The organism is Lutibaculum baratangense AMV1 (assembly GCF_000496075.1).
Lineage (GTDB): Bacteria > Pseudomonadota > Alphaproteobacteria > Rhizobiales > Tepidamorphaceae > Lutibaculum > Lutibaculum baratangense.
Window position 1 is genome coordinate 1 of sequence record NZ_AWXZ01000023.1, and the last position, 54,130, is coordinate 54,130.

Genomic DNA, 54,130 nt, shown 5'->3' on the forward strand with positions numbered 1-54,130 from the left:
CATGGCCGAACGCATCATCTACCAAAGCGACGGCCTGGCCGATGATCCCTACCGCGTCGGCGGTGAGCTGGCGGGATGGCAAGAGGGACTTGCCCGATATGCCGTTGGCAATTCGCGGCTGGCGTTCGCGATGAGCGCCGCGTTTGCCGGGCCGCTCTTGCTGCCCGCCGAGGCGGAATCCGGTGGCTTCCATTTTCGCGGTGGCTCTTCGATCGGAAAGACCACGGCGCTTCAGGTCGCCGGATCGATATGGGGCGGGCGCGACTTTCCCCGCACCTGGCGCGCGACTTCGAACGGGCTGGAATCGGTGGCGCTGATGCACTGCGACACGCTCTTGCTGCTCGATGAAATGGGCCAGTGCGATAGCCGGGAAGTCGGCCAGGTCGCCTATATGCTGGCGAACGGCCAAGGCAAGACCCGCGCCGGGCGAAGCGGTGAAGCGCGCCGGGCCGCCCGGTGGCGCACCCTCTTCCTTTCGACGGGCGAGATCGGCCTTGCCGACAAGATCGCCGAGGATGGCAGGGGCCGCCGAGCGGCAGCCGGGCAGGAAGTTCGCATCGTGGATATTCCCGCAGATGCGGGCGCGGGCATGGGTATCTTCGAAACCCTTCATGGCTTCCCGTCCGCCGACGCCTTCGCCCGCCACCTGAAGGCGGCAGCCGGTGAACATTTCGGCCACGCTTCCCATGCCTATCTTGACCGTCTGACCCGCGACTTCGACGGCATCGCGCCCGTGGTGAGCGGCTTCCAGAATGAGTTTGTCGCCGAGAACTGCCCGCCGAATGCCGATGGACAGGTGAGCCGCGTTGTGGCGCGCTTCGCTCTTGTGGCTGCCGGTGGTGAAATGGCGACGGCCTTCGGTGTGCTGCCTTGGCAGCCGGGCGAAGCGACCAGGGCAGCGGCAAAGTGCTTCCGCGATTGGCTCGACACGCGCGGCGGGATCGAACCGGCTGAAGAGCGCGAAGCCTTGTCCGCCGTCCGCCGCTTTATCGAGTTGCACGGCACGTCCCGCTTCGAGCCTATGGGCAGCCTTGCCCCGACCGACAACATGGGTGCACCGATCGACACGCGCATTCAGAACCGGGCGGGCTTCCGCCGTCGCGATGATGAGGGAAGCATTGAATATATCGTCCTGCCCGAAGTCTGGCGCGGCGAAGTGTGCGCTGGGCTTGACGCGGTGATGGTTGCGAAGACGTTGGCCGGGCGCGGGATGCTGAAGCCCGGCAGCGGGGGCAAGCTCCAGAATAACCAGCGTGTGCCCGGCTTCCCTTCGGCGATCCGGTGCTACGTGGTTACGTCCGGCATCCTCGGTGACGATGCAAGGGAGGCCGCCCATGCCTAATCTTGCCCGGTTCACCGCCTTTGCCAGCCGTGTCGGCGCTGTAGCACCGGCCTGTAGCACCTGTAGCACCGTAGCACCCGCCAAGGTGCTACAGGAATTAACTAGTAATATCAACGTTGTAGCACCTGTAGCACCTGTAGCACCACGAATTGACGATGAGACGCACGAAAGCGACCTTCTCGACGCCTACGAAGAGCGCGCCGCGATCATGGAATATGACGGCGTATTGCCCCGCCACGAAGCCGAAGCCCTTGCTTGGAAGGAAGTCTTCGGCGACCGGGCAAGGGCAGCGTAAAGCCCCGTCAAATGCCTGAATTTCCTCGCCTTTTCGAGCACTTCTAAGACGGCCTTCAGGGCCGTTTTTGCTTTGAATACTGGACCTTCGCCCCGATCTTGATCCGGCAACTTGTGCGCGGGTGATGATGTTCGAGGGCTTCAAGAAACTGATCGGACTGGAAACGAAGACAACTCTGGCGGACCCTTCGCCGGAGCTTATTGCTTTGTTCGGTGCAACGCCGTCCGCGTCCGGTGTGGCCGTCACGCCCGAAACCGCAATGCGCTGCCCGACCGTCTATGCGTCGGTGAAGGTGATCGCTGAATCGGTCGCGCAACTGCCCCTTCATCTTCATCGCCGGAAGTCCGATGGCGGCAAAGAGCGCGCCACCGATCACCCGCTTGCCGAGCTGTTGCACGGCCAGGCGAACGAATGGACTTCTGCCTTCGAGTTCCGGCTTTTCATGCAGACCGCGCTTTGCCTTCACGGCAATGCGTTCGCCTTCATCAATCGGACGGGCGGCAAGATCGCCGAGCTTATCCCGATCCCGTCGCCATGCGTCACCGTGGAAGTCGATCCTGTCACGATGGAGCCTTCCTATAAGGTTTCGTCCGGCGACGGCGGCCAGCGCGTCTATGACCGCACCGAAATCTTCCACCTGAAGGCACTCGGCACTTCGCCGCATGTCGGCATGTCGCCGATCACGCAGATGAAGGAAGCGATCGGCCTGGCGCTGGCAATGGAAGAGCACGGCGCGCGCATCTTCAGTTCCGGCGCGCGGCCCGGTGGCGTCTTCAAATACGGCAAGACCCTCGGCCCGGAAGCCCTGAAGCGGCTTCGCGAAAGCTTCAACGCCGCCCATGCTGGCGGCTCGAATGGCGGCAAGACCTTGATCCTTGAAGACGGGATGGATTTCGAGGCGCTGCAATTCACCAGCGTCGATCTTCAGTTCCTCGAATTGCGCCGCCACCAGGTCGCCGAGATCGCGCGCGGCTTCCGCATTCCGCTTCATCTGCTTCAGGAGCTTGAACGGGCCACGCATAACAACGCCGAAAGCATGGGGCAGCAATTCCTTTCGCTGACCCTGTTGCCGTGGCTGAAGTCCTGGGAAGGCGGCATCCGCCGCGCCCTTCTCACTCCGGAAGAGCGCCCGGAATACTACGCCGAATTTCTCACCGACGATCTTGCCCGCGCCGATTTGGCCGCCCGGTTCGACGCCTATGCCAAGGCCGTCACCAACGGTTTGCTTTCGCCGAACGAAGTGCGAGCTGCCGAGAACCGCGCGCCCTATGCCGGTGGCGATCAATTCCGTCTGCCGATGAACACCGAAGACGCCAATGCGGCAGGGGGCGGCAATGGATCGCGTTGATATTGAAGTCAAGTTCGCAACCGACGAAGCCGGGATTCTCACCGGCTACGCCAGTGTGTTCGACGGTGAGCCGGACAGCTATGGCGACGTGATCGAAAAGGGCGCGTTCGCGAAGAGCCTGGCCGAACACAAGGCGGCTGGCACCACGCCGCTAATGTTGTGGCAGCACGATCCTTCCGAACCGATTGGCGTCTGGCTTGAGCTTCGCGAAGACGCGACCGGCCTTGCCGTCACGGGCCGCCTGATCCTCGAAACCCGACGCGGCCAGGAAGCCTATGCGCTGCTCAAAAGCGGCGCGTTCAATGGCCTTTCGATCGGCTTCCGCACCCGCGCGTCCGAGCGTCGGGCCGGTGGGGGCCGCACCCTGCAAGACCTCGAACTTATCGAAATCTCGCTTGTCTCCGTGCCCGCCGCGACGCGGGCGCGCGTGACCAGCGTGAAGACGGCGCAAGCCGGAAACCCTGCCGCGATGGGCGCGGCTATCAAAAGGAGCCTGATCATGGCTGTTGAGAAGAAGGCGCCCGCGCCTGAAGCGGGAACCGAAGGTGATGACGTGGAGACCCGCGTTGCCGCCCTCGAAGAGAATGTGGCCGGGATCGATACCCGGCTGAAGTCGGTGGAAGAAAGCGTCGGCAACGTCGCCAAGTCCGCCGAGCGCATCGAACAGAAGCTGAATCGCCCTGGCGCGTCGGTTGAGACGAAGACCGCACCGGAGAAGGTCGAAGCGAAGGCTTTCGTCGGCTTCCTTCGTCATGGTCGCGAAGCTCTTCCTGCCGATGAGGTGAAGTCGCTTCGCGTGGCCGATGACACGGCGGGCGGCTATCTCGCACCCGACGATTTCGTTGCCCAGGTGATCAAGGGCATCGTGGAAGTGTCGCCGGTTCGCCAGGCCGCCAAGGTCGGCGCGACCTCTTCCGGCGCGGTGATCCTGCCGAAGCGCACTGGCAAGCCTACGGCTTCGTGGGTTGGCGAAACCGAGAACCGCCCGGAAACGGGATCGACCTACGGCCAGGTGGAAATCCCGGTTCACGAAATGGCCTGCTACGTGGACGTGTCGCTTCGTCTTCTCGAAGATGCCGCCGTCAACGTGGAATCCGAAGTTGCTTTTGATCTGGCCGAAGAGTTCGGTCGCCTCGAAGGCAGCGCGCTTGTCGCGGGCAATGGCGTCAAGAAGCCCGTGGGTTTCATGACCGACGACGCGGTTGCCTACACCCCGACCGGCAACGCTTCGACCCTCGGCACCGCGCCCGCCGATACGCTGATCACGCTCATGTATGCCATGCCCGCCTTCTATCGGAATGCCGGTGCGTGGATGATGAACGGGAACACACTGGCGGCTATCCGCAAGCTGAAGGACGGCCAGGGCAATTTCCTCTGGCAGCCGTCCTATCAGGCCGGGCAGCCCGAAACGATCCTTGGCCGCCCCGTCATCGAAGCGCCTGACATGGACGATGTTGGCGCGGGAGCCGAGCCGATCGCCTTCGGCGACTTCGCCCGTGCCTATCGCATCTACGATCACGTGGCGCTTTCGGTGATGCGCGACCCCTACAGCCAGGCCACGAACGGCCTTGTCCGGTTCCATGCCCGCCGCCGTGTCGGTGGTGGTGTGGTGCTCGCCGAGGCGCTTCGCAAGCTTCGCTGCGCAGCCTCGTAAGGAGCAATGACCATGCGTGACCTCGCAAACAACCTCGGAGCCGTGCAGGCCGTCGCGCCTGCCGTGCTTTCCGCTACGAACACTTCCGATCCGATCGACCTTCAGGGCTTCGAGAGCGCGGCGGTTGTCATCAATACCGGCGCGATCGTGTCGGCTGGCGACTTCACCGCCAAGCTTCAGGAGAGCGACACCACGACCAGCGGCGACTTCGCTGACGTGGCTGCCGCCGATCTTGTCGGAACCTTCCCGGCCAGCCTCGAAGCCGCTTCGGTGGTGAAGGTCGGCTACATCGGAAACAAGCGTTACCTGCGCACCGTCCTGACGAAGAACGGTGGCACCTCGATCGCTGCCGGCGCGGTGGTGATCAAGGGCCATGCGCACCAGCGCCCCGTTGCCTGATCTTGCTTGCCCGGCTGGCTTCGGCTGGCCGGGCTTGCACCTTCAATCGAGAGGTTGCGAGCGATGCCCCTGATCTTGGAGACAGCACCCGTGAACGATCCCGTCACCTTGGAAGAGGTGAAGGAGCACATTCACGTTGACTTCAATGACGAAGACGCCCGCATCGCCGATTTCATCAAGGCCGCCACGCAACGCCTCGATGGGCGCGACGGCTCGCTTGGCCGCTGCCTTGTGACGCAAACGTGGAATCTCACCCTCGACCGCTTCGCCAGCGAAATCGCGATCCCGCTGCCGCCATGCCAGTCGATCGACGCAATCACCTATGTCGATCCCGATGGCATCACCCAAACCCTTGCCCCGACCGAATACCAGGCGTTCGCCCTTGGCACCGTGGAAGGTGCGAAGGTGCGCCCGGCCTATGGCAAGAGCTGGCCGACAATCCGCAATGTGCCGGAAGCGGTGACGATCACCTTCACGGCAGGCTTCGGCGACGATCCTGAAGACATTCCCGAGCCGATCCGCGCTGCGATCAAGATGCGCGTCGGCCACCTCTTCGAGCACCGCGAAAGCGTGGTGATCGGATCGGGCTTCATCACCGAAACACCCGATGGCGCTGAAGACTTCGTGCGCGATCATAAGACGTGGAGCTTCTGACCATGCGCGCGGGTGACATGGATCGGCGCATCATCGTGAGCCAACCGGGCGAGATCATCGACTATGATCCGTTCGGTTCACCGATCTATGGCGACCCGACCGAATACGAAGTTTGGGCGCATGTCTCGCAACAGTCGGGCCGGGAGTTCTTCGCCGCTGGCGGCATTCAATCTTCGCGGATGGTTGTCTTCCGCCTGCGATGGATCGACGGCATCACCGTTCTGGATACCGTCAAGTATGGCGGGCGCGATCACAACATTCAGGAAGTGCGGGAGCTGGGCCGGAAAGAAGGGCTAGAACTGCACACCATAACGAGCGGGTGACGATATGCCGTGGTCGCCGCCGAAGCATTGTCCTGCTGGGCATCCGCCGTTCACCGATAGACGCTGCCCGCTCTGCGCCTCGAAGGCCAAGGCTGCCGCCGATGAGCGCCGCCCGTCTGCCCGCGCCCGTGGCTATGACAGCAAGTGGCAGCGGGAAAGCAAAGCCTTCCTCGCATTGCCGGAGAACCGCTTGTGCGCCTGTGGCTGCGGCCAGGTCGCCGACATGGTGGATCACCGCACCGCTCATAAGGGCGATATGCGCCTCTTCTGGGACCGATCGAACTGGCAGCCGATGAACCGCCGTTGCAACAGCCGGAAGGCCGTGGCGACCGAAGGCGCGTTCGGCAGGCCGATCAATATGGGAGGGGGAGGTTTTGAATTTTGACCAAACCCGCCGGGACCGACGCCCCCATCTCGCGCGCAATCTCGCCGAAAATGGGAGTTTTTAGGATGAAGGGACGGAAGCCGAAGCTCACCGTCATCGATGGCGGCACCGTGCGCGGCAAATGCCCGTCCGCGCCTTCGTGGCTGACTTCCCAGGCGAAGGCTGAATGGAAGCGGGCAGCCCCGCAACTTCACAACCGGAATCTGTTGTTCGCCGACACCCTGGCGACCCTCGAAAGCTATTGCGTGGCCGTGGGTATGGTCCGCGAAACCGAAGAGATCATGGGCCGCGAAGGTCGCATGGTGACGACCGAGAACGGCCCGAAGCCGCACCCGGCGTTTCGAATGCAAAGCGCCGCGATGCGCGAAGCCCGCCTACTGGCCGCCGAGTTGGGGTTAACCCCCCACCGCCGAGGCTCGAAGGGCAAAGACGAAGGAATGTCGAATGACAATTGGGACGCCGATCTTCTCGCCTGACCCGGCGCTATATGACGACCCGATAGGCCGGGCCGATCGCATCTGCCGTTTCGTGCGCCGCCTTCAGCTTTGGGAAGGTGATTTCGCCGGGCAGCCATTCCACCTTAATGCCTTTCAGGAAGCCGTGATCCGCCGCATCTACGGCCCGTCGAATGATGACGGCAGCCGCGTGGTGCGCATGGCCTGCATCTGGATTCCTCGCGGCAATGCGAAGACCACGCTGGCCGCTGCCCTCGGCCTTGCGCATTTCCTCGGCCCGGAAGCCGAAGCGGGCGGCCAGGTGGTTATGGCTGCTGCCGATCGCGAAAACGCGGGCATTGCCTTCAACTCGGCCCATCAATTCGTTCTTCAGGATGACACGCTTGCGAGCCGGGTGCGCGCGGTGGAAAGCCGGAAGTCGCTGGGGCATCCGAAAACAAAGAGCACCCTGAAAGCCATTTCGTCAGAAGCCTATTCGAAGCACGGCTTGAACGTGTCGTTCTTCCTGGCCGATGAAATCCACGCTTGGCCGACCGGCGAAGGCCGGAAGCTCTTCAAGACCGTCACGGATTCGATGGTGAAGCGTTCGCACCCGCTCACCGTCATCATTTCCACCGCTGGCGACGGCCAAGGCGGGCTTGCATGGGATCTGTGGAATTACTCGCACAAGGTGGCGACAGGCGAGATCGAAGACCCGACATTCGCACCGATCATCTTCGCTGCCGAGCCTGAAGCGGACTGGCGCGACGAAGCCGCGTGGCACGCTGCAAATCCCGCGATCGATGCCGGTTTCTGCTCGCTCGAAGAGCTGCGGATTAAGGCGCGGCGCATCGAACACTTCCCCGCCGAGATTGCCGACTTCCGGCGCTTCCACCTCAACCAATGGCAAGAAGGATCGGCGAACCCGTGGCTTGCGCTCGAAGTCTATGATGCCGCCGAGGCGATGACGCCAGTTGAAGAGCTGACCGGGCGGCCATGCTGGATCGGGATCGATCTTTCCAGCGTGGAAGATTTGACGGCGGTGGTGGCGGCCTTCCCTGAAGGCGATGGCGAAAGCCGCCGATATGACGTGCTGCCCATGTTCTTCCTGCCGGAAGCTAACATCGCCACGAAGGGCGAAAAGGATCGTGCCGACTATATGCGCTGGGCCGCCGAGGGCTTCCTTACCCTCACGCCCGGCAACGTGGTGGACCATAGCGCGATCGTGGATCACGTCATCGCCCTTGGCGAAAAATACGGTGTGCAGGAAATCGCGATCGACCGTTGGAACTCGACGGCGGTGAACACTGCCCTTCAGGAAGAGGGCTTCACCATCAATCAATTCGGCCAGGGCTTCGCCAGCATGGCCGCACCCGTCAAAGAGCTGAAGCGGGCGATCCTCACCGGCCATTTCCGGCACGGTGGCAATCCGCTCTTGCGCATGTGCTTCGGCAATGTGGTGGCCGACAAAGACGCGGCGGAAAACGAGAAGTTCACTAAGGAACGGGCGCGGGGGCGGATCGACGGTGCTGTTGCCGCCGCAATGGCCGTTGGCCGCGTCATCGCGAACGAAGTGACACCCTCACCCTATGAGAGCCGAGAAGGCGGATTCCTCTTCATCTAAAGGAGCAAGACCATGCACGAAGTCAGCATCACCGGATTGAGCCGAGTTTCACAGCCGAAGCCGAACAAGGGCGGGAACACTATACTGGCGTTCTTCGATTGCCAGGCGAACGGATTGGCGCTGGCCGGGTGCGCCTTCGTTCGTACCGCCCGCCAAGGTCTCACCGTGTGGCCGCCAAAGCTCGAAGGGACGGATGCGGCCCGCCGAAGCGTCGGCATCACCGACGAGCATCTTCGCAAGCTGATGGTCCGCCAGGCACAAGAGGTTTACCGCGCCCTCGGCGGCACCGATGGCGAGTGGATCAAGACTTGGGATGAAGAGAAGTCGGACCAGGCCGACGAAGGGAACGGGCTTCGCCGCTTCCTTTCGAATGGCGCGGAATAGCAGGAATTTTCCGCCGCCCGCTTCCTATGTGCTTCCTGCGCCGCTGAAGAGCTATTGGAGAAGGCGGCTAAAGCCTTGATTTTGTTGGCGCACCCGACAGGATTCGAACCTGTGACCTCTGCCTTCGGAGGGCAGCGCTCTATCCAGCTGAGCTACGGGTGCCTCGATAGGGCAGGGCTGACGTGCCGCTGCCCCGGAAAGCGTGGCGGACCATAGCGGATCGCGGCGGGCGGGGCAATCGGGGGAGCGCTCGAAATGGAGCCCGCGCCGCCCTCCCTCCGGCAGCGGTCACGAGGTTCGAATCCTGTCGGGTGCGCCGGGGGCAGCCGATCGTCCTGACGGGCTTCGACCGGTCCTGGATCTGCGACCGGCCACGGCGGCTCGTCCATCTCGTGACGAGCCGCCCTAAACCTCCCATGGTCTCGCGAATCCACCCCTTCCGGGCAGATTGATACCCCCGTCCGAGCGAACCCATCGTGGAACTCGAAGCGCCGGCAAGATCGGGAACCAGTCTCTTCCCGCCATGACGAATCGTCGGCACGACCTCGGAACCAGAGGGGGCGCCGCGGTCCTTCGGGGCTTGTGGGGGATGAATGAATTTCTTCCAGAGTGCAAGTTCTGCTGCTGCATTCGCGACGCTCGGGGGTGTCACGTCAGGCATCGTGAAGACGATCCAGGATGCATCCGATTCCGGCGGGGCGATCAGCTCTGGCCATGTTGACGTCGTCCTCATATCCGCCTTCATCGTCATGTTCTGCCTGAAGGAGACGTTCGACGATTTCAAGCACTTCGCAGAGAAGCCGGATGGACGGGAGAGGCACCGATATGCCGGCTTCATCGTGGCCGTGTTCTTCTGGATCATCCTCGCGGTTGCGGGATTCTTCGTCTACAAGCCAGGAATATCCGCGCTGATACTCTGTGCGTTCATGGCGATGACGACGATCTGGGTCGGAATTCACGTGCTCGAGATGATGATGGATGCAAACCGACGTGAAGAAGAATCCGGTAAGATCAGACTTCGCGTCACATGGATCATCATAAACTGCAGCTACCTGATCGTGCTGATAGCCTACGTCCTCGGTATCGCGATATCGATCAGCAGAGGGGATACGCTCCTCAACGTGTCGGGCAAATGGTTCCTCGGAGGTCTGTTCGTGATCCTTGCCTACGACATGTGGATCAGCAGGTCCTATCCCGCAGAGGCCGTGTAGAGCTGCGGCGATCACCAAGCGGTTGTGGTTCGCCTCAGGGCTGGCGAGCGCGAGACCTGAGTTCGCACCCGTCCGGCCGGCCGCGCGGCAATTTCGCCGCGGCGCAAGGCGACGGGGGGCGAGGACGAGGGTGTCGGAGAGTGCTCGACCGGCCCCTGGGCGGCTGAGGAGGGGGCCTCCGGTGGGATCATGCTTTCCGAGACTGGCGCTCCATCGAACTGCGCCGCGGACGGCGAGACGCTGTCTCGGAGCTCGCCAGGTGGCCCCGCTGGACGCGCCGCGCCCGTTTCGGCCGGGCAGGCGCCGCCCCCACCGGACCGGCCACCCGCGCGGGCGCTGCCGCGCTGCCGGTCGAACCGCAACGGTCCCCGCGAGTTACAGACTGCAGCAGCAGCAACGTGCAGGCGAGGCGGGCGTGGCGAGGGTTTCCGAGGCCGGCGAGGCGGTGTCCACCGGGAGCGAACCCGCCCCTTCCAGGGTCAGTTGGCGCCTCATCGGGCCCGGCATCGTCGTCGCCGCCACCGGGGTCGGTTCGGGCGACCTCGTGGCGACGCTGATCGCGGGCAGCCGCTTCGGCTACGCGCTGTTCTGGGCCGTCATCGCCGGCACGATCGTCAAGATCGCGCTCGCCGAGGCGACGGGGCGCTGGCACCTGGCGACGGGCCGGACCATCTTCGACGGGTGGAGCAGCCTCGGCCGGTGGACCCTCGTCTATTTCGGCATCTATGTCGTGGTGTGGGGGTTCGTCTACGGCGCCACCGCCATGAGCGCGACGGGCCTGCCGCTCGCGGCGCACGCGAGAAGAGCCGGGCCTTCCGCTTCTATCTCGTCTGGCTCCCCTTCCCGCCGATGGCGCTCCTCTTCCTCGACCGGCCGTTCGCGCTGGTCGTGGCCTACGGCGCCTTCGGGGCGTTCTTCATGCCTTTCCTGGCGCTGACGCTGCTCCGCCTCCTCAATTCCTCGCGCACCCCCGCGGAGTGGCGCAACGGCCCGCTCAGCAACGCACTCCTGGCGCTGGCGGCGGCGCTGTTCGTGTTCCTCTGCCTGCACGAACTGTGGGATCTCGTGGCGGGCTCCGGCGGCTGATCCCGAGGGGCCGTCGGAGACGACGAGGGGCGCCCGAGAGAGCCCCGCGATCCAGGTCCTAGCAGTTCCACCGCCGCCCGCGGCTCGGGCCGATATCGATATGGACCGACCGGGTGTGGCAGTAGGTGCCGATGCCGCCGATGGCCGGATGGGCGCGGGCCGCGGCCGCGACCTGCTTCGGCGTCTTGCCCGGCACCTGGATGTCCACGGCCTCGCAGGTTCGATGGTAGGAGCCCTTCCGCGTGCCGGGCCCCGAGCGGTGGCCGGAGGTGACGATCGGCGTGGCCCCCAGCTCCTCCTTCAGGTCGGCAAGGATCTGTTTCAACTCCGGTTCGAGACATGTCGTCTGAACCTTCGACGTCTGCTTCGTGAAGATCGGGTCGGCGGCCGGCCCCGTGGGCGCGTAGCCCGACAGGTGGCTCGATCCGCTCGTCGTCGGAGAGCAGGCGGCCGCGATGAGGCAGGCCCCGATCGCAAGCAGCGGCGCGACGCGGGGCCGGCAGGTGACCGGTCTCGACATTCAGTTCCTCGGCTTCTGTCCTCGTGGTGCCCCCGTCCTCGCGGCCGAATGCGGCCTCACTGAGACCGCTTGCGCCGAACGCGGGTGCCGAAGTCGCCGCCGCGCCTGGCGCGGCGGCTCTCGCGATCAGAGATATCCGTTCGCGGCGAGCGCGCCGCCCAGGAGCAGGGCGCCGAAGAGGAAGACCATGAGTGCGGCGGCGACCTCGAGCCCCTTGAGGAGCCACGGCAGCCTGCCGGTCCCCGCATCGGTGAGTTTCTCCGCCGCCCCGCGGGCGAAGACGGTGAGGGCCGCGAGTGCCGAGACCGTGAGGCCGGTGCCGAGGCCCATGACGAGGGTGGAGGTGATGCCGGCCATGAACAGCCCCTGGGACAGGGCGAAGACGAGCACGATCAGCGCGCCGGAGCAGGGGCGCATGCCGACGCCCAGGGTGACCGCGGCCGCGCGTCGCCAGTCGAACGCGCCGGTCAGGGCCGAGGGATCCGGCGCGTGGGCGTGGCCGCAGCCGCACGCGTCCCCGTGGTGGTGGTGATTGTCGTGGCCGTGGTGGTGCGGGTGGGCATGGGCGTGCGAGGGCAGGGGAGCGGCGAACGCCGAGGCCAGGGCGGGCTGGACGGCCTTGCGCCAGAGGAGGGCGGCCCCGAGGAGCGTGATGAGCGTGTAGCTCGCGAGCTCGATTCCGTCGGTCACGCGGCCGATCGTCATGGCCGTGGCGCCGAGGGCGATGGTGAAGACGAGGACGATCGCGATGGCGGAGAAGGCCTGCAGCATCGCGGCGGCGAGGCTGATCGCGATCCCGCGCTTCAGCGTCTCCCCGGTCGCGAGGAGGTAGGATGTGACGACGGCCTTGCCATGGCCGGGTCCGGCCGCGTGAAAGACGCCGTAGAGGAAGGAGAGGCCGACGAGGACGGAACCCGCACGCGGATCCGACGTCAGGTCTCGCAGCGCCGCCGTCAGATCCCGGTAGAACTCGGCCTGCCGGGCAGCCACCCAGCCGAAGAGCCCGCCAACGTCACCTGATAGCGCACGTCCCGGACCGTCGGGCGCACCGACGCCGAACGGACCTCCGGCGGCCTGCGCCATCGCCGGCAGCACCAGGAACAGGGCCAGAGCGCAGACGGTGCCACCGATGACGGGGTGGCGGAAGAGGAAACGGACCGCAGTCCAAAGAGGCTCCAACCGGCCGTTCCTTCGCATCATTTGCCCCCGTCGCCATCGTCCCGCCGCAGCGGCGAACACGCCCGCGCAAGTGGGCCGAAATGTGGCTTCGCGGTCAATGTCGCTCAGGCCGTGGCGGCGACGCTCAGCAGCGCCTCCACCCTGTGCGGCTCGGCGAGAAGGCGATCGGAGTCGTCCCGCAGGACGATGCGACCGCGCTCGAGCACGATCGCCCGGTCCGTCAGGCGGAGGACCTTCCGCGCGTTCTGCTCCACGATGATCGCCGACTGGCCTTCGTCGCGCACGATGGCGCCCAGCACCCGTCCCAGCTCCTCGACGATGATCGGCGCGAGGCCCTCGAACGGCTCGTCGAGAAGGAGGAGCTTGGGGTTGAGGGCGAGCGCGCGGGCGATCGCCAGCATCTGCTGCTCCCCGCCGGAGAGCTGGCTGCCCATGTTGCGCCGCCGCTCCTTCAGGCGCGGGAACATCTCGTAGAGCCGCGGGAGCGTCCACGGGCCGGGCCGCGCCACCGCCGTCACGTTCTCCTCCACGGTGAGCGACCGAAAGATGTTGCGTTCCTGCGGCACCCAGCCGATGCCGGCGGCGGCGCGCCGTTCGGCCGGCAGGCGGGTGATGTCGGAGCCGGCGAGCAGGATCGTGCCGGCCTGGTGGCGCGTGAGGCCGACGATCGTGTTGATGAGCGTGGTCTTGCCGACCCCGTTGCGGCCGAGCACCGCGAGTGCCTCTCCCGGGGCCACGCGAAGATCGATGTCGCGCAGCACGGTCGACTGCCCGTATCCCGCCGTCACGTTCCGCAGTTCAAGCAGCGGGCGCATCGAGGCTCTCCCCGAGATAGGCTTCCTTCACCCGTATGTCGTTTGCCACCTCGTCCGGCGTCCCCTCCACGAGAAGCTCGCCGCCGACGAGCACGGCGATGCGCTCGGCGAAGCGGAAGACGAGGTCCATGTCGTGCTCGATCAAGAGGACGGAGACGGTGCGGGGGAGGTTCGCGACCGTGTTCATGATGTCGTTGCGCTCGTGCTCGGGCACCCCGGCGGCGGGCTCGTCGAGGAGGAGGAGGCGCGGCCGGCAGGCAAGCGCGACGCAGATCTCGAGCAGTCGCCGCCGTCCATAGGAGATTTCCGCCGTCGGCACCTCCATCGCGTCGGCGAGGCCGAGGCTCGCGAGCAGGCCGGCCGCCTCGTCGAGCGCCTCGTGGTGCGAGGCCAGCGGGCGCCACATCGCGCGGGCCTTTCCGTCCCGCTCGAGGACCGCCAGCGCGACCGCCTCGAGCGGCGTCATCTCGTCGAAGAGCTGGTTGATCTGGAAGGTGCGCACGATGCCGCGGCGCACCCGGGCCTCCGGCGACAGCCTCGTGATGTCCTCGCCGAGGAAGGTGATCCGCCCCTCCGAGGGCGGCACGACGCCGGTCAGGAGGTTGATGTAGGTCGTCTTGCCCGCCCCGTTCGGCCCGATCAGGGCCTGGCGGGCGCCGTCCTGGAGCGCGAAAGTGACATTTCCTACCGCGCGCAGGCCGCCGAAGCGCCGCGAGAGCCCGTTCGTCTCCAGTATGACGCTCATCTCGCCTCCTCGTCCCGGGTGCGATGGAGGCGGCGGACGAGCGCGCGCCACAGGCCGATGAGGCCGCCGCGAGCGAAGAGCACGAGCACGATCAGGCCGGCGCCGAGCCAGAACTGCCAGTATTGCGGCGTGATGCCCGAGAGCCACTCCTGGAGCACCCGGAACGCCGCCGCACCCAGTATGCCGCCATAGACGGCGCCCGAGCCCCCGATGACGAGCACGAGCAAGGCTTCGGCCGAGCGGTGGAAGGCGAGGACGTCGAGCGAGACGAACTGCGTCGCCTGGGCGAGGAGCCCGCCGGCGATCCCGGCAAATCCCGCTCCGATCGTGAAGGCCTTGACGAGATGCCGGTTCACGGGCGCCCCGATCGCGCGCATCCGCAGGGGGTTGCCCTTCACCCCCCGCAGGGCGAGACCGAACGGGGAGTTGACGATCGCCCGCAGCGCGACGAACGAGATGAACAGGACGATCACCGAGTACCAGTAGGCGGTGTGGCCGTAGAGGTCGAACTCGAAGATCCCGAAGATCGGCCACATCGTGACGCCGTAGAGCCCGTCGGCGCCTCCGGTGAGCCAGGCCAGCCGGTTCGCGGCTTCGAGCAGCATCATCGAGATGGCGAGCGTGACCATGAGGCGCGTGAGGTCGGACCCCCGCAGGACGAGGAAGCTCGAGACGAAGCCGGCCGCGGTGGCGACCGCACCGGCTGCGAGAAGGCCCGTGATCGGCTCTCCCCAGCCGTGGACCGCGAGCAGCCCCGCCGTGTAGGCGCCGAGGCCGAAGAACGCGGCGTGGCCGAGCGAGACGATGCCGGCATAGCCGAGGATGAGGTCGAGCGAGAGCGCGAAGAGCGCGAGGATCGCGATCTCGGTCAGGAGCGGCAGACGCAGCCCGAAGAGGAAGAAGAGCGGGATCGGCAGGAGCCAGAACAGGATCTCCATGGCCGACCAGCGCGCCCGGCGGCGCAGCAGGAGCCCGGCATGCGGCGGAGCTTCGCCTGCTCGCTGCGGCGCGCGCCGTTGCGCTTCCACGCGGCTCACGACGTGCCCCGCGTCGCGAAGAGCCCGTGCGGCCGGAGGACGAGGATGACGACCATCATCGTGTAGATCATGAAGGAGCCGAAGCCGGGGATGTAGTACTTGCCGGCGACGTCGCCGATGCCGAGGATCAGGGAGGCGAGGAAGGGCCCCGCGATGGAGCTCGTCCCGCCGACGACGACCACGATCAGGAAGTAGATCATGAACCTGATCGGAAAGCTCGGATCGAGACCGAGCACCTCGATGCCCAGCGCGCCGCCGAGGCCCGCGAGGCCCGAGCCGACGGCGAAGGTCATGGCGAAGACCGTTCCGACATTGATGCCGAGGCCGCGCGCGACCTCGCCGTCGTCGACCGCCGCCCTCAGCCTGCTGCCGAAGCGGGTGCGGCTCAGGATCAGCTGAAGCACCACGGCGAGGACCGCGCAGATCACGATGATGAAGAGCCGGTAGACGCCGATCGAGGCGCCCTCGGCGAGGTGGAACTGGCCGCGCAGGAAGTCCGGCAGGGTGATCAACTGCTGCCGGGCCCCCATGAAATAGTCGACGCCGGCCATCGCCATGAAGACCAGCCCGATCGAGAACAGCACCTGGTCGAGATGGTTGGCGCCGTAGAGCCGGCGGTAGAGCGTCCGTTCGAGGAGAAGCCCGATCGCCGCCGCGACGAGGAAGGCGATCGGCAGGCACAGTAGGAACGGCACGCCGTAGCCGTTGACGAGGACGACGGTGACGTAGCCGCCCGCCATCGCGAAGGCGCCATGGGCGAGGTTGACGAAGTTCATCAGGCCGAGCGTGACCGACAGGCCGCACGCCAGGATGAAGAGCAGCATGCCGTAGGCGATGCCGTCGAGGAGGACGGTCAGCACGCGACACACCAGGGCCTGACGAACCTCATCCTCAGAACTGCTGCGACCAGTCCGCCTTCACCGGGTCCTTGACCTGCTCGATCCTGTCGAACTCGACGTTGTAGAGTTCGCCGTCCTGCTCCTTCACCTCGCGGATGTAGATGTCCTGGACGATGTCGCGGGTCTCGGGGTCGATCGAGACGGGGCCGCGCGGGCTCTCCCAGCTCAAGCCCTTCATCGCCTCGACGAGCGCCTCGCCCGTCTCGCCGTCCGTCGCCTTCAGCGCTTCGTAGACGAGGTGCATCCCGTCATAGCCGCCGACCGCCATGAAGTTCGGGCGGGAGTTGCCGTTGGCTTCCTTGAAGGCGTCCACGAACTCCTTGTTCTCCGGAGAGTCGTGCGCCGCCGAATAGTGCTGGGCGGTGATTGCCCCCAGCGCCACATCCCCCATCTGGTCGAGGATGTCGTCGTCGGTCACGTCGCCGGTGGCGATGAGCTTGATGCCGGCGTCATCGAGCCCCCGTTCGTCGAACTGCTTCATCAGGAGCGAGCCGACGCCGGAGGGCACGAACACGAAGAGGCCCTGGGGCCCGGCGTCCCTGATGCGCTGAAGGTAGGGCGCGAAGTCCGGATCCTTCAGCGGCACCGCCGCCTGCTCGATGACCGTCCCGCCCGCTTCCTCGAAGACCTTCCTGAACGCGTCGGCCGCGTCGTGGCCCGGCGCGTAGTCGCTGACGAGCGTCGCGGCTTCCGTGATCCCGTTCTCCGCCGCCCACCGGGCGATGCCGAGCGCCGCCTGCGGCAGGGTGAAGCTCGAGCGGACGATGAAGGGCGACTTCTCGGTGATGGAGGAGGTGGCGGCCGCCATAACGATCATCGGGACCCTCGCCTGCGTCGCGATCGGAGCCGTGGCCATCGCGAGCGGCGTGAGGCCGAAGCCCGCGAGCACGTCCGCCCCCTCGCGCACGACGAGCTCCTGCGCGATGCGCTTCGTCTGGTCGGCGACGCCTCCGTCGTCCTTGACGATGAGCTCGATCTTCCGGCCACCGACCTCGTCGCCGTGCTGCTGCATGTAGAGCCGCGCCCCCGCCTCGACCTGGCGACCGGTCGAAGCGAACGGGCCGGTCATCGGCAGGACGAGGCCGACCTGCACGGATTCCTGCGCCTGCACCTGCGCCGTGACAGCGGCACCCAGGAGGGTGGCCGCAGCGGCGATCGTGAACATTCCCTTGAGCATGCTCTTCCTTCCCTTCGCGGCCTCCGCCCTGGCGGCGTGAGGCTCGCGCGACGCTGTTCTCGTTGTGCCGCGCCCGCACGGGACGTCACCGACACCGCCACCTCCAAGGTGGCTCGTGCGCTTTCCCGCGCCCTTTGCCTGCAGAACCGCGGTGGAGCACCGATTCCGCCGCGCTTCGGCCAGGATTCTGGCCTGCTATGGCCTGTGGTCAAGGGAAACCGTATACAGCGGTGAGGATCGGCGCGAACTCCTTCGTTTCCGCCAGTTCGGGACGATGAAGGGCGCGCGCCCCACGCGAGCCAAGACGGGAGGCAGCATTGAACGAAGCACGCCCACCATTCCGTGCCGACATGGTCGGCAGTCTCCTGCGGCCCGAGCCGCTCAAGCAGGCCCGCGCGCAGTTCGCCGAGGGCCGGATCGGCCGCGACGAGCTGAAGCAGGTCGAGGACGATTGCATCCGCGACGTCGTGAGGAAGCAGGAGGAGGTCGGGCTCAAGGCCGTGACCGACGGCGAGTTCCGTCGCTCCTGGTGGCATTTCGACTTCCTGAGCCAGCTTGAAGGCTGCGAGCTGACGAAGGGCGAGAAGGCGATCCAGTTCCAGGGCGTGCAGACGCGCTCGGAAAGCGTCGCGGTGCGCGGCAAGGTCGGCTTCGGCGACCATCCCATGCTCGAGCACTTCAGGTTCCTGAAGAGCGTCACGAGCGTCACGCCGAAGATGACGATCCCGTCGCCGAGCGTGCTGCATTTTCGCGGCGGCCGCGACGCGATCTCCAAGGACGTCTATCCCGACATGGACGCCTTCTACGCCGACACGGCGGAAGCCTATGCGCAGGCGGTGAAGGGCTTCTACGAGGCGGGCTGCCGCTATCTGCAGTTCGACGACACGGTCTGGGCCTATCTGTGCTCGGAAGCCGAGCGGCAGAAGGTGCGCGACCGCGGCGAGGACCCCGACGCGCTGAAGGTGATCTACCGCGACATGATCGTGCACGCCCTGAAGGCCAAGCCCGCCGACATGGCGATCACGACCCATGTCTGCCGCGGCAACTTCCGCTCGACCTGGATCTCCGAGGGCGGCTACGAGCCGGTGGCCGAGACGCTGCTGGCCGAGATCCCCTATGACGGCTACTTCCTCGAGTACGACTCGCAGCGGGCTGGCGGCTTCGAGCCGCTCCGCTTCCTGCCGAAGGGCGACAAGCGCGTGGTCCTCGGCCTCGTGACGTCGAAGTCGGGCGACCTCGAATCGAAGGACGACGTCCGCAAGCGGATCGAAGAGGCCTCGAAGTTCGCCCCGCTCGAGCAGTTCTGCCTCAGCCCGCAGTGCGGCTTCGCCTCGACCGAGGAGGGCAACATCCTCACCGAGGAGGCGCAGTGGAACAAGCTGCGCTTCATCGTCGAGATCGCGAAGGAGCAATGGGGAAGCCTCTGAAGGCTCCCCCGAACCGTGGCCGGGCGGGTGGCCGTGGAGCCGCCCTCCGTGAGCACGGGTAAGGGGCGGCGCCTCAGGCTTCCGCCTCGACCGGCGCGACGAGGCCGCGCTGCCGCAGCAAGGCGCCCGGCTCGGGTGCCCGGCCGCGGAAGGCGAGATAGGCCTCCTCGGGATCACGCTTGAAGCCCGCGGCGTAGACGAAGTCGCGGAGCTTCTTCGCCAGCGTGGGGTCGAACGGGTCGCCCGCCTCGACGAAGGCCTCGAACCCGTCGGAATCGAGCACTTCCGACCACATGTAGCTGTAGTAGGCGGCCGAATAGCCGTCGCCGGAGAAGATGTGTGCGAAATGCGGCAGACGATGACGCAACACGATTGCGTCCGGCATGCCGAGCTCGCGCCGCAAGCCCGTCTCGAAGGCGCGGAAGTCGGGTGTCTCCTCGACCGGCGCGAGGTGGAGCTGCATGTCGACGATCGCGGAGCCCAGATACTCGGCGGTCGCGAAGCCCTCGTTGAAGCTGCGCGCCGCCATCAGGCGTTCGAACAGCTCGTCCGGCATCGGCTCGCCGGTCCGGTAATGCAGCGCGAAGCGCTTCAGGACCTCGGGCTCCTCGAGCCAGTGCTCGAAGAGCTGCGAGGGGAACTCCACCCAATCGCGGCTGACGGCGGTGCCCGAGATCATGGGATAGGTCACGTCCGACAGGAGGCCGTGCAGCGCGTGGCCGAACTCGTGGAAGAGCGTCCTGGCGTCGTCGAAGCTCAGGAGCGTCGGAGCCGAACCGCTGGCCCGGGCGAAGTTCATCACGTTGACGACGATGGGGGTCACTGCGCCGGCGAGCCGGTGCTGCGGACGGAGCTGGCTCATCCAGGCGCCGGAGCGCTTGGAGCTTCGGGCGAAATAGTCGCCGAGGAAGAGGCCGAGATGACGGCCCTGAGCGTCCTTTACCTCGAAGACGCGGACATCCCTGTGGTAACCCTTCAGGTCCTTCCGCTCCTCGAATGACAGTCCGAAGAGCCGTGACGCCGTGTAGAAGGCGGCCTCGATCATCCGGTCGAGCTGGAAGAAGGGCTTGAGCGTCTCCTCGTCGAGGTCGAACTCGGCCTTGCGGCGCCTCTCCGCATAGAAGCGCCAGTCCCAGGGCGCGATCTCGAAATTGCCGCCCTCGTCCTGCGCGATCGACTGCAGCGCCGCCGCGTCCTCGGTGGCGCGGCGCTTCGCGGGCTCCCACACCGAGTGGAGGAGCTTGAGAACCGCGTCCGGCGTCTTGGCCATCTCGTCGGCGAGGCGGAAATGGGCGAAGGTGTCGTGGCCGAGGAGGCGAGCCTTCTCGGCACGCAGGGCGAGCATCTCCGCCATGATCGCCGTGTTGTCGGTCGCCCCGCCGCTCTCGCCGCGGGACGTCCAGGCCGCGAAGGCCTGCTCGCGCAGGTCGCGCCTCGTCGAGAACTGGAGAAACGGTTCGATCGAGGAGCGCGACAGGGTGATGACGTGCTTGCCGGGCAGGCCGCGAGCCTCCGCCGCATCGGCGGCCGCATCGCGCAGGAAGTCGGGAAGACCCGCGAGATCGTCTTCGCTCTCCAGCACGAGAGAGTAGCCCTTCTCGTCCGCGAGCACGTTCTGCGAGAAGCTCGTGCCGAGGCTCGCCATGCGCTCGGCGATCTCCGCGAGCCGTGCCTTCGTGTCGGCGGGCTTGCCGGCGCCCGCGCGGGTGAAGACGGTGCGGTAGCGCTCGAGGACCCGGTTCTGCTCGGCATCGAGCGCGAGACGGCCGCGCCGCGCGGCCAGCGCGTCGATGCGGGCGAAGATCCTGTCGTCGAGGTAGAGAGCGCTGCGGTGGCGGGCGAGGCGGGGCGAGATCTCCCGCTCTATCGCCTGGATCTCGTCGTTCGTGTCGGCCCCGGCGAGGGCATAGAAGACGCTCGCGACCTGGCGCAGCAGGCGGCCGGAGCGCTCGAGGGCGGTAATCGTGTTCTCGAAGTCCGGCTCCGCCGGGTTCGCGCCTATCGACACGATCTCGGCTTCATGCGCCGCGATCGCCTGCTCGAACGCCGGACGGAAGTGCTCGGGCCCGACGAGATCGAAGGGCGGCAGGCCGAACGGCGTCTGCCAGTCGCCGAGGAGCGGGTTGAGGGCTGCCGGGTCGGGACCGGGACCGGCGGAAGCGATGGACATCCTGATGCTCCTGAGAATCGTTGCGAGACAGTGGCGCGAGCCGCAGGTCCCACCGGTTTCACAGATGAGACCTCCCGCGCCGTGGTGCAACACGGGCTGGCGTTCCAGCGGCTCTTTGCCGTCGGAGAGACGGGAGTTTGCCCTTTTTCCGCTCCTCTTCTAGGTTGCCCCCGTGCCCCATCGAAAGGCGGCTCCGGTCGCAGCACGGCGCGTCACCGTTCCGGCACGGTGACGAACTGGGCTCTGACGGGGGCCGCGACAACAAAAGAGGAATGGACATGCTGAAGAGAACCGCCCTTGCGGGCCTCGTCACCGCGGTCGCAGCCTTCGGGTTCGTCGTGGGAGCCAGTGCGCAGGAGGACTATCCCAACCGCCCCGTCGAGTTCATCGTGCCCTGGGGACCCGGTGGCGGCAGCGACACGCTGATGCGCATCATCGCCAACAACATCGAGCCGCATCTCGGCCAACCCGTGGCCGTCATCAACATGCCGGGCGTCAGCGGCACGGTCGGCCTGCAGGAGGCCTCTCGGCGCGATGCCGACGGCTACACCATCACGCAGATCCACGAGGGGCTTCTGGTCGCCAACGAGACGGGGATGACCGATCTCAACTGGGACAGCTTCATGCCCGTCGCCCTGATGACGAATTCGCCGCAGTATCTCGTCGTCAACGCCAGCAGCGACTGGGAGACGTTCGAGGACTTCGTGGAGCATGCCAAGGAGAATCCCGGCAGCGTCCGCGTCGGTGTGACGCTCGGCGGCGTGCCCCACCTGCACGCGGCGATGATCGAGGAGGCCGCGGGCATCGAGTTCTCCTATGTCGGCTATGAAGGGACGGGCGAGCGGATCCGCGCCCTCGTGGGCGGCAACCTCGAGGCCGCCATCGGCGACATCGCATCCTCCAAGCAGTTCGTCGAGAACGGTGACCTGCGCTTCCTCGCGGTCGGCGCGAACGAGCGTCTCGACGAGACGCCGGACGTCCCGACCTTCAAGGAACTCGGTCACGACATCGAACTCGCGGTCACGCGCGGCATCGTGTTGCCCGAGGGTTCCCCCGAGGCGGCGCGCGATACGCTCGAGGCGGCGCTTCAGGAGCTGTCGCAGGACGAGGAGTTCGTCCAGCAGCTGAACAACGCTGGCGCCGAGGCCGATTTCCGCGGCCATGAGGCCTATGTGGACTATCTCGAGAACCTCGAAGAAACGGTCACCCGTCTCTCCGCGAACCTGGGCGGCTGATGAGCGACCGCGCAGCAGAGGAGGGCGCCGCGACGGCGCCCTCGCCCTCGCCCTCGCCTTCGCCGAACGAGCGGGCGGCCGCGGAGCTCGCCCGTCTCGTGTCGTATGTCGTGCTGCTGGCCGGCGCGGCGGCGTTGTATTTCGTGGCGACGTCACTCCCGACCTCGCGCTGGGAGCCGCTCGGCGCGGGAGCCTTCCCGCGCATGGTGATGATCCTTCTGGGCGTGTTGTGCCTGCTCGCGATCGCGGATTCGTTTCGCAAGTTGCGCGCGCTCGGAGCGCCGGAGGAACTCGGTCACCTGGCGCGGGACTTCGTCGTGTCCCACCGGCTCGTCATCTTCGTCTTCATCGCGTTCGGCGTCTATCTCGCGGTGCTGCGGGGCCTCGGCTTCGCGATCGCGACCTTCCTGTTCCTGCTCGTTGCCCAGCTGATCGTCGCCCCGCGCAGCATGCGCAGCGTCGTGGTGGCCGTTTGCGTCGCATCCGTCTTCTCCTTCGGCCTCAACTACCTCTTCGCCGAAGTCTTCCGGGTGTTCCTGCCTCGTGGCCTGCTTGGCTGATCGAAGGGCTGACATTTCGACATGATGGACTCCTTCCTTTCCGGGCTTGGCCAGATCTTGGAGCCGGCGACGCTCATCTACATGGCGCTGGGCTCACTCGCCGGCATCATAGCGGCCGCCATCCCCGGCTTCACGGTGACGATGGCCATCGTCCTGACGTTGCCGCTGACCTTCGCCATGGAGCCGCTGCAGGGCGTGGCGGTCATGCTGTCGGTCTATGTCGGCGGGTATACGGGCGGCCTCATCTCGGCCGCTCTCCTCGGCATCCCCGGCACGCCGTCCTCCGTCGCCACGACGTTCGACGCCTTCCCGATGGCGCGCAACGGCGAACCGGGCCGGGCGCTGTCGCTGGGGATCTGGGCGTCGTTCTTCGGGACGATCATCTCGACCATCGTGCTGGTCGTCGCGGCGCCCCCACTCGCCCTCGTCGCGGTGCGGCTCGGTCCGTGGGAGTATTTCTCGCTGATCGTCTTCGCGCTGACGATCGTCGCGAGCCTCGTGGGTACCTCCCTCCTGCGGGGCCTGATCGCCGGTGTCATAGGTCTCGCCCTCGCCACGGTGGGTCCCGATCCGATGATGGGGCGGCCACGCTTCGACTTCGGCATCGAGATGCTGGCGCCGGGGCTCCCCTTCCTCGTCGTGCTCATCGGCATCTTCGCGATCAGCCAGCTGATGAGCGAGCTCGAGAACGCCCGGGAGGTGAAGCACGACACCGCCCTCATCTCCGGCAATATCGACTTTCACACCTGGAAAGTCATGAAGGAGGTGCTTCTTCGCCCGGTGAACCTCGTCCGCTCCTCGCTGCTCGGCGTCTTCATCGGCGCGGTGCCGGGAGCGGGGGGCTCGATCGCGAACCTCCTGACCTACGACCAGGCGAAGCGGGCCTCGAAGACGCCGGAAAAATTCGGAACGGGTATTCCGGACGGCGTCGTGGCCTCGGAGGCGGGCAACTCGGCGACCTCGGGCGGCGGGCTCATCCCGCTCATCGCACTCGGCATTCCGGGCTCGGCGGTCGACGCGATCCTGATGGCCTCGCTGATGGTCCACGGCATCGGCGTCGGCCCGCGCCTCATCATGGAGCACGCCGATCTCGTCTACGGGATGTTCATTGCGATGGTGGTGGCGAGCTTCATGATGCTCGTGATCTGCACACTCTCGATGCGCTACTTCCTCCGGGTCACGGATATCCCGAAATACGTCATCGTGCCGGTCGTGACCGTGTGCTGCGTCATCGGTGCCTTCGCCCTCAACAACCGGCTGAGCGACGTCTTCCTGCTCGGCTTCGTCGGCCTCGCCGGCTATATCCTCAAGCGGCTCGACTACCCGCTCGCCCCGCTGGTGCTCGGCGTGATCCTCGGGCCCATCGCCGAGACGAACCTGAGACGCGCGCTGATGAGCGACCCGGACTGGACGTCCTTCTTCACGAGGCCGATCTCGGCTGCTCTACTCCTCGCGGCCGTCCTCTCGATCGTCTGGAGCGTGCGCTCCTTCATGAAGGGCCGGAAGTCGCCTATCGAAGCCTGACGCGAAAGAAAAACCCCCACCAAGGAAAGGCTCCTCCAAGTGAACTACCGCCACGATGCGCCCTATCCTTCCCGCCGCTCGCCGGTCCTCGCCCGGAACGTGGTGACGACGTCGCAGCCGCTGGCGACGCAGGCCGGCCTGTCGATGCTCCATCGGGGCGGCAACGCGGTCGACGCGATCCTCGCGACCGCGATCACGCTGACGGTCGTCGAGCCGACCGGCAACGGGCTCGGCTCGGACGCGTTCTGCATCCTCTGGGACGGCAAGGAGCTGCACGGCCTGAACGCCTCCGGCAAGAGCCCGAAGGGCTGGACGCCGGAGCGCTTCGCGGGGCGCAAGGCGATGGACGAGCGGGGATGGGAGTCCGTGACGGTGCCGGGCGCCGTCTCCGCCTGGGTGGCGCTCTCGGAGCGTTTCGGCAAGCTCGATTTCCCCACCCTCTTCGAGCCGGCGATCCGCTATGCGGAGGAAGGCTTCCTCGTCTCGCCGATCATCGGCACGCTGTGGCGGCTCGGCGGCGACCTGCTCGGCCACCAGCCGGGCTTCGCCGACCACTTCCTGCCGGGCGGCAAGGCGCCGGCGCCGGGCGCGGTGTTCAAGAGCGCGGCGCTCGCCAGGACGCTCCGGCTGATCGCCGAGACGGAGGGCGAGGCCTTCTATCGCGGGGAACTCGCCGAGCGCATCGCCGCCTGGGCGAAGAAGCACGATGCTGCGCTGGACGAGGACGACCTCGCGGCGCACGAGCCCTACTGGTGCGGCACCATCCACCAGGGCTTCCGCGACGTGCAGCTTCACGAGATCCCGCCGAACGGACAGGGCATCTCGGCGCTGATGGCGCTCGGTATGCTCGAGCATGCGGGGATAGACCGCTACGAGGTCGACAGCGCCGACGCGCTGCATCTCCAGATCGAGGCGATGAAGCTCGCCTTCCGCGACCTCAAGGCCTATGTCGCCGATCCCGGGCATATGCGGGACGTGACGGCGAAGGACCTGCTGAGCGCGGATTATCTGGCGAGCCGGGCGAAGCTGATCGATCCGAGGCGGGCGACGGACTTCAAGGCCGGCGCGCCGAAGGCCGGCGGCACCGTCTATCTGAGTGCCGGCGACGAGAGCGGCATGATGGTGTCCTACATCCAGTCGAACTACTCGGGCTTCGGCTCCGGCGTCGTCGTGCCGGAGACGGGGATCTCGCTCCAGAACCGCGGCTCGGGCTTCAGCCTGACGCCCGGCCACCCGAACGAGGTGGGGCCGGCGAAGCGGCCGTTCCACACGATCATCCCCGGCTTCCTGATGAAGGGCGGCGAGCCGCTGATGAGCTTCGGCGTGATGGGAGGGCCGATCCAGCCGCAGGGCCACGTGCAGATGACGCTCAGGACCCAGCTCTGGGACCAGGATCCCCAGACCTCCGCCGACGCGCCGCGCTGGCGGGTGATGGAGGGGCTCGACGTCGCGATCGAGGCGGCCGCCGGCGACGACGTCCTGAACGAGCTCGCGGCTCGCGGCCACAAGGTGACGCGCGAGACGGCCGACGCGACGAGCTTCGGCTTCGGCGGCGCGCAGCTCGTCCACAAGGTCGAGGGCGGATACGCCGCCGGCTCCGATCCCCGCAAGGACGGTCAGGCGGCCGGCTTCTGACCGGCGATGCGCGGCGAGAACGGCTGTGGTGAAGGGGCGAAGATGCTGATCGGCTGTCCGAAAGAGATCAAGAACCAGGAGTACCGCGTGGGCCTGACGCCCGCGGCGGCACGCGAGGCGGTGGCGCACGGCCACGAGGTGCTTGTCGAGACCCAGGCGGGCGTGGGAGCGGGCTTCGGCGACGAGCTCTACCTCGCCGCCGGCGCCGAAATCGTCGGCACGGCGGAGGAGGTGTTCGACCGGGCCGAGATGATCGTGAAGGTCAAGGAGCCGCAGGCCGACGAGCGGGCGCGGGTGAGGGCGGGGCAGGTGTTGTTCACCTACCTACACCTCGCGCCCGACCTCGAGCAGACGAAGGACCTCCTCGCCTCCGGCGTCACCGCGATCGCCTACGAGACGGTGACGGACGCCAGGGGGGCGCTGCCGCTGCTGGCGCCGATGTCGGAGGTGGCCGGCCGCCTCGCGCCGCAGGTCGGCGCCTGGGCGCTGCAGAAGGCGAATGGCGGGCGCGGCGTCCTGATGGGCGGCGTCCCGGGCGTCGCGCGCGCCGACGTCCTCGTCATCGGCGGCGGCGTCGTCGGCACGAACGCGGCGCGCGTCGCGGCCGGCATGGGCGCCGACGTGACGGTGATCGACCGCTCGATCGACCGGCTGCGCTACCTCGACGACGTCTTCGGCGGCCTCTTCCGCACCCGCTATGCGAGCCGGCAGGCGACCGAGGAATTCGTCGCCCAGTCGGACATGGTGATCGGCGCGGTGCTCGTGCCGGGCGCCGCCGCGCCGAAGCTCGTGACCCGCGAGCAGCTCTCCGACATGCGTCCGGGCGCGGCGATCGTCGACGTGGCGATCGACCAGGGCGGCTGCTTCGAGACCTCGCGCGCCACGACGCACGACGAGCCGATCTACACTGTCGACGGGATCGTGCACTACTGCGTCGCGAACATGCCGGGCGCCGTCGCCCGCACCTCGACGATCGCGCTCGGCAACGCGACGCTGCCCTACATGCTCGCGCTCGCCGACAAGGGCTGGGCCCAGGCCTGCCGCGACGACCCGCACCTCCTCGCGGGGCTCGCCGCCCATGCCGGCCAGCTGACGAGCCTGCCGGTCGGCGAGGCCCACGGCATGAGCGTGATCTCGCCGCGGCTCGCCCTGCCCAAGGCCGCCGCCTGAGAGACAGGGCCGCACGCTGGATCGGCGCCCGTGAAGGTGCAGCCCGAACATGATGCGGAAGGTGAAGACCCTTGCGCTTCCGAACCGTCCCGCGGCGGAGACTGCTGCTCGGCGGGACGGACACGAACGACGACCAGAAAGGAGACGATCCCGATGACCGAGCAGGACAAGGGCGGCGGCAACGACCAGTGGCTCGACCGCGTGTATCACTCGAGCGACCGGGATGCGCTGGCCAAGACCTACGACGAGTGGGCGGCCGACTATGACGCGCACCTGCAGGGCTTCGGCTACCGCAACACCGCGCTGACCGTCGGCCTCGTGTGCCGGCACGTCGCGGCCGACGCGGGCGAGGTCCTGGACGCCGCCTGCGGCACGGGCCTGATCGGCGAGGACCTCCACACGCTGGGCTATGACGGCCTCGTCGGCATCGACCTCTCGGAGGGCATGATCGAGACGAGCCGCGCGCGCGGCGTCTATACCGAGCTGAGCCGCATGATGCTCGGCGAGAGGCTCGGCTTCGCCGACGGCCGCTTCGCCGCGACGATCGCGATCGGCGTCCTGACGATCGGCCACGCGCCGCCCTCCTCGCTCGACGAACTCCTTCGGGTGACGAAGAGGGGCGGGTTGCTGATCTTCAGCCTGCCGCAGCCGGCCTACGAGGAGGGCGGCTTCAAGGAGAAGATGGCCGAGCTCGACGCGGCCGGCGCCTGGCAGCACGTCGAAAGCACGAGGCCCTACCGCGTTCTTCCCGGCGCCGCGAACGAGGGCGAGATGCTGTCGCACATCCACGTCTACCGGGTCGGCTGAGAGCGCTTCAGCCGAAGGCTCCCGGCAGAGCCCGATCGGTTCGAGATCGAACCGATCGGCGGCTCGCGGCGTTAGGCCCACCTACAGCAGCGGGTTCCCGCACCCCACGCGCAGCCGGCAACCGGCGCGGCGGGATCCGGCGCGTGTCGACAAGGAGGGTTGGATGGCGGATCGGGTGAATGTCGGGCGCCTGGGGCCGTTTCCCCGGGTGAGCCGGCCGGTATTCTCGGTGTCGGCGACGATCATCGTCCTCTTCATCGTTTTCGGCGCCGTCTTCACCGAGACCGCCGGCACCGTGTTCACCGGAGCGCAGGATGCGATCACCGTCGGATTCGGGTGGTTCTTCATCCTGACCGTGAACCTGATCCTCATCCTCTGCGTCTACCTCGCCTTCGGGCGCTACGGCGATGTGAGGCTCGGCGGGCAGTCGGAGAAGGCGCAATACGGCATCGTCCCCTGGAGCGGCATGCTGTTCTCCGCCGGTATCGGCATCGGCCTGCTCTACTGGGGCACGGCGGAGCCGCTCTACCATTTCTTCGCGCCGCCGCTGGCCGAGCCCGAGTCGCAGGAGGCCGCCTCCCAGGCGATGGCCTTCGCGTTCCTCCACTGGGGCTTCCACGGCTGGGCCGTCTACATCCTCGTCGGGCTCGCGCTCGGCTACTTCCACTTCCGCAAAGGGCTGCCGCTCTCGGTCCGCTCGGCCCTCTATCCGCTGATCGGCGACCGGATCTACGGGCCGATCGGCCACGCGGTCGACTGCTTCGCGGTGTTCGGGACGATGTTCGGCATCGTCACGAGCCTCGGCCTGGGCGTCATGCAGATCAGCGCCGGGCTCGGCACGGTGTTCGGCACGCCCGACACGCTGTGGATGCAGATCGCGCTGATCGCCTTCATCACCGCCCTCGCCACGATCTCGGTCGTCCTCGGGCTCGACAAGGGCATCAAGCGCATCTCGACCTTCAATATCGGGCTGTCGATCGCGATGCTCGCCTTCGTGATCGCCGTCGGCCCGACCCTCTTCATCATCGACAGCTATATCGAGAACATCGGCACCTACCTGCACTCCGTCCTCAGCCTGTCCTTCTGGAACGAGGCCTATTCGGACGAGAACTGGCAGGGGAGCTGGACGATCTTCTACTGGGCATGGTGGGTCTCGTGGAGCCCGTTCGTCGGCATCTTCATCGCCCGCATCTCGCGCGGCCGGACGATCCGCGAGTTCGTCGTCGGCGTCTTCCTGATCCCGAGCGCGATCCTCTTCCTCTGGTTCACGGCCTTCGGCGGCACGGCGATCCACATGGAGCTCGCCGGCGACCCGGGCCTCATCGAAGCGACGCGGGAGGACTACGGCAACGCCGTCTTCGCGCTCGTCGGGCACTTTCCCTTCTCGAGCCTCCTGTCGGTGCTGATCATCGTCATGATCATCGTCTGGTTCGTGACCTCGTCGGACTCCGGCAGCTTCGTCATCGACATGCTGACGGCGGGCGGCGACCCCAACCCGCCGAGGATCCAGCGCGTCTTCTGGGCGATCACCGAGGGTTGCGTCGCCGCGGTGCTCCTCGTCGCCGGCGGCCTCGAGGCGCTGCAGGCGGCGGCCGTGGTGGCGGGCTTCCCCTTCGCCTTCGTGCTCCTCGTGATCGCCTACGCGCTTCTCCGCGCGCTCGGCCGCGACAGGCTGATCCTCTACCGCCAGGAGCAGCTCTACCGCACCGAGGAGGAGGTCGACGCGAACACGCCCGACGCGATCACGCACTGGGAGGAAGAGGACATGGAGCCCGCGACGACGACGGAAGGCCGCCCGCTGCCGGCGGAGTGAGGGCGGACGCGCGAGTATAGCCCCTCGACGCGGCTGTCAGTCCCGGCCGACGGAGCCCCCGGAACCGACAGCCGCTCAGCGGCCCGCCCGTCCGCAGAAGCTCGGCCGGCGACACAAGGGGCCGGCCACGTCCGGTCGGCGCGGAGCGAGGCCCCCAATCGCCGCGCCGGCCCGTCTCACGAAGCCCCTTTCGGATCTGTCGGCGCCGGCACGACCCGGTCGACCTCGAGCGAAATCGTGATGGTCAGCACGCGCTGGCGGTGCTCGTTCTTCACCTCCACCGTCACGACCCGATCGTCGCTCACCGGCAGCCTGTCGCGGCCGATTTCCGCGGCTGCGATGGCCGCCTCGCGCTCGGCGACGTCGATGCTGTCGAAATCCAGCCCGATCTCGTCCGGCGTGAAGCTGGTGCCTTCGCGAATGTCGAAAAAAAAGCGCGGCAAAGTCGCTCCCCTGGCCGAATGAGGCGACAACCGGGTGCCGCTGGACCTTTCTCCAGCTATCATCCTACCACATATGCGTCGCGCCGACATGTGCCACAGCGGCAAGGTGGCGGCGCATGCGAGTGAAGTGTAGCCGAACACGTTGCGTGTTCCCCTGGGGCGGAAGGGTTGGCAGTGCACACGGCAGCGGTGCGTAAGCTGGAGACGTATCGTCCACTGACGGACGAAGAACTGGATGTGATACGCGCGCTGCCCTCGACCGAGCGGGTGGTCGCGGCGGGCCGCGACATCGTCGCGCAGGGCACCTCGCCGCATGTCAGCACACTCGTCCTCGACGGCTTCGCGATCCGCTACAACCTGCTCGCCCAGGGCACCCGCATGATCTCCGCCATCCACGTGCCCGGAGATTTCTGCGACCTCCACAGCTTCCTGCTCCGGAAGATGGATCACAGCGTCGCTGCCCTGACCGAGTGCCACATCTGCCAGGTGCCGCACGAGGCGCTGGCGCAGATCGTCGAGAGGCATCCCGGCCTGACGCGCCTGCTCTGGACGAGCACCGTGGTCGACGCCGGGATCCATCGGCAGTGGATGGTGAGGATGGGGCGGCGGGCGGCGCTCGCGAATCTCGCCCATTTCATCTGCGAGCTCTTCGTGCGGCTGAAGCTCGTCGGGATGACGACGGGGAACGGTTTCATGACGCCGCTCAACCAGGCCCAGATGGCGGACGCCACGGCCATGTCCGCGGTTCACGTCAACCGGACGGTCCAGGAGCTGCGCCGCCGCGGCCTCCTGGGGTGGGAGGGGCGGCACATCACGCTGCCGGACTGGGAGGGGCTGGTGGAACTGGCCGAGTTCGACCCGACCTACCTCAATCTCACGGAGGAGCAGGTCCGGGCCATGAGCCTTGGATGACGGGACCCCGCCGCAGCCCGCCGAGACGGCCGACATGCCTCGGCCATCCCGCCCCACCTCGAGATGCGTTAGGGCAGGCGGGGCGACGACGTCATCCCGACGGATCGGATGGAGCAGGACCCTCCGCGGTGAAGGCGAGCCGCGCCGCGAAGACGTCGCGTCCCGCCTCGTCGCGCACGGCCAGGGACAGCTCTCTCGTTCCTTCGCCGCGGATCTCGTCACGGGCGATCTCGGGCAGCAGCCGCGACGCATCGGCCCTCATCGCCTCCTCTGTCGCGAACTCGGTGCCGTCCTCGTCGCGCAGGAGGCGGCGGCCGTCGTCTATGTTGAAGTAGTAGCGGGGCATATCGGCAATCCGCGGCTCGCGAGGTTGCGGTGCAGGGGCGGGCGGGGTGAATCCGGCACCTGATCCGACCGCGCGACTTGCGGCACGTGCGCCTCGCTGCAGAGGGAGGCGCGGCCCGAGCCGCCGCGCCTCAGGCGGCGTTCGCTCCGCGCGCGGCGGTGCCGTGCCCTTGCCGAGACCCGGTCGAGGCAACGCTCCCGTCGAGTGCGCGGACGTCGCCGCCGGCCGCCTGTGAGCCCCCGAGCTTCATCGGCACGGAGGCGCCGAGCGCTGCGGCGACCAACTCGTCCATGACCGTGCCGGAGGGGAAGTGGGGGTGGCGGGCGGCGATGCGGCGGCTCGCCGCGTCGATGTCGAGCACGAGGAGACGCTCGGTGCACTCGTCCACCATTCTTCTGACGTCTTCCACGAGTGCCTGATGTTCCATGCCACCCTCCGTCGGTGATGAGCGGGTGGGCCGCCCTTGTCTCTTCCTTCTAGCGACGGGACCGTAGGCGGGCATTAACGCAGGATAGGCCGGTTGCTGACATTCGCGTTCATGCCGGCCGCGGCGCTTCGCAGGAGACCGCCGGATCCGCGCCTGTCCTTCCGCCCTCGCGAGGCCATCGGCGATCTTGCCGCCCCGCGCGTTGACGCCCCGCCCGGGCGACCTCATATTCGGGCGCATCCAAGGGGAGCCCCGCCGAAGAGGGGTTGAGAGGCCGCTGGCGCTTCATCCGAAAGCGCGGCGCGGCGACCCTTCGAACCTGATCCAGGTCACGCTGGCGAAGGGATGGAAGGCATTTCCGGCAAATCCCTCCATTCGCGGCGCGCCTCGGATCCCACAAGGCGGAGCGAACGGCATGAAGGTCGCCGTGATCGGCGCGGGGGTGATGGGGCTGACCGCGGCCCACGCGCTTCGTGTGCGCGACCCGGGCTGTGAGATCGAGATCCACGAGCGCTCGGAGGCGATCGGCGCGGCTGCCTGCTCGCGCTTCGCCGGCGGCATGCTCGCGCCGTGGTGCGAGAGCGAGAGCGCGGAGCCTCTGGTGACGGCGCTCGGCCAGGAGGCGCTCGAGTGGTGGCCGCGCGTTCTGCCCTCGACGCGGATGTTGGGCAGCCTCGTCGTCGCGCAGCGTCGCGACGGAACCGAGCTCGACCGGTTCGCCCGGCGGACGCGGACCGGCGAGGCGATCGACGCGACGCGCCTCGCCGGGCTCGAGCCGGATCTCGGCGGCCGGTTCGGCCGGGCGCTGTTCTTTGCACTAGAGGGCCATCTCGACCCGCGCGAGGCGCTGCAGGTCCTGGCGTGCGAGCTGGAGCGGGACGGCGCGACGTTGAGTCTCGGATCCGACGCGAGGGCGGGGGATCTCGATGCGGACGTGGTAATTGACTGCCGGGGGCTGTCGGCGGCCGACGAGCTTCCCGACCTACGCGGCGTGAAGGGCGAGATGCTGATCCTGCGGGCGCCAGACGTCGCGATCTCGCGGCCGGTCCGGCTGCTCCACCCGCGCTTTCCGCTCTACGTCGTGCCGCGCGGCGAGGGCGTCTACATGGTCGGCGCGACGCAGATCGAGAGCGGCGAGCGCAGCCGGATCTCGGCGCGCTCGATGGTCGAGCTCCTGAACGCGGCCTATGCGCTGAACCCCGCCTTCGCGGAGGCGGAGATAATGGAGACCGGCTGCGACGCGCGGCCGGCCTTCCCGGACAACCTGCCACGCATCCGCCGCCGCGGCCGCGTCGTCCACGTCAACGGGCTCTACCGGCACGGCTTCCTTCTCTCGCCGGCGCTCGCGCGGATGACCGCCGGCGTCGTGTTCGACAACCAGTTCCACCCGGAGGTGATGGATGAGGATCATCGTCAACGGCGAACGGCGTGAGGTCGAGGGCCTCGCGCTAGCCGAGGTGCTCGACGAGCTCGGCTATGGCGGCACGGTCGTCGCCACCGCCGTCAACGAGCGCTTCGTGCCGCAGGACGGCCGCCAGGACCTGGCGCTGAGCGACGGCGACCGGGTCGAGGTGCTCGCGCCGATGCAGGGAGGGTGAGCCGATGAACGTCTACGGCACGGAGCTCAACTCGCGGCTGATGCTCGGCACCGCGCAATATCCCTCGCCGGCGATCATGGCGGAGGCGGTGAAGGCCTCGGGCTGCGACATCGTCACCGTCTCGCTGCGGCGGGAATCGGGCGCCGAGCGGGCGGGGCAGGCCTTCTGGGGGATCGTGCGCGAGCTCGGCCTGAAGGTTCTGCCGAACACGGCCGGGTGCCACTCCGCGAAGGAGGCGATCACGACGGCCGAGATGGCGCGCGAGGTGTTCGGCACGCCATGGGTGAAGCTCGAGGTGATCGCCGACCACGACACGCTGCAGCCCGACGTGTTCGGCCTCGTCGAGGCGGCGCGCGAGCTCGTCTCGCAGGGCTTCGAGGTCTTCCCCTACACCACGGAGGACCTGGGCGTGGCCGACCGGCTGGTCGATGCAGGCTGCGAAGTGCTCATGCCGTGGGGGGCGCCGATCGGCTCGGGCCGCGGCCTCGCCAACGTGCCGGGCCTCAAGACGCTGCGCAGCCGGTACCCGGAGCTGCCGCTCGTGATCGACGCCGGGCTCGGCCTGCCGTCCCATGCCGCACACGCGATGGAGCTCGGCTACGACGCGGTGCTCCTCAACACGGCGGTCGCGAAGGCGGGCGATCCCGTCATCATGGCCGGCGCGTTCGCCAGGGCCGTGGAGGCCGGGCGCGCAGCCTTCCTCGCCGACCCGATCGAGGCCCGCGACATGGCCACGCCCTCGACGCCGGTCTTCGGCATGGCCTTCCAGGACTGAAAGAACATGCTCGATCCCTTCTACCTCATCGTCGACGACGCCGCGTGGCTGGAGCGGCTTCTGCCGCAGGGCCTCAAGTTCGCCCAGCTGCGGGTCAAGGAGCGCGCCGAGGAGGACGTCTGGGCGCAGGTCCACCGGGCGAAGCAGCTCTGCGACGCGGCGGGCGCGACCCTCGTCGTCAACGACTATTGGCGCATCGCGGTCGAGGAGGGATGCGACTGGGTGCATCTCGGCCAGGAGGACCTCGACACGGCCGACCTCGAGGCGATCCGCCGCGCCGGCGTGAAGCTCGGCATCTCGACACACGACCATGCCGAGCTCGACCGGGCGCTGGCGGCGAAGCCGGACTACGTCGCGCTCGGGCCCGTCTTCCCGACGGTCCTGAAGGCGATGACGTTCGCGCCGCAGGGGCTCGAGCGGCTCGGCGAATGGAAGCGGCTGATCGGCGACATCCCGCTCGTCGCGATCGGCGGCCTGACGCCCGAGCGGGCCCGGCAGGCGCTTGCCGCCGGCGCCGACTGCACGGCCGTCGTGACCGACGTGCTGCGCCACGCCGACCCGGAGGCGCGCACGCGCGAGTGGATCGAGGCGACCAGGGCGGCGGCATGAGCGAACGCTACGCCCGGCAGATCGTGCTGCCGGAGGTCGGGCCCGAGGGGCAGGCACGGCTCGGCGCAGCGACGGTGGCGGTGATCGGCGCCGGCGGACTGGGCTGCGCCGTGCTGCCCGTGCTGGCGGGGGGCGGGGTCGGCCGGCTGATCGTGATCGACGACGACAGGGTGGAGCTGTCGAACCTTCACCGCCAGCCGCTCTACACGATGGCCGATATCGGGCGGCCGAAGGTCGAGGCGGCGCGCGACGCCATCGCCCGCTACAATCCCGACGTCGAAATCGCGGCCCGGGCCGGGAGGTTGGGGCCGGAGGACGCCGCGGCGCTCGTGGCCGAGGCCGACCTCGTGGTCGACGCGACCGACCGTCTCGCCGTGACCTACGTGACGAGCGACGCCTGCCTTCAGGCGGGCAAGCCGCTGATCGCCGCCTCCGTCATCGGCCAGAAAGGCTTCGTCGGCGGGTTCTGCGGCGGCGCCCCGAGTTACCGCGCGATCTTCCCCGACATGCCGTCGAGCGTCGGCTCCTGCGCCGCGAACGGCGTGCTCGGCTCCGCCGTCGCGATCGTCGGCGGCTTCCAGGCGCACATGGCGCTGCAGGTGATCCTCGACACCACGCCGTCGCCGCTCGGCCGGCTCGTGACGCTCGATCTGTCGGACCTCGCGATCGGCGGCTTCCGCTTCGACGGCGCACCGGAGCCGGCCGGCCCTGGGCCCGCGTTCATCGGGCGCGGCGGCCTGACGGCCGGCGACCTCGTCGTGGAACTGCGGGACGAGGCGGAGGCGCCGGAACCGGTGGTGGAGGACGCGCTGCGCGTGAGCCCGGCCGCGATCGAGGCGGATGCCGGGCTGCCGCGCGACCGTCGGCTCGTCTTCGCTTGCGCCACCGGCGTGCGCGCCTTCCGCGCGGCACGCAGCATGCAGCGGCGCGGGCGCGCGGACGTGGCGGTGCTGCTGGCGGAGTGAACGCCGCCTCAGACGCGCCTGTCGAGGTTCCGGCCGATACCGTCGCCGAGCGACCTCGACACCGTCTTCCGGAGATCCAGGTTCTCCGACAGCGACATCTGCGAGGGCCGGCGGGTCGTGAGCTTCTCGTGGGCCTTGGTGATCTGGGCCTGCATCAGGGCGATCAGGCCTGTCGCCGCAGTCGGCTCCATGGCAACCTCCTCACCCCCCACGGGCCAGTCTGAGGCGCCGGCGTTAACGGATCGTCAACGCGAGAGAGCGCGGCCGGCGGCTCACGCCTTCACGTCGAGGATCGCGCCGACGCCCTCGCCGGGCGAGGCGGCGCGCGCCTCGTTGACCGCCATGCGCACGGCCTGAAGCTGCATATCCTGCTGCGCCTTCATGACGGCGATCGACGCCTTGTGCTGCGTCTCCGCCTGCAGGAGGGCGACCATGCCCGCGACGCCGGACGTGTCCATCTCTCTCACCTCGTTGTCGAGGAGAGAATGGACGGGCGCCGGTCAACGCGGCGCTGAGGAAACCTGCGGTATTCTAAGTGTCTGGCCGATGCCGGTCAGGCCATGCGGTCGAGCTTCGTGCCGACGCCCTCGGGGAGGGGCGCGGAGGCGGCTTCGGCGAGCATGTCGACGATCGCCATCTCGGCCTCGTTCTGCTGCTTCAGCATGCCCATCTGGGCGAAGAGGCGCGTCTGCGCCGTCTGTGCGGCGACGGCGGCACCCGCGATCGTCGTGGAATCCATCGCCTCCAGTCCCTCTTTTGCCACTGCCGGCACCCTGACCGCCCGTGGTAAAGGAAGCGTTTCGCGTCCAACACGACATTCGGGGTCGATGGAGCCCGCTCGCCGCATGAGCAATACCTATAAGCCGGCTAACGACATCCTGCCGAAGGAGACGGAGGTGGTGGTGATCGGCGGCGGCATCGCCGGCATCTTCGCCGCCTACTACCTGGCGAAGGCGGGCGTGCCGGTCGTCGTGTGCGAGAAGGGGCGCATCGCCGGCGAGCAGTCCTCCCGCAACTGGGGCTGGATCCGCAAGCAGGGCCGTGACCCGCGCGAGCTGCCGCTCGCGATCGAGAGCCTCAGGCGCTGGGCGGACATCGCGCCGACGCTTCCAGACGACATCGGCTTCCATGTCGGCGGCGTGACCTACCTCGCGGAGACCGACGCCGACCTCGCCGAGCACGAGGCCTGGCTCGAGCACGCCAAGCAGCACCAGCTCGACACCAGGCTCCTCTCCTCGGCCGAGACCGACGCGATGCTCGGACAGGACAAGCGGCGCTTCAAGGGCGCGATGTTCACCCCGAGCGACGCCCGCGCCGAGCCGGGCAAGGCGATCCCGGCCGTCGCCCGGGCCGCGCGGGCCGAGGGCGCGCGGATCCTCGAGCGGCTCGCCGTGCGCACGCTCGAGACGGAGGGCGGCCGGGTGACCGGCGTCGTCACCGAGCGGGGCACGATACGCTGCCGGGCGGTGCTCCTCGCCGGCGGCGCATGGAGCCGGGCCTTCCTCGAGAATATCGGCCTCTCCCTGCCGCAGCTCGCGGTGAAGGCCTCGGTGCAGCGCACCGCACCGGCGCCGCTGATCACCGAGAGCGCGGTCGGCGGGCACAAGGCTGCGATCAGGCGCCGGCAGGACGGCGGCTACACGCTCGCCCGCTCCTCGGCCGCCACCTTCGACATCATCCCCGCGGCCTTCACCCATTTCCTCGCGTTCCTGCCGATCCTGCGCGAGCAGTGGCGGATCATGACGCTGCGCTTCGGCAGGCCGTTCTTCGACGCGCTCGGCCAGCGGCGCTGGGGAGCCGACCAGATGAGCCCGTTCGAGCAGATGCGGGTGCTCGATCCCGAGCCGGACACCCGCCTGCTCGACGACGTGCTCGCCTCGGCGGGCGACCTCTTCCCGCAGCTCCGGGACGCCAGGGCCGTCGAGCGCTGGGCCGGGATGATCGACGTGACGCCGGACGAGATCCCGGTCATGGGGCCGGTGCCGGGGCGCGAAGGCCTGTTCGTCTCGACCGGCTATTCCGGCCACGGCTTCGGCATCGGCGCGGGCGCGGGGCTCGTGATGGCCGAGATGCTGCGCGGCCACGAGCCCTCGATCGACATCTCCGCCTTCCGCATGGAGCGCTTCAAGGAGAAGGGCGGCGTCTGGCGGCCAAAGGCCCCGCTGCCGGTTTGAGGGGCCAGAGACCCCTTTCACGGGCCATGGCCGCGCTGTGGACCGGCGGCTTGCCGCCGCCGCGCAAGGGGGTTATATTTCTGTTATATTCAGGAGGCTTCGATGAGCACCGCCAGACTCCGCAAGGTGGGGGGCTCCATCATGCTGGCGATCCCGCCCGCCACGCTCGAGGAGCTCGGTCTTTCGGCCGGCTCAACGGTCTCCATGGAAGTGGAGAACGGGAAGCTGGCGGTCGCGCCGTCGCGCAGGCGGTACAACCTCGACGAACTGCTCGCGCAGTGCGATCCCGATGCTCCGGTCACTGCCGAGGATCGGGCCTGGCTCGAAGACGAGCCGGTGGACCGCGAGGAGATCTGAGCTTGCGGCGCGGGGAAATCTGGCACGTCGATCTCAATCCTACCTCGGGACGCGAGCAGCAGGGAGCTCGCTACGTCCTCATCGTTTCGCCCGAAAGTTTCAACCGGATCTCCGGCACGGCCATCGTCGTCCCGATCACGACGGGCGGCATGGGCGCGCGCATGGCGGGATTCGCGGTCTCACTGACGGGAGCTGGAACGGCCTCGACCGGCGTCATCCTGTGCAATCAGGTCCGCACACTCGACCTGCGGGCGCGTGGCGGCCGCCGGATCGAAGCGGTGCCCGATTTCATCGTGGACGACGTGCTGGCGCGGCTCTCCACCCTGTTCGAATAGAGGGCGGGAGGGAGGTCGCCGCTACCGCCCTCCGGACGCCCCGCCCTTCTCCCTTGCCTCGGCCTCACGGCTCAGCTCCTCCCTCAGCGCCAGCGCCTCGGAAGCTGCCGGCGAGCCGGGATAGGCTCTCACGAAGCGGTCGAGCGCCTCGGGCGTGCCCTCGCGGCGGGCGGCCTGGAAGGCGGCGGTGGGGCCGGGGCGCTCGGGGTCGTAGTCGTGCCAGCCGACGCCCTCGCAGCTATAGGCGCTGCAGCCGGCTGCTGGGTGCGCGGACGCCCAGAGGACGACGGCGGCGAGGGCGAGAACGGGGCGCATGGGGGCTCGGGGCGGTTGAACGTTCAGCCGCAGTGTTCCACATCAAGGCCCTTCGCGCCAATGCCGGGGAAGCAGGACCAGCCGGAGACGGAACGTGACGGACAGGCCGCGCATCGCGATCACCTACTGCCGACAGTGCAACTGGATGCTGCGCGCCGCCTGGATGGCGCAGGAGCTGCTCCAGGCCTTCGCGGAGGATCTGGGCGAGGTCGCGCTCATCCCCGGCACGGGCGGGGTCTTCCGGGTGGAGCTCGACGGCTGGGAGATCTGGGAGCGCAAGCGCGACGGCGGCTTTCCCGAGGCGAAGGTGCTGAAGCAGCGCGTGCGCGACCGGCTGGATCCGGAGCGCGACCTCGGTCACTCCGACCGCTAGATCACGTTGGTTCAGAGCGGGATGCGGGCGGAAAACCGGTTCCCACTTATCCTCATCCCGCTCTAGCGCGCCGTGACGATGACGCGCTCGGCGAACGGGCCGGCGAAGACGACATAGGCGCCGAGCGCGATCAGCGCGAAGCCGAGGAGGTGGTTCAGCGTCAGGTCCTCGCGGAGATAGACGACCGAGAACACCGCGAAGATCGACAGCGTCACGACCTCCTGGATCGTCTTCAGCTCGGCGCCGGAATAGACGCCGTAGCCGATGCGGTTCGCCGGCACGGCGAGGCAATACTCGAAGAAGGCGATGCCCCAGCTCGCCAGCACCACGATCGCGAGCGGCCGGTGCTCGAAGCGCAGATGGCCGTACCAGGCGAGCGTCATCATGACGTTCGAGGCGAGAAGCAGGAGGACGGGCAGGACGTAGCGGGAGATCTCGGGCATGCGGGAGAGCCTCGGGCAGCGGCGCGGCAAGCGGGCCGTCCCGCCGGCGCGGCATGATGCCCAGAGGCCGCGCAAAGCCTCAAGCGGGGGAACTTCCGTCGCCCCCCGGCCATTCGGCTTCGCGGACGGGCACGCCTCCACCGGGAGCGGCGTGTGAGGGTCCGCCCCTCTTCGGCACCGGCCGCGGGACGCCGGGCCGGCCAAGCCCCGGCACCAGACGAACCACCCCACGACCCCGGAAGGACATGACCGATGGGCGCGCTGCTGCTCTCCGTCTCGGCCCTGATACTGAGCCTCTTCGTGCTCCTGGCCGGCAACTCGATGCAGTTCGTGATCCTCGGCCTGCGCGCGGACGCGGAAGGCTTCTCGACCCTGACGATCGGCGTCCTGGCGGCCTCCTACTATGTCGGCTACGCGCTCGGCACGTTCCAGGCGCCGGGCTTCGTGCGGCGGGTCGGCCACATCCGCGCCTTCGCCGGCGTGGGGTCGGTCATCTCGGCGGTCGTCCTCGCCCATTCGCTGTGGGTCGACCCGATCTTCTGGAGCGCGCTGCGCTTCATCACGGGCATGAGCTTCGCGGTCATCGCGACCGTCACGGAGAGCTGGATCAACGCGCGGGCCACCCGCTCCGTGCGCGGCCAGCTTCTGGCGGTCGCCAGCATCTCGATCATCCTCGGCTATGCCGTCGGCCCGCTCGTCGTCAGCCTCGGCTCGGTCGGCGGCTACCCGCTCTTCATCGTCGCCTCGATCCTGATGTCCGTCGGCATCGTGCCGGTGCTCGTGACGCGGATCGGGCCGCCGGCCGTGCCGGCGGAGACGGCGGCGGAAAGCTACACGCTCATGCGGCTCTACCGCGAGACGCCGCTCGGCCTCGTCGGCACGATGGTGATCGGCGCGGCGCAGGGCTCGTTCCTCGGGCTCGGCGCCGTCTTCGCGAACCGGGCGGGCCTGAGCGACAACGGCGCGTCCTATTTCGTCACCGGCGCGCTCGTGGCCGGCATGCTCGTGCAGTACCCGCTCGGCTGGCTGTCCGACCGGTTCGACCGGCGGCGCGTGATCGCCTTCACGACGAGCCTTCTCGGCGTGGGCGCGGTCGCCGCGATGCTCATGATGGCGACGGTGGGGCCGACCCTGCCGGTCCTCGTCCTGTCGGCGGCGGTGGCGGGCATCGCGGCGATGCCGCTCTACGCCGTGATCGTCGCCTATGCGAACGACCGCCTGCCCGAGAGCACGATCGTGCCGGCCGCGGCGGCCCTGATCCTCAGCTTCTCGATCGGCTCGTCGCTCGCCGGGCCGGTCGCCTCGCTGGCGATGGACATGTTCGGCCCGCAGGGGCTGATGGGCTTCCTCGCCGTCGCGCTCATCGCGCTCGCCGGGTTCACCTTCGTGCGCATGGCGGTGCGGGAGGACATTCCCGAGGAGGGCGAGGCGGCCGAGGAGAGCACGGGCTACGAGCCGACCGTCTTCGCGGCGAGCCCGGTGCTCCGGCCGATGGACTGGACGCCCGAGGAGGAGCAGCTCGAGTTCGACTTCACCTTCGGCGAGGACTGGGCGTCCGAGACGGACGAAGACGAGCGGCTGGCGGCGTGATGCGTGGCGGCGCTTCGTGGACCGAAGCAAAAAGAAGGACCGGCAGTGCCGGCCCTTCGTCGTGTCTTTCGCGGGGTGCGCTTACTGCGCCGCGGGCTCCGCGACCGCCGCGACGACGCCGCAGGCGATGCGCTCGCCGGCGTCACCGGCCGGATCGGTCTCGTAGTCGTCGATCGACGAGTGGATCATGAAGGCCGCGCCGTCGTCGTCGAGAAGGGCGTCGTCGCCGTCCGCGATCGTCACGTTCGGCACGAAGAAATCGGCCCTCAGCGCGCCGCTCTCCGGCACGTAGATGTTCGGAAGGTCGCCGGCATGCGGCCCGCCCTCGCTGAGGACGCCGTGCTGGTTGCCCTCGGGGGCGAAGTGACCGCCGGCCGACTGGAAGTCCGGCGCGTCGCACTGGCCGGTCTCGTGGATGTGGAAGCCGTGACCGCCCGCCGGCAGGCCCTCGGCGTCGAGCTGCACGAGAAGGCCGTGCGGCGTCTCCACGATCGCGACCGTGCCGGCAGCCTCGCCTTCCGAGGTCATGAGATCGGCGCTGGCGGTGACCTGGTTCGACGCCGCCTCGGCCTCGGTGGCGGCCTCTTGCTCCTGGGCGGAGGCCGGGCCGGCCAGGGCCATGCCCGCGGCGATGGCCATCGCGGAGGCCGCGGTGAAGAGCGTGCGAGTCTGCATGAGCTGTCTCCCTCGATCGTCGGTGGTGTCGAAGGAGAATGGAATGCGGCAGCGAGCCGTTCCGGACCTCGCGCGACCGTGTCCGCCGCCGTCCGGTTCGGAACCGGCGGAAGCCGCGGGCCTCAGCCGCCGTTGCGGGACAGGCCGCGGACGATCAGCGACACCGCCTCGTCCTCCTGACGCCAGCGTGTGCTCGTGTCGTCGGCGGTGCAGAGATAGATCTCGTGGCCCGGCCGGCCCGTGACGCGGAAGCCTGCGCTCCGCAGCATCGCCTCGATCGCGGCGTGGTTCGGCACCCACCAGTTCGTGGGGTCGTCGCAGAACGTCGTCTCGATGAAGGCCATGTGCGGCCAGGCCGGGTCCGCCAGCCGGTCGCGCGTCTGGAAGTCGCGGTCCTCGCACGCGTCGGGCGCGACGGCGTCGCTGCCGAAGCTCAGCGTCTGGAAGACCATGAGCCGAGGCTCGAGCTGTCCGAGGATGTCGAGCGCCAGGAGCGGATGGCGGAGGTGGTAGAACACGCCCATGAAGAGGACGAGGTCGAAGGCCCCGAAGCGGCCGGCCTCGTAGACCGAGCCCTGGCGGAACTCGACCGTGTCGGCCCCCTTCACTTCCTTCGCCCACTGCGCCTGCCTGAGATAGTGCTCGTCGGTGTCGATGCCGAGGACGGTGGCGCCGCGGGCGGCGAGGGCGAAGCTGTAGTAGCCGGCGTTGCAGCCGATATCGAGGACCCGCCAGCCCGTGAGGTCGGCCGGGATGTGCGGCGCGATCTGCTCCCACTTGTAGCGCGGGAAGTCGCCGAACATGTGGTCGGGAGCGGTCTCGATGTTGCCGGGCAGGTGGAGATTGTGGAACCAGGGCCCCAGTTCCTCGATCTTCGTCGCGAGAGTGCAGTGTCCGTTGGTCGTGGTCGTCATACTGCCGATCGTGCCTGCGTGAGCGAAAGCCGCGAGCGCGCCTCGGCCAGCCAGTCCTCCAGCTGCTCGGCACGGCGCGCGGACGAGTGGTCGCCGAGAATGCGGCGGCGGCCGGCTGCGCCGACTGCCGCTGCGTCGACGACCCTAGCGCCTGCGAGCAGCGAGGTCACGTCTTCGGGGGTGCTGGCGAGCAGGATCTCGCGGTCCGGCTCGAAGAACGTCTCGATGCCGTTCCACGGGTCGGAGATGATCGCGGCGGCGCAGGACGCCGCCTCGAACATCCTGACGCTGGGGCTGTAGCCGAGCGCCACCATCTCGGCCCGCGTCACGTTCAGCGCGAAGCGCAGCTCCGAGTAGAAGGCCGGGTGGTCGGCCGGGCCGACATGGTCGATGCGCTCGACATTCTCGGGCCAGGCGATGTCGTCTGGATATTGCGGGCCGGCGACGACGAAGCGCATGTGCGGCAGGCGGCGCGCCGGCTCGATCAGCAGCGCCTCGAGCGGCGGCTGGCGGTCGGGGCTGTACGTTCCGAGATAGCCGAGGTCCCAGCGCTTCCCGACGTCGAGCGGGCGGTAATGGTCGACGTCGACCCCGCAATAGAGGGGCCGCGCGCGCACCGCGCCGTACTCATGTGTCAGCGTGTCGAGCGCCGGGCCGCCGCTGAACGACATATAGAGGTCGAAGCGGGGGACGAGGTCGGGCGTCAGGTACTCGTGGTCGCCTCGCGACAGCTTGCCGAGCGTGACGGGAGTGTCGATGTCGTAGAAGGCGAGGGGCGAAACGTCGAAGGCGAGGAGCTTCTCCGCGAGCGCGACGCCCTCGGGAACGTAGGAGCCGAGGACGACGGCGTCGGCGGCCTCGATCTCCCCGCGCAGCGCGTCGACGTCGCCGAGCGAGGAATAGAGGCGGAGGTCGCAGTAGTCGCAGGACGTGAAGTCGCGATGGGCGGCATACCAGGGCACGTCGCGCTCGAGGAAGACGACCTCGTGTCCCCGCGCGTGAAGCGCGCGGCAGAGCGCGCGGTAGGTGGTGGCGTGGCCGTTCCCCCAGGAGGAGGAGAGGCTCAGGCCGAAGATGGCGATCTTCATGCGGTCTTCCTCTCGCGGCTCGAACGCACGTCGCGCAGGGACCTGAAGATCCCGTCGACCTGCTCGGCGCGGCGGGCATAGGTGTGCTCCGCCATGATCCGCGCCCGGCCGGCGCGGCCGATCTCGCCCGCGCGGTCGCGGTCGAGGCCCTCGAGGAGCCGTGCCACGTCCTCGCCGGTCTCGGCGACCAGCGCCTCCCGGCCCGGTTCGAGGAAGAGCTCGAGCCCCTGCCAGTGATCCGTGATGAGGCAGCCGCCGGCGCCGGCGGCCTCGAAGACGCGGGTGGCGGGCGAGAAGCCGACCTTCGCCATGGAATCACGGGCGACGTTCAGCACCGCGAGCGGCGTCGTGTTGAAGGCGTTGTGGTCGCGCGTCGAGACGTGGCCGATATGGCGGACGTTCTCCGGCAGCTGGTGCGGCTCCCAGCCCGAGCCGCCGAGCAGGAAGCGCCGGTGCGGCAGCATCCGGGCCGGCTTGAAGAAGAACTCCTCGACCCTCGCCTCGCGGTCGGGCAGTCGGTTGCCGAGGAAGGCGAGGTCGCAGGCGAAGCGCTCGTCGTGCGGCACGGGATGGTGCGTCTCGGGATCGAGGGCGTTGTATACGGGAGCGCAGTGGCGGGCGCCGAAGCCGCGATAGGCCTCGACGACGGGATCTCCGCCGCCATAGGTGAGCACCGCGTCGAGCTGCGGCAGGAGCGCGTGCATCATGTGGCCGGGATCCGCGGCGAGATCGGCGAGCGTCGCGGGCGCGTCGACATCCCAGAAGATCTTCAGCGCGTCGTCGCGGCCGTGCTCGAGGATGCCGCGGAAGAGCTCGTCGTCGAAGACGCCGACGCCGCTGGCCTTCACGACGATATCGGCCTGTGCCGCCTCAGCGAGCACGGCGTTCACGGCGTCTTCGTTCGCGTCGTAGACGACGACCCTGGCCCAGTCGGGCGGGTCCATGTCGCGGTTCTTCTGCCGGTCGTAGGCATCCGGCTCGTAGAAGGTGACCTCGTGGCCGAGCGCGGCGAGATTGCGGATGAGGCCGCGATAGTAGGTCGCCGCGCCGTTCCAGTACGCGGAGACGAGGCTAGACCCGTAAAAGGCGATGCGCATCAGGCGACCTCCTGCGCGGACGCGGTGTTGCGACCGCCGATACTGTCGACGATCGCCAGGAGCTCGTCGACCCGGTGGGCGCAGCTGTGGCGGGCGCGGATCGTCTCGAGGCCGCTCGAGATCAACGAGGCCCTGAGCCCGGGGTCGTTCACGACGGCGCGGATGTGGCGGCGCATCTCCTCTCCAGTCCGTGCGACGAGATAGTCCCGGCCCGGCCGGAACAGGCCCTCCGCATCCTGCCACGGCGCCGAGAGCAGCGGGATGCCGCAGGCCAGCGCCTCGAAGACGCGGATCGTCGGGATGCCCGGCAGAAGGTCGACATAGAGGCGGCGCGGCACGTGGACGGTCGCCATGTGGCGGGCGAAGACCCGTGGCGCCTCGGCGTTCGGCAGCCAGCCGCGATAGTCGGCGCCGCGCGCCTTCAGGGTCGCGAGCGCCTCGTCGGGATAGCGCACGCCATGGACCGTGAGGCTCACGCCCTCCGCCTGGGCGGGCGCGAACAGGAACTCGTCGAGCTCCGCCGTCCGCTCGCCGTCGCCCCAGTTGCCGATCCAGACGAGGCCGTCGCGCGGGCCCTCCTCGCGCGGCGGCTGGAAGTGCGAGGTGTCGGCCGCCTCGTGCCAGGTGAAGACCCGGTCGCCCCAGCCCCAGCCGCGATAGACCTCCGACAGGCTCTCGCCGAAGGCGAGGACGCCGTCATAGTCGGCGATGTCGAGCGCCTTCATCGCCTCGGGCTCGCTGACGGCCCGGTGGTGGGTATCGTGGAAGAGGAGGACGAAGCGGCCGCCGGCCCTGCGGGCCCGGCCGATCCGGGCGACGAGGGCGGGATCCGCCCACTCGTGGACGATCACGAGGTCGGCGCCGTCGAGCGCGGAGGCGGGATCGAAATCCGGGCCGTAGGCCTGCGTCGCGAGGTCGGGGAACGTCTCCGCGAAGCGCCGGAGCGGTTCGGCGCCGTGGTCCCCGACAAGGTTCTCGCGGCTCCAGCCCGTCTCCGGCTCGTGGGCGACGGCGTCGTGCCCGCGCCGGCGCAGGTCGCGCAGGATGCCGCGCAGGAAATGGGCGTTGCCGTGGTTCCAGCAGGAGGCCAGCGAATGGGTGAAGTAGACGATCCTCATGCGGCCCCCGCCTGACGCTCTCCCATCGCCTCCGCATAGGCGGCGAGCGTCTGCATCGCCATGCGCTTCGTCGTGTAGCGGCCGGCGCGCTCCTGTGCCGCTGTCGCGAGCTTCCGGCGCATCTTCTCGTCGCGGGAGAGGGTGTTCAGAGCCTCGGCGACCGCGCCCGGCTGGTGCGGGTCGACGAAGAGCGCCGCGCCGCCCCACAGCTCGCGGAAGCTGCCGATATCGGACAGGACGAGGGCGCAGCCCGACTGCGCCGCCTCGAGGACGCCGAGGCCGAAAGGCTCGTAGAAGGCGGTCGACACGTAGACGGCGGTCGTCGCCAGGCGCTGTCTCACCTTCACGTTCGGCAGCGGTCCGAGGACCTGGAGGTGCGGAAAGAGCTGCGCGACGCCGTGCGGCCCCTCGAGCGGGCCGGCGGCGAAGATCGGCAGCCCGAACTCGCGCGCGGCGAGGTCGATCACGCGCACGTTCTTCGCCTCGTCCCAGAGGCGCCCGGAGGTGAAGGCACCGATCCTTGGCATGTCGAGACGCGAGAAGGCGGTTCCGTCGCGGCCGTTGTGGATGACGCGGAAGTCGACGCCGCGATAGATGCGGGCCGCATCGCCGGCGAAGGCGCCGGACGGCGCCGTCGCGAGCGTGGCTGCCGCGAGGCCCGCGCCGATGCGGTCGACGCGCCAGCGGAAGTCGTCCGGCATCGGCTCGTCCGGCCGCATCGCCTGCCACCACGTGCCGACGCAGGAGTGGAGGGTGGCGACGACCGGCACCGTCCATCCGGCGCCGGCGATGAGGGCGGGGTTGCTGACATGGGCGATGTCGGCGCCCGAGTCGGTCGCGAGCCGCGAGAGCTCGCGGGCGGCCTCGGTGAGCTCGTTCGGCGAGGGCCCCATCCACTCGAGCGGCAGCCCCGTCACGCGGAGGTCGAGACCCCCGACGAGGCCGGCTTCCGTGCGCTTGTCCTGCGACGGCTCCGGACCGAGAACGGCGAGCACGACCTCGACGCCGTGACGGCAGTAGAAGCGGGCGAGGTCGAGCGCGTACTGCCAGACGCCGCCGACGGCGTCGGTCGTGAGAAGGACACGCCCGACGGGCGGCTTGAAGGCCTGGCTCATCGCCGGCTCCGGGGTTCGCATGGCTCCTGGGCCTCCGTCGCGAGGACGCGCATCACTGCGCCCCGGCCGTCCGGACGCTCGCGGGAGTGACCTCGAGGTCGTCGCGGTTCGCCTGGAGCCAGCCGGTCAGCCGCCTGAGGCCGGTCTGCCAGTCGAGCGGCTCGGCGAGGCCGAAGGTCTCGCGGGCGAGGCCCAGATCCGCCACGAAATAGCGCTGGTCGCCGGCCCGCCAGTCCTGGAACTCGATGTCGAGCGGGCGGCCTGTGAGGGTCTCGATGAAGGCGAGGACCTGCCGCAGGCTGACCGCGTTCTTCGCGCCGCCGCCGAGGTTGAAGACCTGCCCCGAGACGCCGCCGATGTTCCGGAGCGCGGCGAGATAGGCCTCCACCGTGTCCTCGACCCACATCACGTCGCGCACCTGCCGGCCGTCGCCGAAGATCGTGATCTTCTGGCCCTTGAGCGCCTTGATCAGGAAATGCGCGAGCCAGCCCTGGTCCTCGGTGCCGAACTGGCGGGGCCCGTAGATGCAGCTCATGCGCATGACGCAGGCCGGGATGCCGAAGCTGTGGGCGTAGTCGAGGACGTACTGGTCGGCGCCGCCCTTCGAGCAGCCATAGGGCGTGCGGAAGGCGAGCGGCCTGTCCTCGCCGATGCCGCGGGCGCGCAGGGCGGGGTCCTCCGGCAGCCAGCGCCCGTCGACGAGGGCGAGCGGGATGTCGGCGAGGTCGCCGTAGACCTTGTTCGTGCTCGCGAAGATCAGCGGCGTGTTCCGGCCCGATCGCCGCAGCGCCTCGAGCACGTTGAAGGTGCCCCTGAGATTCACCTCGAAATCCCACAGCGGGTTCTCGAGGCTCGAGGTGACGGCGACCTGCGAGGCCATGTGGAAGACGGCGTCCGCGTCGCGGGCGGCCTCGCCGAGCGCGTCGGCATCGCGCACGTCGCCGAGCGCCACCGAGACCTTGTGGCCGTGGCGCTCTTTCAGCCAGGCGAGGTTCTGCTCGACGCCGGAGCGGGCGAGGGCGTCGTAGACGCAGACGTGATGGCCCTCTGCGCACAGCCGGTCGACGATGTTCGAGCCGATGAAGCCCGCGCCGCCGGTGACGAGGATCGGCCGGATGCCGGTGACGGCGGGGGCCGGGCGCGAGAGCTCGAGAACCTCGCGGACGTTCTCCGGCCCGCCGTCGGCGAGGAGCCGCGCGAGGAGCTTCGGGCTGCCGCCGGGATCGTAGAGCCCCATGTGGTAGTGGCGCTCGTCGAAGCGATGGCCTTCCTGCACGGCGACGTGGGGCTGCAGGTCCTGCAGCGAGTACCAGTAGAGCCGGTCGGCGGGCGCCTTCAGCGCGTCGAGGAAGCGCTGGGCCTGGTTCGCCGCGTCGCAGCGCCAGGTCGCGTAGCCGGCTTCCGTGATCCAGATCTCGGCCTCGTCGTTGAAGGGCCGCATCGTGTCGCGGACCGTCTCGATGAGGCCGGGCCACCCCGTCCATACGCCTTCCTCGCTGTCCCACGTGCCGGGAAAGCCGTGCACGCCCATGACGTCGATGACGCCGAGGACGCCGCGCTCGCCCATCAGGCGGAGCCAGTTCATGTCGTTCGGGCAGGGCCCGCCGAGAACGACCCTGCGGCCGCGTTCCCGCGCCCAATGCGCGGCGCGGCCCATCATGGTGCAGAACTTCAGCCAGTCCGGATCGACCCGCCAGTCCCAGTCGAGCAGGTTGTTCGGCTCGTTCCACAGTTCGAGCGTGTGGAGGCCGGGGTAGCGGCCGATGATCTCGTCGACGAACTGGGCGAGCGCGCCGAGGTCGCGCGGCGGCCCGCTCGAGCGCCCCGTCTCGGAGATCGAGGGCGGGGTGTAGTGGATCGAGGGGAGGAGATCGACCTCGGCCGAGAGCTTCGGGATCAGCCAGTCATACCATTCGCGGCCGCTCTCGGCGTGGAACTCGGCCCAGGAGAGGTGGGTGCGGAGCCGGTGGGCGCCGACCGCGCGCATGCGCTTCAGGCTCTCCTCCACCCGCTCGTACTCGCCGGGATAGAACCACTCGACGACGCCGAACTCCGCCCCGCTTCCGCTCACGACACGAGCCCCCGCGCTTCGAGCTCCCGCCGCGCCTCGGCCACCCGGTCGTCGGCCTTCTGCTGGGCGAGCCATTCCGTCAGCTCCGACAGCGCCTCGTCGAAGCCGCGAAGCGGCGCGAAGCCGAGCACCTCGCGCGCCTTCGAGATGTCGGCGAAGCAGTGCCTGATGTCGCCCGCCCGGAACTTGCCGGTGATCTCCGGCGCGAGGTCGTCGCGGCCCATCGTGCGCAGCAGGCGGTTTCCCACCTCGGCGATCGAGATGTCCTGGCCGCTGCCGACATTGATCGTCTCGCCGCTCGCCTCGCCGACCTCGAAGGCCAGGGCGAAGGCTTCGGCGACGTCGGTGACGTGCACGAAGTCGCGACGCTGGTTGCCGTCCTCGAACACCATCGGCGCCTGGCCGTTCAGCACGCGCGAGGCGAAGATCGCCAAGACGCCGGTGTAGGGGTTCGAGAGCGCCTGGCCGGGGCCGAAGACGTTGAAGAGCCTGAGGCACACCGCCTCCATCCCGTAGGCGGGGGCGGAGATCAGCGTCATCTGCTCCTGGGCGTACTTGTTGAGCGCGTAGACGGAGGACAGGCTCGGGCGCTTCGTCTCCGGCGTCGGCGCCGGCTCGAGGGGGCGGCCCTCGTCGTCGACGGGGTCCCACTGGCCGTTGATGTCGCCCGCGCGGCGGCGCGCATCCTCGACGAGCGTGCCGTCGGGCGCGCGGTAGAGACCCTCGCCATAGATGCTCATCGAGGACGCCGTGACGACGCGCTCGACGGGCTGTTCGATCAGCTTCTGGAAGAGGACGGCCGTGCCGTACTCGTTGACGCCGGTGTAGCGGTCGATCTCGTACATCGACTGGCCGACGCCGACCTCGGCCGCGAGATGCGCCACCCAGTCGACGCCCTCGATCGCGCGCCCGACAGCGTCGGGGTCGCGGATGTCGGCGTCGAGGACCTCGCATTCGCGCAGGACCGGGGCGGGCTCGGGCTCGGGTCCGTGCACCTGCTCATGGAAATTGTCGAGGATGCGGACCTCGTGGCCGCGCCGCAGCATCGTTTCGGCCACGTGGCGCCCGATGAAGCCGGCGCCGCCGGTGATGAGAATTCTGCGGGACATTGCTCGTTCTTCGCGTGAGGTTGAGGGAGGATGACGGCAAGGCGGGGCGGCCCCGCGCAATCACCCCTGGCCGTCGCGCTTCACGAACTTGAAGAAGCGGCTGGTCGATCCGTCGCCCGTCTTGTCCTGATGCAGGAAGGCGAGCCTGCTCTCCTCGAAGACGGAGAAGAAGGCGTCCCAGGAGATGGGTTCCAGCGAATCCTCGGGCTCGCCGAAGTCGATGCGGAGGATGCCCTCCTCGTCGCTGTCGCCGGTGCCCTTCACCTTGGTCGGCGTCCCGCCCCGCGCTTCCACCCACTCCTTGATCTTCTTGTGATCGGTGGTCGTTTCAGCGGAACTCATGCGCACGCACCCCTTCTCTGTCGGAGGTTCAACTCACGAGGCGAACGCGGCCGGTGCCGACCGGTTCCAGCTGAACCGGCTTTGTCCGGAACCAGACTCTGGGAACCGGCTCTGCGGTGTGCAATGTCCCGAAAGGAGGCGCCGGAGGGGATCACGCGGGCCCGCTCCCGAACCCTCAGCCACCTCAGCGCTCGCCGGCACTAGCGTTTTTTGAAGATCTCCAGCAGAGGCGACCCGCTTCTCTCATCTATGCCCTTCGCGGCAGAACCTCTCCAGGTATCTCCGTGTAGCCCGGTTTGCCTCCAACGAACGCAGAAATCTCCTCAAGCATCTCTCCAGTGGGTTCGACGCCGCAATATTTGACAAGTCTCTCGGCATAGAGGCGAGGTTGAGCAACGGCTGCCTCGTACGCGACTATCGCCGTCGGCATATCGTTCCCGTCGATGATGTCAAATACTTTGCTGTAATGTCGAGTGGCGACCTTTATCAGATGTAGGTCGAGGGGGCGGCGATCTCTTCGTGCCGAGGATCTCGCGACGGCAAGCGTGTTGCGATAGACGACGATCAAGTGGGGGTTGACCAGGGCATGCTTGATCTCGTCGAAGAAATGAACGGTTCTCGGCAGCTTCCAGCCCCAGGTGTGGAACCGGCGGTTTCTGTCCGCGATCGCAGCCAGTTTGTCCTCCACGGCCTCCCGCTTGAAAGCGGGATCCTCATGCTGTCCGCCAAGGCCCTCGCCCATGAAAATCCCAGCCAGTCGGAGGGACCCGGCGATCATCGAGGTGCCGCCGCGAGGTGCCCCCAGGACGACGAAGGTCTTCCGCTCGCCCGCATCAAGCGGAGGTCTCACCGTCACGAAGCAGTCGTCCGCCATCCGTGCTCCTTCACTTTGCTGTCTGGACCGAGGTCAACGCGCCGCAGTCCCTCTGCAGAATCCTAGCCTGGTTGAGCGTTCTCCGTAGCGGCAGGAGGCACCTAAACCGGAGACTCCGACCGGTCTTGCCTGATTATCTGCAGGGAGTGAACGGCAAAGCGCCCTTCGATGGCGCCTTCCTTCATGTCGAAGTACACCTCTATCGCATGGTGCGGGTCCTCTACCGTCACAGGTAAAGCGACGGCCTGTTTTGCCCTGGCCGGGAGTTGCACTGCTATGGCGGCGTTGACTTGCTTGCCCACCCTTGCCCGGACGTTCACCAGGTTCCCGGAGGCATTGTCCCAGACTTCGATGATGGCCGTGAAAAGCCATTGTCCGGGAGGAAGGTGAAGGTAGGGACCGAAGGTGAGACGGCGAGCCGGGCCGAGCATCTCGATCGGGCTCCGGAAGTAGTCCTCCTTCGTCACGGCGTCTACGAGGAAGCCCGGGGGCCACGAGCAGGTGGCCACCGGATCTCCGCCCAGCAGGTTGTCGTAGCCTTCCGCCAGCTTGAGCAGGAGGCTGCGCTCGTAGGAGGGCAGGGCTTCGAGCGCCGCCTGACCATGCGCGGCACGCGGGAACTTCGCGCACATCTCCGTGTGCAGGAGCGTGCGCGGCGTCAACTCCCTCACGCCCAACCTGGCGGCCGCCTGCTCGATCAACTCGGTCTCCGGGTCGATGCCGTAGAAGAGGCTGAGATTCTGCAGGAAGGACAGGAGGCGTGTGTCATGTTCCGGCTGTGGAAAGCGGAACGCGCATTCCATGGCGAGCAACATCGCGCTGCTCGCCACCCAGCGCGAGGTCCGGCGCACGGCATTGCGAAAGTCGAGCGGTTTGGCGCCCGCGAGCAGGAAGCCGACGGTGGTCTCGAAGCTCTCCTCGAAGAAGGCGGGCTTGGCTCCGGCCCGCTGCAGCACCTGGGCAATGCGAAGATCAGGTGCTTCCAGAGAGACGACGAAGGCCTCCGCCTTCCGCGCCTTGTAGGCCTTCTCGAACTGCTCGAAGGTCGTGACCTTGGCGAAGTCGGCCTCGCCGAAGCGGCTTTCCGCGATTGCGCGCGTTGCAGCCAGTCCGAAATTGGCAGGGCCACTCGGCGAACCCGTGACGAAGAAGAGCATGAGCGTGCCGGGCTCGCGTGCCTAAACTGTCCCGTGGGCCTGCCGGCTGCAGCGCGCGCAGGGCCATGGAGGAGATCTCCTCGGGATCGTTCCGCCATCCCTACTGTAGCGGCAACCCGAGACGACCTCGTCCATCATCTACCCAGCGCGCCGTGCGTCCTGCCACTCCCACACACACCTCTCGCACTAAACGCCGACGGGAAGCCTGTCCACCCGGTTCGTGCGCCGGCGGCGCCCCGCGCGCCCGTTCCCGAGTGTCGTTCTTCGACACGGGGCCGACTGGGCAGAGTGGCTCAGGCCGGGCGGCGGCCGCCGGACGGCCTTCGGCAGGACGATATGCCCAGGAGGGTGTAGAGCGGGCAGCTGCGGACGAGCGCGGTGGCTCCGGCGACGAAGCCGGCGACGATCGCGACCCAGCTCCAGGCGCCGGGGAGCGTCCACAGGCCGCCTGCGACGAGAGCGACGGCGACGACGGCGCGGATGATGCGGTCTAGAGATCCTACATTGGTCGTGCTGAACATGGTGCACCCGTTCCGGTTACATCGCGGCGTCCCGTGCCGGTCGAGCGGCTGGACCCGCGGCTGACCGGCCCTATATACATTAGTCAAAGCTAAATTAGCAAGGTCTAGCATAACTATGGCATCGATCGCGGAGTTGGCGGGGCTCGAGACGAAGGCGGCCGAGGTTGCGAACCTCCTCAGGCTGATCGCGAACGAGAAGCGGCTTCTCATCCTGTGCCTGCTCGGCACCGAGAAGGAGATGACGGTGACGCAGCTCGCCGCGGCGGTGAACCTCAGCCAGTCGGCGCTCTCCCAGCATCTCGCGAAGCTGCGCGCCGACGATCTCGTGGCGACGCGCCGGGAAGCGCAGATGCTGCACTACCGCATCGCCGACCCGCGCGTGGAGGCGCTGCTCGGGGCGATGGCGGAGATCTTCTGCCCCGAGATCGTGCGAGGCGCCGGCCGCACCGCCGACTGAGAGCGCCGGCCGAGAGCCCCGCCGCCACGGCTGCTGCTGCGGCGCACCTATTGCTCATGCGAAGCATTGCTGCGGTGC

General features: G+C 68.2%; 62 protein-coding genes, 1 tRNA gene and 1 riboswitch. Of the genes, 34 read left to right on the forward strand and 29 right to left on the reverse strand.

Annotated elements, in window-relative coordinates:
* The 11 genes from N177_RS08560 to N177_RS08615 all read left to right on the forward strand — a co-directional run.
* Positions 1-1,342: DUF927 domain-containing protein (locus N177_RS08560; protein ID WP_023431907.1), on the forward strand; the 1,342-nt coding region annotated here is incomplete at its 5' end.
* On the forward strand, positions 1,335-1,637 hold the full coding sequence (locus N177_RS21355; protein WP_152527874.1) for a hypothetical protein: 303 nt from the start codon (positions 1,335-1,337) through the stop codon (positions 1,635-1,637). The genes N177_RS08560 and N177_RS21355, both read left to right, overlap by 8 nt.
* A 127-nt stretch (positions 1,638-1,764) precedes the next feature.
* Complete coding sequence (locus N177_RS08565; protein ID WP_023431908.1) at positions 1,765-2,985, forward strand: phage portal protein; 1,221 nt, start codon at positions 1,765-1,767, stop codon at positions 2,983-2,985.
* The gene (locus tag N177_RS08575) at positions 2,972-4,639 is read left to right on the forward strand and encodes a phage major capsid protein (RefSeq protein ID WP_023431909.1); all 1,668 of its coding nucleotides are present in this window, start codon (positions 2,972-2,974) and stop codon (positions 4,637-4,639) included. Before N177_RS08565 ends, N177_RS08575 begins: the two co-directional genes overlap by 14 nt.
* A 12-nt stretch (positions 4,640-4,651) precedes the next feature.
* Positions 4,652-5,038, forward strand: a complete 387-nt coding sequence (locus tag N177_RS08580; protein WP_023431910.1) for a hypothetical protein — start codon at positions 4,652-4,654, stop codon at positions 5,036-5,038.
* A gap of 63 nt (positions 5,039-5,101) precedes the next feature.
* Positions 5,102-5,692, forward strand: a complete 591-nt coding sequence (locus N177_RS20560; protein WP_051402305.1) for a head-tail connector protein — start codon at positions 5,102-5,104, stop codon at positions 5,690-5,692.
* On the forward strand, positions 5,680-6,015 hold the full coding sequence (locus N177_RS08595; RefSeq protein ID WP_023431912.1) for a phage head closure protein: 336 nt from the start codon (positions 5,680-5,682) through the stop codon (positions 6,013-6,015). Before N177_RS20560 ends, N177_RS08595 begins: the two co-directional genes overlap by 13 nt.
* A 4-nt stretch (positions 6,016-6,019) precedes the next feature.
* Positions 6,020-6,400, forward strand: a complete 381-nt coding sequence (locus N177_RS21855) for a hypothetical protein (RefSeq protein ID WP_040485447.1) — start codon at positions 6,020-6,022, stop codon at positions 6,398-6,400.
* 65 nt (positions 6,401-6,465) lie between these two features.
* A complete protein-coding gene (locus tag N177_RS20995) occupies positions 6,466-6,876 on the forward strand; it encodes a phage terminase small subunit P27 family (RefSeq protein WP_152527875.1) in 411 nt (136 codons plus the stop codon).
* A complete protein-coding gene (locus tag N177_RS08610) occupies positions 6,845-8,458 on the forward strand; it encodes a terminase large subunit (protein ID WP_040485448.1) in 1,614 nt (537 codons plus the stop codon). The genes N177_RS20995 and N177_RS08610 overlap by 32 nt, the downstream gene beginning before the upstream one ends.
* A gap of 12 nt (positions 8,459-8,470) precedes the next feature.
* A complete protein-coding gene (locus N177_RS08615) occupies positions 8,471-8,842 on the forward strand; it encodes a hypothetical protein (RefSeq protein ID WP_040485449.1) in 372 nt (123 codons plus the stop codon).
* 85 nt (positions 8,843-8,927) lie between these two features.
* On the opposite strand, the gene N177_RS08620 is transcribed toward N177_RS08615, so the two are convergent.
* Positions 8,928-9,004, reverse strand: a tRNA-Arg gene (locus N177_RS08620).
* Between the two features lie 431 nt (positions 9,005-9,435).
* On the opposite strand from N177_RS08620, the gene N177_RS08625 reads away from it, so the two are divergent.
* From N177_RS08625 to N177_RS21860, 3 genes are all read left to right on the forward strand, one after another.
* Positions 9,436-10,053 carry a hypothetical protein gene (locus N177_RS08625; protein ID WP_040485450.1) on the forward strand — a complete coding sequence of 206 codons (618 nt, stop codon included), beginning with the start codon at positions 9,436-9,438 and terminating at the stop codon, positions 10,051-10,053.
* Positions 10,054-10,468: 415 nt separating this feature from the next.
* On the forward strand, positions 10,469-10,990 hold the full coding sequence (locus tag N177_RS21000) for an Nramp family divalent metal transporter (protein ID WP_023431919.1): 522 nt from the start codon (positions 10,469-10,471) through the stop codon (positions 10,988-10,990).
* Positions 10,972-11,139, forward strand: a complete 168-nt coding sequence (locus tag N177_RS21860) for a hypothetical protein (protein WP_023431920.1) — start codon at positions 10,972-10,974, stop codon at positions 11,137-11,139. The genes N177_RS21000 and N177_RS21860 overlap by 19 nt, the downstream gene beginning before the upstream one ends.
* A gap of 58 nt (positions 11,140-11,197) precedes the next feature.
* On the opposite strand, the gene N177_RS08635 is transcribed toward N177_RS21860, so the two are convergent.
* The 7 genes from N177_RS08635 to N177_RS08665 form a co-directional block, all read right to left on the reverse strand.
* The gene (locus N177_RS08635; protein WP_023431921.1) at positions 11,198-11,659 is read right to left on the reverse strand and encodes a YcbK family protein; all 462 of its coding nucleotides are present in this window, start codon (positions 11,657-11,659) and stop codon (positions 11,198-11,200) included.
* Positions 11,660-11,785: 126 nt separating this feature from the next.
* Positions 11,786-12,838 (reverse strand): nickel/cobalt transporter, encoded by a 1,053-nt coding sequence (locus N177_RS08640; protein WP_023431922.1) that lies wholly within the window; start codon positions 12,836-12,838, stop codon positions 11,786-11,788.
* 104 nt (positions 12,839-12,942) lie between these two features.
* Positions 12,943-13,653 carry an ABC transporter ATP-binding protein gene (locus tag N177_RS08645; protein ID WP_023431923.1) on the reverse strand — a complete coding sequence of 237 codons (711 nt, stop codon included), beginning with the start codon at positions 13,651-13,653 and terminating at the stop codon, positions 12,943-12,945.
* The gene (locus N177_RS08650) at positions 13,637-14,398 is read right to left on the reverse strand and encodes an ABC transporter ATP-binding protein (RefSeq protein WP_023431924.1); all 762 of its coding nucleotides are present in this window, start codon (positions 14,396-14,398) and stop codon (positions 13,637-13,639) included. The genes N177_RS08645 and N177_RS08650 overlap by 17 nt, the downstream gene beginning before the upstream one ends.
* Complete coding sequence (locus tag N177_RS08655; RefSeq protein ID WP_023431925.1) at positions 14,395-15,426, reverse strand: branched-chain amino acid ABC transporter permease; 1,032 nt, start codon at positions 15,424-15,426, stop codon at positions 14,395-14,397. Before N177_RS08655 ends, N177_RS08650 begins: the two co-directional genes overlap by 4 nt.
* Before the next feature lie 5 nt (positions 15,427-15,431).
* Positions 15,432-16,295, reverse strand: a complete 864-nt coding sequence (locus N177_RS08660; protein WP_023431926.1) for a branched-chain amino acid ABC transporter permease — start codon at positions 16,293-16,295, stop codon at positions 15,432-15,434.
* A 31-nt stretch (positions 16,296-16,326) separates the two neighbouring features.
* A complete protein-coding gene (locus N177_RS08665) occupies positions 16,327-17,511 on the reverse strand; it encodes an ABC transporter substrate-binding protein (RefSeq protein WP_023431927.1) in 1,185 nt (394 codons plus the stop codon).
* A gap of 317 nt (positions 17,512-17,828) precedes the next feature.
* Between N177_RS08665 and N177_RS08670 the strand changes: the two genes are divergently transcribed.
* Positions 17,829-18,938 carry a 5-methyltetrahydropteroyltriglutamate--homocysteine S-methyltransferase gene (locus N177_RS08670; protein WP_023431928.1) on the forward strand — a complete coding sequence of 370 codons (1,110 nt, stop codon included), beginning with the start codon at positions 17,829-17,831 and terminating at the stop codon, positions 18,936-18,938.
* Positions 18,939-19,011: 73 nt separating this feature from the next.
* Here N177_RS08670 and N177_RS08675 read toward each other — a convergent pair whose 3' ends face one another.
* A complete protein-coding gene (locus N177_RS08675; protein WP_023431929.1) occupies positions 19,012-21,108 on the reverse strand; it encodes a M3 family metallopeptidase in 2,097 nt (698 codons plus the stop codon).
* Positions 21,109-21,386: 278 nt separating this feature from the next.
* On the opposite strand from N177_RS08675, the gene N177_RS08680 reads away from it, so the two are divergent.
* From N177_RS08680 to N177_RS08710, 7 genes are all read left to right on the forward strand, one after another.
* Positions 21,387-22,343 carry a Bug family tripartite tricarboxylate transporter substrate binding protein gene (locus tag N177_RS08680; RefSeq protein WP_023431930.1) on the forward strand — a complete coding sequence of 319 codons (957 nt, stop codon included), beginning with the start codon at positions 21,387-21,389 and terminating at the stop codon, positions 22,341-22,343.
* Positions 22,343-22,903: a tripartite tricarboxylate transporter TctB family protein gene (locus tag N177_RS08685; protein WP_023431931.1), complete on the forward strand. Its 561-nt coding sequence runs from the start codon at positions 22,343-22,345 to the stop codon at positions 22,901-22,903. The genes N177_RS08680 and N177_RS08685 overlap by 1 nt, the downstream gene beginning before the upstream one ends.
* A 21-nt stretch (positions 22,904-22,924) precedes the next feature.
* Positions 22,925-24,427 carry a tripartite tricarboxylate transporter permease gene (locus tag N177_RS08690; protein ID WP_023431932.1) on the forward strand — a complete coding sequence of 501 codons (1,503 nt, stop codon included), beginning with the start codon at positions 22,925-22,927 and terminating at the stop codon, positions 24,425-24,427.
* A 39-nt stretch (positions 24,428-24,466) separates the two neighbouring features.
* Entirely contained in the window at positions 24,467-26,062 is a 1,596-nt protein-coding gene (locus N177_RS08695; protein WP_023431933.1) for a gamma-glutamyltransferase family protein, read from the forward strand.
* A 42-nt stretch (positions 26,063-26,104) separates the two neighbouring features.
* Entirely contained in the window at positions 26,105-27,232 is a 1,128-nt protein-coding gene (gene ald, locus N177_RS08700) for an alanine dehydrogenase (protein ID WP_040485473.1), read from the forward strand.
* 153 nt (positions 27,233-27,385) lie between these two features.
* Positions 27,386-28,039 (forward strand): class I SAM-dependent DNA methyltransferase, encoded by a 654-nt coding sequence (locus N177_RS08705; protein ID WP_023431935.1) that lies wholly within the window; start codon positions 27,386-27,388, stop codon positions 28,037-28,039.
* 163 nt (positions 28,040-28,202) lie between these two features.
* The gene (locus N177_RS08710; RefSeq protein ID WP_023431937.1) at positions 28,203-29,852 is read left to right on the forward strand and encodes a BCCT family transporter; all 1,650 of its coding nucleotides are present in this window, start codon (positions 28,203-28,205) and stop codon (positions 29,850-29,852) included.
* A 176-nt stretch (positions 29,853-30,028) separates the two neighbouring features.
* Here the strand turns inward: N177_RS08710 and N177_RS08715 are convergent, their stop codons facing one another.
* The gene (locus N177_RS08715) at positions 30,029-30,295 is read right to left on the reverse strand and encodes a DUF6894 family protein (RefSeq protein ID WP_023431938.1); all 267 of its coding nucleotides are present in this window, start codon (positions 30,293-30,295) and stop codon (positions 30,029-30,031) included.
* A 237-nt stretch (positions 30,296-30,532) separates the two neighbouring features.
* On the opposite strand from N177_RS08715, the gene N177_RS08720 reads away from it, so the two are divergent.
* Positions 30,533-31,207, forward strand: coding sequence for a Crp/Fnr family transcriptional regulator (locus N177_RS08720; RefSeq protein ID WP_023431939.1), 675 nt, complete (start codon positions 30,533-30,535; stop codon positions 31,205-31,207).
* A gap of 91 nt (positions 31,208-31,298) precedes the next feature.
* On the opposite strand, the gene N177_RS08725 is transcribed toward N177_RS08720, so the two are convergent.
* The gene (locus N177_RS08725) at positions 31,299-31,553 is read right to left on the reverse strand and encodes a DUF6894 family protein (protein ID WP_023431940.1); all 255 of its coding nucleotides are present in this window, start codon (positions 31,551-31,553) and stop codon (positions 31,299-31,301) included.
* 130 nt (positions 31,554-31,683) lie between these two features.
* A complete protein-coding gene (locus N177_RS08730) occupies positions 31,684-31,980 on the reverse strand; it encodes a hypothetical protein (protein ID WP_152527876.1) in 297 nt (98 codons plus the stop codon).
* 233 nt (positions 31,981-32,213) lie between these two features.
* Positions 32,214-32,343, forward strand: a riboswitch (TPP riboswitch).
* Positions 32,344-32,395: 52 nt separating this feature from the next.
* Here N177_RS08730 and N177_RS08735 point away from each other — a divergent pair.
* From N177_RS08735 to N177_RS08755, 5 genes are read left to right on the forward strand one after another with little or no spacing between them, the layout of a single operon-like run.
* Positions 32,396-33,412 (forward strand): FAD-dependent oxidoreductase, encoded by a 1,017-nt coding sequence (locus tag N177_RS08735; RefSeq protein ID WP_023431942.1) that lies wholly within the window; start codon positions 32,396-32,398, stop codon positions 33,410-33,412.
* Positions 33,381-33,578: a sulfur carrier protein ThiS gene (gene thiS / locus N177_RS08740; protein WP_023431943.1), complete on the forward strand. Its 198-nt coding sequence runs from the start codon at positions 33,381-33,383 to the stop codon at positions 33,576-33,578. The genes N177_RS08735 and thiS overlap by 32 nt, the downstream gene beginning before the upstream one ends.
* A 4-nt stretch (positions 33,579-33,582) precedes the next feature.
* Complete coding sequence (locus N177_RS08745) at positions 33,583-34,353, forward strand: thiazole synthase (RefSeq protein WP_023431944.1); 771 nt, start codon at positions 33,583-33,585, stop codon at positions 34,351-34,353.
* Positions 34,354-34,359: 6 nt separating this feature from the next.
* On the forward strand, positions 34,360-34,962 hold the full coding sequence (locus tag N177_RS08750) for a thiamine phosphate synthase (RefSeq protein ID WP_023431945.1): 603 nt from the start codon (positions 34,360-34,362) through the stop codon (positions 34,960-34,962).
* Positions 34,959-35,927 (forward strand): HesA/MoeB/ThiF family protein, encoded by a 969-nt coding sequence (locus tag N177_RS08755; protein ID WP_040485475.1) that lies wholly within the window; start codon positions 34,959-34,961, stop codon positions 35,925-35,927. The genes N177_RS08750 and N177_RS08755 overlap by 4 nt, the downstream gene beginning before the upstream one ends.
* A gap of 8 nt (positions 35,928-35,935) precedes the next feature.
* Here the strand turns inward: N177_RS08755 and N177_RS08760 are convergent, their stop codons facing one another.
* The 3 genes from N177_RS08760 to N177_RS08770 all read right to left on the reverse strand — a co-directional run bounded on the left by N177_RS08760 (position 35,936) and on the right by N177_RS08770 (position 36,666).
* Positions 35,936-36,118: a hypothetical protein gene (locus N177_RS08760; RefSeq protein WP_023431947.1), complete on the reverse strand. Its 183-nt coding sequence runs from the start codon at positions 36,116-36,118 to the stop codon at positions 35,936-35,938.
* 81 nt (positions 36,119-36,199) lie between these two features.
* The gene (locus tag N177_RS08765) at positions 36,200-36,385 is read right to left on the reverse strand and encodes a hypothetical protein (protein ID WP_023431948.1); all 186 of its coding nucleotides are present in this window, start codon (positions 36,383-36,385) and stop codon (positions 36,200-36,202) included.
* A 95-nt stretch (positions 36,386-36,480) separates the two neighbouring features.
* Positions 36,481-36,666, reverse strand: coding sequence for a hypothetical protein (locus tag N177_RS08770; protein ID WP_023431949.1), 186 nt, complete (start codon positions 36,664-36,666; stop codon positions 36,481-36,483).
* Positions 36,667-36,772: 106 nt separating this feature from the next.
* Here N177_RS08770 and N177_RS08775 point away from each other — a divergent pair, with 106 nt between their 5' ends.
* The 3 genes from N177_RS08775 to N177_RS08785 all read left to right on the forward strand — a co-directional run bounded on the left by N177_RS08775 (position 36,773) and on the right by N177_RS08785 (position 38,793).
* A complete protein-coding gene (locus N177_RS08775; RefSeq protein WP_040485454.1) occupies positions 36,773-38,101 on the forward strand; it encodes an NAD(P)/FAD-dependent oxidoreductase in 1,329 nt (442 codons plus the stop codon).
* A 102-nt stretch (positions 38,102-38,203) separates the two neighbouring features.
* Positions 38,204-38,458, forward strand: a complete 255-nt coding sequence (locus tag N177_RS08780; RefSeq protein WP_040485455.1) for an AbrB/MazE/SpoVT family DNA-binding domain-containing protein — start codon at positions 38,204-38,206, stop codon at positions 38,456-38,458.
* Positions 38,459-38,460: 2 nt separating this feature from the next.
* Positions 38,461-38,793 (forward strand): type II toxin-antitoxin system PemK/MazF family toxin, encoded by a 333-nt coding sequence (locus N177_RS08785; RefSeq protein ID WP_023431952.1) that lies wholly within the window; start codon positions 38,461-38,463, stop codon positions 38,791-38,793.
* 21 nt (positions 38,794-38,814) lie between these two features.
* Here N177_RS08785 and N177_RS08790 read toward each other — a convergent pair whose 3' ends face one another.
* A complete protein-coding gene (locus N177_RS08790; protein ID WP_023431953.1) occupies positions 38,815-39,108 on the reverse strand; it encodes a hypothetical protein in 294 nt (97 codons plus the stop codon).
* A 94-nt stretch (positions 39,109-39,202) separates the two neighbouring features.
* Between N177_RS08790 and N177_RS08795 the strand changes: the two genes are divergently transcribed.
* On the forward strand, positions 39,203-39,481 hold the full coding sequence (locus N177_RS08795; RefSeq protein ID WP_023431954.1) for an Rdx family protein: 279 nt from the start codon (positions 39,203-39,205) through the stop codon (positions 39,479-39,481).
* Between the two features lie 62 nt (positions 39,482-39,543).
* Here the strand turns inward: N177_RS08795 and N177_RS08800 are convergent, their stop codons facing one another.
* Positions 39,544-39,924, reverse strand: a complete 381-nt coding sequence (locus N177_RS08800; protein ID WP_023431955.1) for a DMT family protein — start codon at positions 39,922-39,924, stop codon at positions 39,544-39,546.
* Between the two features lie 252 nt (positions 39,925-40,176).
* Here N177_RS08800 and N177_RS08805 point away from each other — a divergent pair, with 252 nt between their 5' ends.
* The gene (locus N177_RS08805) at positions 40,177-41,514 is read left to right on the forward strand and encodes an MFS transporter (RefSeq protein ID WP_023431956.1); all 1,338 of its coding nucleotides are present in this window, start codon (positions 40,177-40,179) and stop codon (positions 41,512-41,514) included.
* 81 nt (positions 41,515-41,595) lie between these two features.
* Here N177_RS08805 and N177_RS08810 read toward each other — a convergent pair whose 3' ends face one another.
* The 12 genes from N177_RS08810 to N177_RS08865 form a co-directional block, all read right to left on the reverse strand.
* Entirely contained in the window at positions 41,596-42,189 is a 594-nt protein-coding gene (locus N177_RS08810; RefSeq protein WP_023431957.1) for a superoxide dismutase family protein, read from the reverse strand.
* Positions 42,190-42,311: 122 nt separating this feature from the next.
* A complete protein-coding gene (locus N177_RS08815) occupies positions 42,312-43,103 on the reverse strand; it encodes a TIGR04290 family methyltransferase (RefSeq protein ID WP_023431958.1) in 792 nt (263 codons plus the stop codon).
* The gene (locus tag N177_RS08820) at positions 43,100-44,191 is read right to left on the reverse strand and encodes a CgeB family protein (RefSeq protein ID WP_023431959.1); all 1,092 of its coding nucleotides are present in this window, start codon (positions 44,189-44,191) and stop codon (positions 43,100-43,102) included. Before N177_RS08820 ends, N177_RS08815 begins: the two co-directional genes overlap by 4 nt.
* Positions 44,188-45,288, reverse strand: coding sequence for a CgeB family protein (locus tag N177_RS08825; RefSeq protein ID WP_023431960.1), 1,101 nt, complete (start codon positions 45,286-45,288; stop codon positions 44,188-44,190). Before N177_RS08825 ends, N177_RS08820 begins: the two co-directional genes overlap by 4 nt.
* Entirely contained in the window at positions 45,288-46,406 is a 1,119-nt protein-coding gene (locus N177_RS08830) for a CgeB family protein (protein ID WP_023431961.1), read from the reverse strand. Before N177_RS08830 ends, N177_RS08825 begins: the two co-directional genes overlap by 1 nt.
* Positions 46,403-47,542 carry a glycosyltransferase family 4 protein gene (locus N177_RS08835; RefSeq protein WP_051402308.1) on the reverse strand — a complete coding sequence of 380 codons (1,140 nt, stop codon included), beginning with the start codon at positions 47,540-47,542 and terminating at the stop codon, positions 46,403-46,405. Before N177_RS08835 ends, N177_RS08830 begins: the two co-directional genes overlap by 4 nt.
* A gap of 31 nt (positions 47,543-47,573) precedes the next feature.
* Positions 47,574-49,592: an SDR family NAD(P)-dependent oxidoreductase gene (locus tag N177_RS08840; protein ID WP_023431963.1), complete on the reverse strand. Its 2,019-nt coding sequence runs from the start codon at positions 49,590-49,592 to the stop codon at positions 47,574-47,576.
* Complete coding sequence (locus N177_RS08845; RefSeq protein WP_023431964.1) at positions 49,589-50,701, reverse strand: NAD-dependent epimerase/dehydratase family protein; 1,113 nt, start codon at positions 50,699-50,701, stop codon at positions 49,589-49,591. The genes N177_RS08840 and N177_RS08845 overlap by 4 nt, the downstream gene beginning before the upstream one ends.
* Positions 50,702-50,761: 60 nt before the next feature.
* Entirely contained in the window at positions 50,762-51,043 is a 282-nt protein-coding gene (locus tag N177_RS08850; RefSeq protein WP_040485456.1) for a hypothetical protein, read from the reverse strand.
* A gap of 247 nt (positions 51,044-51,290) precedes the next feature.
* Positions 51,291-51,917: a sulfotransferase family protein gene (locus N177_RS08855; protein ID WP_023431966.1), complete on the reverse strand. Its 627-nt coding sequence runs from the start codon at positions 51,915-51,917 to the stop codon at positions 51,291-51,293.
* 101 nt (positions 51,918-52,018) lie between these two features.
* Entirely contained in the window at positions 52,019-53,074 is a 1,056-nt protein-coding gene (locus N177_RS08860) for a hypothetical protein (protein WP_023431967.1), read from the reverse strand.
* A gap of 293 nt (positions 53,075-53,367) precedes the next feature.
* Positions 53,368-53,595: a YgaP family membrane protein gene (locus N177_RS08865; protein WP_023431968.1), complete on the reverse strand. Its 228-nt coding sequence runs from the start codon at positions 53,593-53,595 to the stop codon at positions 53,368-53,370.
* A gap of 115 nt (positions 53,596-53,710) precedes the next feature.
* Here N177_RS08865 and N177_RS08870 point away from each other — a divergent pair, with 115 nt between their 5' ends.
* Positions 53,711-54,052, forward strand: coding sequence for an ArsR/SmtB family transcription factor (locus N177_RS08870; RefSeq protein ID WP_023431969.1), 342 nt, complete (start codon positions 53,711-53,713; stop codon positions 54,050-54,052).
* Positions 54,053-54,130: the final 78 nt, after the last annotated feature.

Bases quoted from the DNA above. Each gene is read 5' to 3' on its own strand.
- N177_RS21355 (WP_152527874.1), top strand. From the start codon at position 1,335: ATGCCTAATCTTGCCCGGTTCACCGCCTTTGCCAGCCGTGTCGGCGCT.
- N177_RS08565 (WP_023431908.1), top strand. From the start codon at position 1,765: ATGTTCGAGGGCTTCAAGAAACTGATCGGACTGGAAACGAAGACAACT.
- N177_RS08575 (WP_023431909.1), top strand. From the start codon at position 2,972: ATGGATCGCGTTGATATTGAAGTCAAGTTCGCAACCGACGAAGCCGGG.
- N177_RS08580 (WP_023431910.1), top strand. From the start codon at position 4,652: ATGCGTGACCTCGCAAACAACCTCGGAGCCGTGCAGGCCGTCGCGCCT.
- N177_RS20560 (WP_051402305.1), top strand. From the start codon at position 5,102: ATGCCCCTGATCTTGGAGACAGCACCCGTGAACGATCCCGTCACCTTG.
- N177_RS21855 (WP_040485447.1), top strand. From the start codon at position 6,020: ATGCCGTGGTCGCCGCCGAAGCATTGTCCTGCTGGGCATCCGCCGTTC.
- N177_RS20995 (WP_152527875.1), top strand. From the start codon at position 6,466: ATGAAGGGACGGAAGCCGAAGCTCACCGTCATCGATGGCGGCACCGTG.
- N177_RS08610 (WP_040485448.1), top strand. From the start codon at position 6,845: ATGACAATTGGGACGCCGATCTTCTCGCCTGACCCGGCGCTATATGAC.
- N177_RS08615 (WP_040485449.1), top strand. From the start codon at position 8,471: ATGCACGAAGTCAGCATCACCGGATTGAGCCGAGTTTCACAGCCGAAG.
- N177_RS08625 (WP_040485450.1), top strand. From the start codon at position 9,436: ATGAATTTCTTCCAGAGTGCAAGTTCTGCTGCTGCATTCGCGACGCTC.
- N177_RS21860 (WP_023431920.1), top strand. From the start codon at position 10,972: ATGCCTTTCCTGGCGCTGACGCTGCTCCGCCTCCTCAATTCCTCGCGC.
- N177_RS08635 (WP_023431921.1), bottom strand. From the start codon at position 11,659: ATGTCGAGACCGGTCACCTGCCGGCCCCGCGTCGCGCCGCTGCTTGCG.
- N177_RS08645 (WP_023431923.1), bottom strand. From the start codon at position 13,653: ATGCGCCCGCTGCTTGAACTGCGGAACGTGACGGCGGGATACGGGCAG.
- N177_RS08650 (WP_023431924.1), bottom strand. From the start codon at position 14,398: ATGAGCGTCATACTGGAGACGAACGGGCTCTCGCGGCGCTTCGGCGGC.
- N177_RS08665 (WP_023431927.1), bottom strand. From the start codon at position 17,511: ATGCTCAAGGGAATGTTCACGATCGCCGCTGCGGCCACCCTCCTGGGT.
- N177_RS08675 (WP_023431929.1), bottom strand. From the start codon at position 21,108: ATGTCCATCGCTTCCGCCGGTCCCGGTCCCGACCCGGCAGCCCTCAAC.
- N177_RS08680 (WP_023431930.1), top strand. From the start codon at position 21,387: ATGCTGAAGAGAACCGCCCTTGCGGGCCTCGTCACCGCGGTCGCAGCC.
- N177_RS08685 (WP_023431931.1), top strand. From the start codon at position 22,343: ATGAGCGACCGCGCAGCAGAGGAGGGCGCCGCGACGGCGCCCTCGCCC.
- N177_RS08690 (WP_023431932.1), top strand. From the start codon at position 22,925: ATGATGGACTCCTTCCTTTCCGGGCTTGGCCAGATCTTGGAGCCGGCG.
- ald (WP_040485473.1), top strand. From the start codon at position 26,105: ATGCTGATCGGCTGTCCGAAAGAGATCAAGAACCAGGAGTACCGCGTG.
- N177_RS08705 (WP_023431935.1), top strand. From the start codon at position 27,386: ATGACCGAGCAGGACAAGGGCGGCGGCAACGACCAGTGGCTCGACCGC.
- N177_RS08710 (WP_023431937.1), top strand. From the start codon at position 28,203: ATGGCGGATCGGGTGAATGTCGGGCGCCTGGGGCCGTTTCCCCGGGTG.
- N177_RS08725 (WP_023431940.1), bottom strand. From the start codon at position 31,553: ATGCCCCGCTACTACTTCAACATAGACGACGGCCGCCGCCTCCTGCGC.
- N177_RS08730 (WP_152527876.1), bottom strand. From the start codon at position 31,980: ATGGAACATCAGGCACTCGTGGAAGACGTCAGAAGAATGGTGGACGAG.
- N177_RS08735 (WP_023431942.1), top strand. From the start codon at position 32,396: ATGAAGGTCGCCGTGATCGGCGCGGGGGTGATGGGGCTGACCGCGGCC.
- thiS (WP_023431943.1), top strand. From the start codon at position 33,381: ATGAGGATCATCGTCAACGGCGAACGGCGTGAGGTCGAGGGCCTCGCG.
- N177_RS08745 (WP_023431944.1), top strand. From the start codon at position 33,583: ATGAACGTCTACGGCACGGAGCTCAACTCGCGGCTGATGCTCGGCACC.
- N177_RS08750 (WP_023431945.1), top strand. From the start codon at position 34,360: ATGCTCGATCCCTTCTACCTCATCGTCGACGACGCCGCGTGGCTGGAG.
- N177_RS08755 (WP_040485475.1), top strand. From the start codon at position 34,959: ATGAGCGAACGCTACGCCCGGCAGATCGTGCTGCCGGAGGTCGGGCCC.
- N177_RS08760 (WP_023431947.1), bottom strand. From the start codon at position 36,118: ATGGAGCCGACTGCGGCGACAGGCCTGATCGCCCTGATGCAGGCCCAG.
- N177_RS08765 (WP_023431948.1), bottom strand. From the start codon at position 36,385: ATGGACACGTCCGGCGTCGCGGGCATGGTCGCCCTCCTGCAGGCGGAG.
- N177_RS08770 (WP_023431949.1), bottom strand. From the start codon at position 36,666: ATGGATTCCACGACGATCGCGGGTGCCGCCGTCGCCGCACAGACGGCG.
- N177_RS08775 (WP_040485454.1), top strand. From the start codon at position 36,773: ATGAGCAATACCTATAAGCCGGCTAACGACATCCTGCCGAAGGAGACG.
- N177_RS08780 (WP_040485455.1), top strand. From the start codon at position 38,204: ATGAGCACCGCCAGACTCCGCAAGGTGGGGGGCTCCATCATGCTGGCG.
- N177_RS08790 (WP_023431953.1), bottom strand. From the start codon at position 39,108: ATGCGCCCCGTTCTCGCCCTCGCCGCCGTCGTCCTCTGGGCGTCCGCG.
- N177_RS08800 (WP_023431955.1), bottom strand. From the start codon at position 39,924: ATGCCCGAGATCTCCCGCTACGTCCTGCCCGTCCTCCTGCTTCTCGCC.
- N177_RS08805 (WP_023431956.1), top strand. From the start codon at position 40,177: ATGGGCGCGCTGCTGCTCTCCGTCTCGGCCCTGATACTGAGCCTCTTC.
- N177_RS08810 (WP_023431957.1), bottom strand. From the start codon at position 42,189: ATGCAGACTCGCACGCTCTTCACCGCGGCCTCCGCGATGGCCATCGCC.
- N177_RS08815 (WP_023431958.1), bottom strand. From the start codon at position 43,103: ATGACGACCACGACCAACGGACACTGCACTCTCGCGACGAAGATCGAG.
- N177_RS08820 (WP_023431959.1), bottom strand. From the start codon at position 44,191: ATGAAGATCGCCATCTTCGGCCTGAGCCTCTCCTCCTCCTGGGGGAAC.
- N177_RS08825 (WP_023431960.1), bottom strand. From the start codon at position 45,288: ATGCGCATCGCCTTTTACGGGTCTAGCCTCGTCTCCGCGTACTGGAAC.
- N177_RS08830 (WP_023431961.1), bottom strand. From the start codon at position 46,406: ATGAGGATCGTCTACTTCACCCATTCGCTGGCCTCCTGCTGGAACCAC.
- N177_RS08835 (WP_051402308.1), bottom strand. From the start codon at position 47,542: ATGCGAACCCCGGAGCCGGCGATGAGCCAGGCCTTCAAGCCGCCCGTC.
- N177_RS08845 (WP_023431964.1), bottom strand. From the start codon at position 50,701: ATGTCCCGCAGAATTCTCATCACCGGCGGCGCCGGCTTCATCGGGCGC.
- N177_RS08850 (WP_040485456.1), bottom strand. From the start codon at position 51,043: ATGAGTTCCGCTGAAACGACCACCGATCACAAGAAGATCAAGGAGTGG.
- N177_RS08855 (WP_023431966.1), bottom strand. From the start codon at position 51,917: ATGGCGGACGACTGCTTCGTGACGGTGAGACCTCCGCTTGATGCGGGC.
- N177_RS08860 (WP_023431967.1), bottom strand. From the start codon at position 53,074: ATGCTCTTCTTCGTCACGGGTTCGCCGAGTGGCCCTGCCAATTTCGGA.
- N177_RS08865 (WP_023431968.1), bottom strand. From the start codon at position 53,595: ATGTTCAGCACGACCAATGTAGGATCTCTAGACCGCATCATCCGCGCC.
- N177_RS08870 (WP_023431969.1), top strand. From the start codon at position 53,711: ATGGCATCGATCGCGGAGTTGGCGGGGCTCGAGACGAAGGCGGCCGAG.